We start from the raw sequence: 54,350 nt of genomic DNA, 5'->3' as shown, positions 1-54,350 counted from the left end.
GGCATATTCTCTCCCATCGCCGAGCTGACCCTGCGTTACCGCCTGATTCAGAATCTGTATCTACAGGCCGTTTCCGGGGCGGCGCAGGCCGTCGATCTGATCTACACCTTTAGCTTGGGTCGTGCCAACGGCACCTGACCCACTCAATCGACACTCCCGGCGTGCGCCATGACCGCACGCCGGCCTCGATCACTCGGAGGCAAGCCATGTTTCAACGACGTTCCGATTCGCTGCCGACCGCGGAGACGGCATTGCCGGGCCGCGAAACACCCATTCAGATCCGCGGGGAACATCTGCTCAATGGCGCTTCTATGCTGCCGCCGTTTCCGGCCGGCACCGAGCAGGTCGTGCTCGGGCTGGGGTGTTTCTGGGGCGCCGAGCGACTGTTCTGGGAACGGGATGGCGTGAAAGTCACGGCGGTGGGCTATGCCGGCGGCATCACGCCCAACCCGACCTACGAGGAGACCTGCACGGGGAAGACAGGGCATGCCGAGGTCGTCCTGGTCGTCTACGACCCGGCCCAGATAACGCTCGAGTCCCTGCTGGGGACGTTCTGGGAAGCCCACGATCCGACCCAAGGCATGCGTCAGGGCAACGACCTCGGCACCCAGTATCGTTCGGCGATCTACACCACCAGCGAGTCGCAGCGGGCGACCGCTGAGCAGAGCCGGGACGAGTACCAGTCAGCCCTGCAGGAGCAGGGGCTCGGGACGATCACCACCGAGATTCGTCCGCTGGAGACGTTCTACTACGCCGAGGAGTATCACCAGCAGTATCTCGCCAAGAATCCCAATGGGTACTGTGGCTTGAAGGGAACCGGCGTCACTTGCCCGATCCCGGCCTGATCGCAGGCCGGGATCCAGCCATCGGCGGAGATTCTCCGCCGCCGCTCCCGACCGCTCTATGGACAGGAGAGGTGAGAGGACGCCGCTCGCTCCTGCCGCTGCGGGGACCACTGCCGCAGTTGTCCTTCGACACGGCGGATCAACCAGGAGCGAAGGCGTCCGCCACGTCGCTCCACGTAACCGACGTGCCCGCCATGGCGGGCAATCTCGACCCGAACCGATGGCGAGGGCGGCGGTAGCCGCGAGAACAGATCCGCCGGCATGAACGGGTCATCCTCCGCGTGCAGAATCAACGTCGGCAGCTCTATCTCGCCTAGCAGCGGCCCCGCCGACGCCCGGCGATAGTAGTCGGTTGCGGAGTGGAATCCATGTAGTGGGGCGGTGACATCATTGTCGTAGGCCCAGAAGCTGTTCAACTGACGGATCTGGCCCGCGTTGATATTGAGCGGCAACGGTGTGGTCTTCAGTCGGATCAACACCTTGCGCTTGAGCTGGCGCAGCAGATACCGTTGATAGATGCGGGATATGCCTCGATTGAGGGAGTCGGCACTCGCGGCCAGATCCAGCGGTGCATTGATCGCAATGGCCCCTTCCAGGGGCAGGCCGTCACCACCTTGTTCTGCGACCAGCTTGAGCAGCATGTTTGCGCCCAGCGAAACGCCGGCAGCCACCATGACCGCCTGGGGGTAGCGTTGTGCCAGTTGCCCCACGATCCAGTAGGCATCGGCGGTATCGCCCGAGTGGTAAGCCCGTGGCAGCCGGTTCGGCGTCTGTCCGCAGCCGCGAAAATGCATCAACACGGCACGCCATCCCAATCTTGCCGCCGCATGGAGCAGTTCGCGGGCATAAGGCGAATCGAAGGATCCCTCCAGGCCGTGGAAAAGCAGGAAGATCGGTGCATCGTCTCGCGGCGGTGGTGGCCGAGCCCAGGCCAGCTCCACGAAATCGCCATCCGGCAGGTTTACGATTTCGATCTCTCGCTCTAGATCCCTCCCGGGTAGAATCCGTGGCAGCAGCGTCTGGATGTGAGCGTTTCGCAACCCCGCCGGCGCCTGGAAGTCGGCCGATACGATCGTGCTTGCCATGGCGTGCTCAGCCCTCGGCGATCAGTTTGTCTTGCGTCAGATTGTCATGGCCATCCGTGGTGACAATCACATTGTCCTCGATCCGGATGCCACCATGATCCTGCAGTCGATCGACGACAGACCAGTCGACCGCGTCACGCTGAGCGCCATGGCGGAATGGCGCCAGCAGCATCGGAATCACATAGAGCCCGGGTTCGATGGTGACGACCATGCCAGCGTCGAGGACGCGAGTCAGGCGCAGGGCAGGGTCCGCGGCCGGTGGCGGTAGCGGCGTTCCTCGATTATCGCGCTGGCGTCCACCCACGTCGTGGACCTGAATCCCCAGGCTGTGTCCCAGCCCGTGGGGACAGAACGCGCGGGTCAGGCCGCACTCCACCGCTGCCTCGGCACTGATCGATATCAGGCGTGTCTCCACCAATAGTTCGGCCAGATGTCGATGCATATCCCGATGCAGATCGACGAAGTCCAGGCCCGGGGCCAGGCGGGCAATCAGGCGCCGTTGATAGTCTTTCACGCCCTGGACCAGGCGCTCGAACAGCGGATCGGCGTGAGCGGAAGCCCAGGTACGGGTGATGTCCGCCGCGTAACCGGCATGGGCATGGCCGGCATCGACCAGCAGCGAGCGCGGTACGTCGGGCGCCTCCACGTCGTAGTGTTGATAGTGGAGGGTACCGGCGTGGTGATTGATACCAATGATGTTCTGGTAGGGCACCTGCGATTCTCGCTGACGAGTCGCGGCGAGATAGGCGAGCTGGATATCGAGTTCGCCGGCGCCATCGGCAAAGGCGGCGCGGGCCGCTTCGTGGCCCGCCAGTGCCCACTGATTGGCGACGAACAGGCAGTGGCGCTCGTAATCGTCCTTGCGCATGCGCAGTTCATCCAGCGCCGCCAGCAGTGCCGGTGGATTGAGTTCGGCCCCCAGTGGCATCGACGATGCATCCAGGTTGCCGATCACCGCCAGTCGCCGTGCGGAGATCTGCCGAGGGGGCGGCCAGCCGGTGTCACGCAACGGCTCCAGCGTCAGCATTTCCGCCAGCACGCCCGTCGGCGCCAGCGTGGCGAGATGCCAGAAGTCCGCCGGCGCGTAGTAATACCACCGGGGCTTGCTGCCCGGTTGGATCAGCAACCAGTCATGCTGGTGGTGACTCGCACCGGTCCAGTGGACGAAGTGTCCATAGCCCTTGAAAGAAGTCTCCTGATCGTCGGCAAAATGCACGCCAGCGTGGCCGCTGTAGATGAGAACGGCATCGAATCCCTGAGTGGCCAGGATGCTGGCGTAGGCCGCCTCCAGGCGCTCCAGGTGGGCGCGTTGGCGCGTCTCGGCGCTATCGGTTTGAGAGGTCATGGCGCGTTTCCTGTCGTGGGACTGGTCATCTGGCCGGAAGCCAGCTGCTTCAGCAGCCCCGGCAGCGAGGGATGACGGTTATCGTGACGAAAATAGAGGCGTAGCGACAGCGGCACGTCCCAGCGCTGGTCGCCGGCTCGAGTCAGTTCGCCAGTTTCGAGCAGATGATGAACCGTACGCCAGGGTAGCCATCCGAGACCATACCCCTGTTGTACCAGTTCGCGGATGTTGGATGTCTGGACGTTTTCGTTGAGCGTGGTGAGGTGGACCTCTTGCCGAGAACGCCCCCAGTGGGCCTGTAGCGCCGCCGCGATCAGCCCGCTGGGGTGATAGGCGATGTGCGGTACCGGCTCGCGCTTGCTGCCCGGCAGCATGAAGCGCGGCTGTCCATCGAGCGTGGCCAGGCTGACTGGCACCAGGCGTTCTTCGCCGATCTCGAGGTAGCGCACGCCACCGAGGTCGATATCCATCGCCGTGCGGCCCTCCGGCCAGTAGCACAGTGCCAGATCCACCTCGCCGCGTTCCAGCGCCTGGAAATACTCCCCGATCAGCCAGCTCGTGGCACGAAGATAGGGTTCGACCTTGGCCTTGAGCGCATTCGCCTCGAGCCAGCCCGGCACGAAATGGGTGACCAGGCTCTGCGGCGCTGCCAGCTTGACCCGCCGCGCGTCTTCCCGGTCGAGGTTGTTCAGCCGCTCCCGCGTCACCCGGACCCGCTCGGTGATCTGCTGACACAGGATCAGGAACTCTTCGCCAGCCGGGGTCAGGCTCAGCGGCAGCGTCTGGCGATTGATCAGCGTCGCCCCCATCGACTCCTCGAGCAGTTTGATACGCCGCGAGAAGGTCGGTTGGGTAACGTTCTGCTGATCGGCAGCGCGAGAAAAATGACGCGTTTCGGCCAGGACGATGAAATCCTCTAGCCAACGTAGTTCCATGGGTTTCTCTGTCGTGAATCCTGCTGTTGCGCGGCACCGGTCAGCGAATTGGCATGGCCTCGCATCGATCCGGCACAGCCTACCCGATGGGCCCGGGGGCGACTATTGGAGACCTTCATCAGATTCGCCCCTCCTCGACGGCATGGCAGGCGACCCGCTGGCCACCGGGCAATGCCCGTGGCAGCGGGCGCTCGCGTTGGCAGCGGCTGTTGGCGTGCGGGCAACGGGCCCGAAACACACAGCCGTCCGGCGGCTCGACCGGCATCGAGGCTTCACCGTTCAGGCGCAGCGGCGGGGCATGCCCGTCCTGCAGGCGAGGGCTCGCTGCCAGCAGCGCTCGGGTATAGGGATGACGGGGGCGGGTGAACAGGCTATCGGCATCCGCCAGTTCACAGATCGTGCCCAGATACATCACCGCGACTCGCGTGGCGAAGTGTTCGACGACCGCCAGATCGTGGGTGATGAACAGATAGGTCAAACGACGTTCGGCCTGGGCGTCCATGAGCAGATTCAGAATCTGGGCCTGCACGGAAAGATCCAGTGCGGAGACGGGCTCGTCGGCAATGACGAACTCCGGGTCCACGCTGAGGGCCCGGGCGATGGCGATACGTTGTCGTTGACCGCCGGAAAACTCGTGCGCAAAACGCTCGCCCCAGCCGAGATCGATCCCCACGTCGGCCATTAACGCATCGGCTCTGTCGCGCACCCGGGCACGCGGCCAGTCGGCGTGGTGGAGGCGAATGGGCTCTTCCAGGGCTTGGCGTACCGTCAGGCGAGGATTGAGCGAGGCGTAGGGGTTCTGAAAGATCATCTGCAAGCGCCGACGGTAGGGCCGCCACTGGCTCGCCTTGAGGCGGTCGACGCGCTGTCCGTCGTAGTGAACCTCGCCGCCGCTGGGCGTCAGCAGCCCCATGATCAGGCGGGCCAGGGTCGACTTGCCGCATCCCGATTCCCCCACCACGCAGAGCGCGTCGCCGCGCTGAATTTCCAGATCGACGCCGTTGACCGCGTGAATTCGCTGACGACGCCAGGCGCGCGCACGCTTGTCGAACCGCCACGGCAGCAGGCGTTCCGGATGCAGCGCGAAACGCTTGCTGAGATCCTGGACCTTGAGCAACGGCGTCGCCGCATCGGCGGCACGACCGAGCGCCTGCAGCGAATCGGCAGGTGTCATGTCGTCTCCTCCTCGATGGGCAGGGTGGCTATCAGTTCCCGCACCCAGTGACAGGCGACCCGGCTCTCGCCGGACGCAACCGCCTCGGGAATCCGTTCACGGCAGTCCTGGCGGGGCAGGCCCTGCGGCGTGAAGCGGTAGCGACAGCGCGGATGGAAGGCGCACCCTCCCGGCACTTGGGACAGACTCGGCATGGTGCCGGGAATCTGTGCCAGCGGCTGTCTGGGCAGCGCCATCTGGGGCAGGGCGTTGATCAATCCCTGGGTGTAGGGGTGCTGGGCGTCGTTGATGATCTCCCGCGTCGGCCCCTGCTCGACGATGCGGCCCGCGTACATCACCAGCAGACGCTGCGTCAGTCGGCCGATGACCCCCAGGTCGTGGGAGATCACGATCAGGCTGACGTTGTGCTTCTCGCACAGTTGCTTGAGCAGGGCGATGATCTCCGCCTGGATGGTGACATCGAGCGCGGTGGTGGGTTCGTCGGCAATGATGATGTCGGGATCGAGCAGTAGCGCGATGGCAATGACCACCCGCTGACAAAGGCCGCCGGACAACTGATGCGGATACTGGGCGAGGCGCTGCTCGGGAGATGATATCTGGACCTGGCGCAGCTTGTGCAGCGCCACACTCCTGGCCCGACGGGAGGAGATCCGGCGGTGCGCCTTCAGGCTCTCGATCATCTGCTGGCCGATGGTCAGCACCGGGTTGAGTGTCGTCAGCGGATCCTGGAAGATCATCGCCACCCGATTGCCCCGGACCCGGCGCAGCTGGCGATCGGACAGCTGGGTCAGCTCGCGCCCCTCGAAGCGAACCTGGCCCCGGACGATGCGCCCTGGGCGGGAGAGCAGCCTCAGCAAACTGAAGGCGAGCACCGACTTGCCGGCGCCGGATTCGCCCACGATCCCCAGACGCTCGCCGCGATCGAGCGCGAAGCTCACGTCGCGCACCGCGCGGATCTCGCCGTGCCTCAACGGGAAACGCACATCGAGATGCTCCACTTCCAGCAGCGCCATGGCACTAGCCCTTGTAAAGACGGGGATTCATCGTATCGCGCAACCAGTCCCCCAGCAGGTTGACGACCAGCACCAGCATCACCAGCAACAGCCCGGGCAGCAGTGTGATCCACCAGGAGCCGGACTGCAGGTAGTCGAACCCGGACTTGATCAGCGACCCCAGCGAGGGCTCGGTCTCGGGCATTCCCAGGCCCAGGAACGACAGCGCCGCTTCGGCCATGATGGCATTGGCGATCTGGACCGTGGAGAGCACCAGAATCGGCGACAGGGTATTGGGAAGAATGTGCCGCCACATGATGCGATGGCCGGAGAAACCCAGCACGCGTGCGGCGTCGACATAGTCCTTTCGCTTTTCGGCCAGCACGCTGGCCCTCACGGTACGGGCATACTGCGGCCATTCGCTCAAGCCGATGATCGTGATCAGGATCGCGATGCCGTACTCGCCATAGAATGCGCCGCCGAAAGCCGCCTTGACCACGGCACCGACGATGATGGCCATCATCAGGGTCGAGAACGACAGCTGGATATCGGCCACCCGCATCAGCAGCGCGTCGACGACGCCTCCCCGATAACCCGCGAGCAGGCCCAGTGCCGTCCCCAGCAGGGATTGGACGAGCACCGCCCCGAAGCCGATCGCCAGCGAAACGCGAGCGCCATACAGCATGGTCGACAACAGGTCCCGTCCCTGGGCATCGGTGCCCAGCAGGTGGCCAGGCTCGCTGCCCGCTACCCAGAACGGAGGCAGCTCGGAATCGAGCAGGCTGATCTGGGCGAGGTCGTAGGGATTGCTCGGGGCGATCCAGGGTGTGAGCAGCAGCCCGACCATCAGTAACCCGAACAGCAGCAGACAGACCTGGGCGCGGCGGTCTCGCTGCAGCCGGTAGAGAAAATAGGAATCGCGGAAGCGACGCCACGCCGTAGACGGCGTGCCGTTCTCGAAACTCATGCGCTCCTCCCGCTCAGCGTTACCCGCGGATTCAGGACCCGATAGAGCAGGTCGACGAGGGTATTGGTCACCACGAACATCAGCCCGACCACCATCAGATAGGCGACGACCAGCGGCATGTCGGCCCGCTCGATGGCGTCGAGAAACATCAACCCGGCACCGGGCCACTGGAACACGGTCTCCGTCAACAGGGTGTAGGCCACCAGCGTGCCGATCTGGACGCCGCCGAGGGTCACCACCGGCAGCAGGGTGTTCTTCAGCGCGTGCAGGAAGTAGATCCGTGACGGTCGCAGGCCCCTGGCCCGGGCGTATTTCACGTAGTCCGACTCCAGCACTTCCACCATCTCGGCGTGGATCAGGCGAACGAACAGCGGCAGCATGACGAACGCCAGGGAGAGGGCGGGCAGCAGCAGATAGAGGAGCCCCTGCCACGAAGCAAAGTTGGTGTACCAGACTCCCCAGACATGGATGGGGTTGCCACGGCCGTAGGCCGGCATCCCGCCGTCGATGGAAAGCAGCTGGTTGAGCCACTGCCCCCATCCGGTATCCATGGGAAACAGCGTCACCTGGACGCCGATCGAGAAGAGCTGGATCAGCACCATGGCGGTCAGGAAGATCGGTACCGAGATACCGATCAGCGACAGCCCCATCAGCCCTCGCGATAGCCAGCTGCGAGGACGAATCGCGCAGAAGATGCCCATCGGCACCGACAGCAGCAGCGTGATCACGGCACTGGCGGCAACCAGCTCCAGGGTGGCCGGGAGGTAACGCGCGATGACATCGAGCGCGGGCTCATGAAAGAAATAGGAGTCGCCGAAGTTCAGCTTCACGGCGTTGCCGGCGAAGTGCAGGTACTGCATCCACAGCGGTCGATCCAGGCCGAGCGAATGTCGCAGCGCCGCCGACTCGGCGTCGGTCGCCGTCGGCCCCAGCATCTGCGGGACAGGATCTCCCAGGCCGCCCTGAACGGCGAATCCGATCACGCTGATGACGAACATCACCGCCACGGCCTGCAACAGCCGGCGCATCAGGAAGAATATCATCGGGGATGGACCACCACGTCACCCAGGTAGGGCATGTTCATGACGTTGAGCACCGGCGCGATATCGACGCGATCGGTCGCCGCCCAGGCGAGATTCTGCCAGTACAATGGGATGAACGGGGCCTGGTCGTGAATCTCCTGTTCGGCCTGCTGCAGCAGCCGGGCACGAGCCGCCGGCTGCGTGGTGAGGTTCGCCCGCTCCACCAGCGCATCGATCCGCGGATTGCAGTATTCGCTGGCATTGTATCGACCCGCGCCGGTATCGGCGTCGGGACAGAAGGTCAGGTACTCGAAGAAATTGGCGGAGTCGCCGGTATCCGAATACCAACCCATCATCATCATGTCGGCTGCGCGGTTGTCGTACTCGGCCCAGTACTGGTTCTTGGGCAGGGTCTCGAACTCGACAGTGACGTTGATCTTGGCCAGCATCGCGGCGATCGCCAGCGCCACCTGCGCCGTCTGGGCATCGTTGACATAGCGGTTGTTGGGAGCCATCAGGGTGACCGTGAAGCCATCGCCGTAGCCGGCTTCACGCATCAGTGCGCGAGCCCTGGCGAGATCGTGCCGTGGAGTCAGCGTCGGGACATGGCCCGCGTACCCCTGGGGCGACATCTGCGCCGCGGGGGTCGCAAACCCCTTCAGCAGGCGCTCGGCAATGGCGGTCTGGTTGACTGCGTAGGTGAAGGCGAGGCGCACGCGTCGGTCGCGAAAGGCCGCCACGCGCTGCTCGTTGAGCTGCAGCATGGTGATACGGGTGCCTGGCATGGTGACCAGCTCTATCCCTTCGGCGTGACGAAGCCGCTGGACCGCGTTGAAGGGAACCGGAGAGATGAAATCGACGTCGCCGGCGAGCAGAGCGGCAACGCGGGTGGCGTTCTCGGCGATGGGCGTCATCACCAGGCGGTCGACGTTGCCGGGGGAGTCGGTGTCCCAGTAGTCCGGGAATCGCTCGAACTCGATCCTGGCGCCGGGCTGGCGTTTCACGACCTCGAAGGGACCGGTACCCGACAGGTGACTCGAGGCGAATGAATTGCCGTTCTTGACGATCTCGCTCTTGTCGCGCCCCCTGGCCGAGGTGCCGGAGTAGAACCGGCTGTCCATCGGGAAGATATAGGTGGCCAGGTTGAGCAGAAGCGGGTAGGGCTGGCGAGTATGCAAGTCCACGGTGAACGCATCCACCGCCTCTACCCGGGTTATCGGCGCGAAGATGGCCCTGAAGTCCGGGCTCCGTTGCAACCGGTGCAGCGTCCAGACGACATCCCTGGCGGTGAACGCATTACCGCTGTGGAACGTTACGCCGTGGCGTAGATGGAAGCGCACCGTCGTGTCGTCGAGCCGCTCCCAGCGGGTGGCGAGGCGGGGTTCGAAATCGAGTTCGCGGCTCCAGCGAACCAGCGGGTCGAAGGCGAGGTGCGACAACTGAAGCATGCCGATGGAGAGCTGTTCTTGGATGTCCAGCGACACCGGGTCGGTATCGTAAGCCACCCTGAGCGTAATGGGCCTGTCGTCGGCCAGGGAGGTCTCCGTCAGGAGAGGCATCAGCAGCCCCCCGACCAGAAGGCCGAGCATGAACGTTGTGAGACGCATCGCGGGTTCCGCTATTGTTATTGAACGTCGTTACGGGATCGATCGGGCTAACGATAACGAGGAGCCTGTCGATCATCACCATACTGATAGACGATCGGCCAGCCCAATCGAAATCTTGTTACGCGCCATTCAGCCGCTGAATAGACGGCAATGAACGGCGCGTCGCGAACGTGGAGCGATCAAGTCTGAGCGGGAATGGTCGGCTGGATGCGGATGCTTCCCGTCTGGTCGGCACGGGACACAGTGCAGCCCAGATCGTTGACGCGACCGTCCTTGAGCCCGTAGACCCAGCCGTGCACCGATAAGGGCTGCTCTCGTTCCCAGGCCCGTTGGATGATCTTGGTGCGACACAGGTTGGCAACCTGCAGCCGCACGTTATGCTCACACAGCCGGTCGATCCGTTCGTCCAGCGAGAGCGGCTCCATCTCCGGCCCAAGCTGCTGATAGAGTTCGCTGACGCTGTTGAGCCAGTAATCGACGATGCCATGCTCGCCACCGGTGATCGCAGCCTTGACGCCGCCACAGCCGTAGTGGCCCACGACCATGATGTGCTTGACCTTGAGCACGTCGACGGCGAACTGGATGACCGACAGTGCATTCATGTCGTTGTGATAGATCAGATTGGCAACGTTGCGATGCACGAACACCTCGCCGGGTGGCAGGTCCACGATCTGATTGGCAGGAACTCGGCTATCGGAGCAGCCGATCCAGAGATAGTCGGGATTCTGCTGCTGGGAGAGTTGAGCGAAGAAGTTCGGATCGCGCTGCTGAATCCCGTCGGCCCAGCGCCGGTTCTGTTCGAGGAGAGTCTGGATATCGTTCATGACGGTAACCTGAGTGTGTGGTGGGGCGAACGTGTTGGTTCGCGATCGAATCAGCGATTCTAGGCCATCCGCCGATATTTTCGAAGCTGCCAGGATCGACCACGCGAGCGCTAGCGCCATAACACCAAAGCATTTTTTATATCACCCCGATAGTTTCGGACTTTTCCGACGCCGGCGCCGGGCTGGTATGATCTCCCCAACATGTCTCTAGGAGTCTCACAGTGGCGAATTACGATTACGACCTTTTCGTGATAGGGGCCGGGTCGGGTGGCGTCCGCGCCGCGCGCACCGCCGCAGCGACCGGCGCCAGGGTCGCCGTTGCCGAAGACCGCTATCTCGGCGGCACTTGCGTCAACGTGGGTTGCGTGCCGAAGAAGCTGTACTCCTACGCTGCCCACTTTCACGATGCATTCGAGGATAGCCGTGGATTCGGCTGGACGATTCCCCAGGCGCCGGCTTTCGACTGGGCGACGCTGCGTGACAACAAGGTCGAGGAGATCAAGCGCCTCAACGGCATCTACGGCCGCTTGCTGGAAGGTGCCGGCGTCAGGCTGATCAACGGTCGTGCCAAGCTCGTCGACGCCAACGCCGTCGAGATCAACGGCGAGCACATCACCGCCGAGAAGATACTGGTTGCGGTCGGGGGCTGGCCCTGGACGCCCCAGTTCGAGGGCAGCGAACTGACCGTCAACTCCAACCAGGTGTTCGATCTCGACAGCTTCCCGCGCCGTTTCCTGGTGCTGGGCGGCGGCTATATCGCCGTCGAGTTCGCCAGCATCTTCAACGGATTGGGGGCGGATACGCACCTGATCTACCGCGGCGGGCTGTTCCTGCGGGGATTCGACCAGGAAGTGCGCGAATTCACCCGCGACGAGATGGCCAAGAAGGGCGTCAACCTGCATTTCGAGGCCAACATCGAGCGTATCCGCAAGGTCGAGGGTGGACTCGAGGTCACCTTGACCAACGGCGAACGGCTCGAGGTGGACGCGGTGCTGGTCGCCACCGGCCGTCGCCCGCACCTCGAAGGTCTGGGGCTGGAGACGCTCGGGGTCGAACTCAACACCGATGGCACGCTCAAGGTCAATGATCGATACGAATCCTCCGTGCCCTCGATCCTCGGCCTGGGTGACGTGACCGGCGGCCCCGAACTGACCCCGGTGGCCCTGGCGGAGGCGATGCACATGGTCCAGCACCACTATGGCGACAAGACGCCGGGGCCGCTCGACTACCAGAACATCGCCACGGCGGTATTCTGCCATCCCAACATCGGCACCGTCGGTCTCACCGAAGAAGAAGCGCGCGAGCGATTCGAAGCGGTACGCATCTACAGCGCGGATTTCCGCCCGATGAAGCACACGCTATCCGGCAGCGACGAGCGTTGCCTGATGAAGCTGGTGGTGGACGATGCCAGCGATCGGGTGGTCGGAGCCCACATGGTGGGCGACGAGGCTGGAGAAACGATACAGGGCATCGCGATTGCCGTGCGTGCCGGGCTGACCAAGACCGACTTCGACGCCACGGTGGGCATCCATCCGACCGCGGCGGAAGAGTTCGTCACCATGCGAAGCGTCACGCGACGCTGACCGGCCTCGATCGGTGCTTGAGTCCAATGGCCGCCTGAGAAGGCGGCCATTGTCGTTTCCGGCCGGACGGCCGGCTCCTGCAGGTCGGAAACCCTCGAGTGACTGGCGTTCGATAATCCTCATTCACGCCACGTTTTTTCGGGGCTCGTCTAAACTTGATAGGCAAGAGAGCGAGAACAGCCATATAAATAATATTTATTGATTTGGCGCGGCAAAATAACCTGCCGTTTGAAGCATTTCTAGCACGCTGTTATCCTTGATCCCAATTTCGCCATAACGATGATGACGATGACCAATCCCAACCCGGCATTCACCCCCTCGGCGGACTTGGCGCGGCCGACCGTTGCCGACGCTGTCGTGGGCAAGCCAGACATGCCTCTGTTCATCCGCAAGCCTACGACCGAAGATGGCTGGGGTATTTATGAACTGGTCAAGGCCTGCCCACCGCTGGATGTCAACTCAGGCTATGCCTATCTGCTGCTTGCCACCCAGTTCCGCGATAGCTGCGCCGTGGCGACGACGGAAGAGGGCGAGATCGTCGGGTTCGTTTCCGGTTATGTCAAAGCCGCCACACCGGACATCTATTTTCTGTGGCAGGTCGCCGTGGGGGAGAAAGCTCGCGGTACAGGCCTCGCCCGCCGCCTGGTCGAGGCCGTACTGACTCGACCGGAGCTCGCCAGCCTGAATCACCTGGAAACCACCATCACCCCCGACAATCAGGCTTCGTGGGGACTATTCAAACGTCTTGCGGATCGCTGGCAGGCACCGCTCATCAGCCGCGAATATTTTTCGACCGACCAGTTGGGTGGCGAGCACGATCCGGAGAATCTTGTCCGGATCGGCCCGTTCGACCCGCAACGCATCTAGAGCGGATGACGATCCGCGCCTTATCAAGCATCGCCAACCAGGGAGGTTGTATGCAGACCCAGATTCTCGAACGCATGGAGTCCGAAGTCCGGACTTATTCTCGCTCATTTCCTATCGTCTTCACCAAAGCGCAGGGCGCGCGGTTGACCGCGGAAAATGGCCGCGAGTACATCGATTTTCTCGCCGGCGCCGGCACGCTGAATTACGGTCACAACCATCCGAAGCTGCAGGAAGCGCTGGTCGAGTACATCACGTCGAATGGCATCGTTCATGGCCTCGATATGTGGACCGCCGCCAAACGCGACTATCTCGAGACGCTGGAAGAGGTGATCTTCAAGCCACGCGGCCTGGACTACAAAGTCCATCTGCCTGGCCCGACGGGTACCAATGCGGTCGAAGCTGCCATCCGCCTGGCCCGTGTCGCCAAGGGCCGTCACAACATCGTCACCTTCACCAACGGCTTTCACGGCGTCACCATGGGTGCGCTGGCAACCACGGGTAATCGCAAGTTCCGTGAAGCGACGGGCGGCATCCCGACCCAAGGTGCCAGCTTCATGCCCTTCGACGGATACCTCGGCGAAGATACCGACACGCTCGACTATTTCGAAAAGCTGTTGGGCGACAAATCCGGCGGCCTGGACGTCCCCGCCGGCGTGATCGTCGAGACGGTGCAGGGCGAGGGCGGCATCAATCCGGCTGGCCTGGACTGGCTGAAACGACTCGAAAGTATCTGCCGTGCCCACGACATTCTGCTGATCGTCGATGACATCCAGGCCGGCTGTGGCCGCACCGGCAAGTTCTTCAGTTTCGAGCACGCCGACATCGTGCCCGATATCGTGACCAACTCGAAATCGCTGTCCGCCTATGGCCTGCCGTTCGCCCATGTGCTGATGCGTCCCGAGCTGGACAAATGGAAACCGGGCCAATACAACGGCACCTTCCGCGGCTTCAACATGGCCTTCGTGACGGCTGCCGCCGCCCTGCGACACTTCTGGAGCGACGACAGGTTCGAACGTGACGTCCAGAGAAAGGGGCGCATCGTCGAGGAGCGGTTTGCCAGGATTGCCGCCTCGCTGACCGAGATGGGCCATCCCGCGAGCGAGCGCGGCCGTGGCCTGATGCGGGGCATCGACGTGCGCGATGGAGACATCGCCGACAAGATCACGTCGAAAGCCTTCGAAAATGGTCTGATCATCGAAACCGCTGGCCAGGACGGCCAGGTCGTCAAGTGTCTATGCCCGCTGGTCATCAGCGACGAAGATCTGCTGGAAGGGCTGGATATCCTGGAGCGCAGCGCCAGGGAAGCCTTCGCTTGAGTCGTTCACCGATGTTTCGAGCGGCCCCCAGGGCCGCTCTCTCTGTGTCATTCAGCAGTAGTCATCCACCAAGGAGTTGTTATCGATGATCGTACGTAATCTCGATGAGTGCCGGAAAACTGATCGCTTCGTCAAAGCCGAAAACGGCAACTGGGACAGCACTCGCCTGATGCTGGCCGATGACAATTGCGGTTTCTCGTTCAATATCACCCGCATTCATCCGGGTACGGAAACCCACATCCACTACAAGAACCACATCGAAGCGGTGTTCTGCTACGAAGGCGAAGGTGAGGTGGAAACCATCGCCGACGGCAAGATCCACAAGATCAAGGCCGGCGACATGTACCTGCTGGACCAGCACGACGAGCACTGGCTGCGCGGCAAGGAGAAGGGCATGACCGTGGCCTGCGTCTTCAGCCCGGCGCTGACCGGTCGCGAGGTTCATCGCGAAGATGGCTCCTACGCACCGGCCGACGACTGACGCCGGCTCGGTGCGATTCTGCACCTGCAGCCCAAAAAAAAAGACCGCCTCGGCGGTCTTTTTTTGGCTTGAAACAAGCTGTCAGCGCAAGGCGAACGAGATCAGCGACTCCGTCATCGGCAGGCGACTGTCCACGGACATCATCACGCTCAACGCCGTCACCACCATGATCGAGATACCGAACACCTTGCGGGCCCAGACCCGGTCGTTGGCAGCGCGATACCCCTTGAGGGTGATGCCGAACCAGTAGCATCCGACCGCGACCGCGACAATGGCATAAGCCCAGCCAGTGTAGCCGGCCACCGACAACATCACCGACGCAATCACGAACAGCGCCGTGTAGATCACGATATGCCGCTTGGCCACGGCGATGCCGCACTTCACCGGCAGCACGGGGATGGACGCCGACGCGTAATCGTCGAACCGGAAGATGGCGATCGCATAGGAGTGGGGCATCTGCCACATGCTGAAGATGATCAGCAGCAGTAGGGCGCCCAGATCGAACTGCCCGGTCACCGCGCAGTAGCCGATCACCGGCGGCGAGGCGCCGGAAAGGCTCCCAATAAGCGTGCTGTAGACCGAATGCCGCTTGAGATAGAGGCTGTAGGCACCCACGTAGATGGCGAACCCGAATGCGGCGAATCCCGTCGCCAAAGGCGTTGTCATCCATGCCAGCAAGCCAAAACCGACGATTCCCAACACGCCGCCAAGCAGCAGAGCGATCGGAATCGATATCTCCCCGGTCACCATGGCGCGCGACTGCGTTCTGGACATGTGACCGTCGATATCGCGGTCGATCACGTTATTGAAGACGCAACCGGAAGCGACCACCAGAGACGTGCCAATTACCACTGCCAGGAATAACCACGGTTCGAAACGGCCACCGGCGGCCAGAAAATAGCCGCCGATGACTGTCACGAGATTACCGAAGATGATGCCGGGCTTGGTAAGCAGCAAATACGGCTTCAAGGCCATTTGCGAGCTTAGCCCAGCATCATGTTGACGTGGATGTTGTGCATGATCCATAGGGAACCACCAATGATCAGCACCAGGATACCGATGGTGAAGACGAAGGAAATCACATTCCAGCCACCTTCGGACTTGGTATTCAGGTGCATGAAGAGAACCAGCTGCACGAGCACCTGAATCACCGCGGTGACCACTACCGTCACCATCATGACCGGGATGCTGAAGCTGCCGGTCATGACGACACCGAACGAGATCAGCGTCAGGACGATCGAGAGAACCAGCCCAATGGTATAGGACTTGTAGCTGCCGTGACTGGCGCCATCGTGCGAAGTGTGAATATCGCTCATGTCACATGGCTCCTATCAGATAGACGAAGGAGAAGACGCAGATCCAGACAATGTCCAGAAAGTGCCAGAACAGGCTGAGGCACAGCATGCGTGGCTTGGTCACGCTATCCAGGCCCCGCTTCGAGATCTGGAAGAACATGATCGCGATCCAGATCAGACCGAAGGTCACGTGCAGGCCGTGGGTTCCCACCAGCGTGAAGAACGCCGACAGGAAAGCGCTACGGTCAGGCCCCGCACCTTCGGCGATCAGGTGATGGAACTCGTAGACTTCCATCGACACGAAGCCGAAGCCGAGCAGGAAAGTGACGGCGAGCCATTTCAACACGGCACCGCGATCGCCGGCGTTCTGCGCCAGGACTGCCAGGCCGAAGGTAAAACTACTGATCAGCAGCAGGAACGTCTCGACCAGCACGAAGGGCAGTTCGAAGATTTCCTGGGAAGTGGGACCGCCGGCGGTGGCGGTGGCCAGTACGCCGAAGGTCGCGAACAGGGTGCCGAAGATCACGAGGTCGCTCATCAGGTAGATCCAGAACCCGAAGACCTTCATTGCACCGGCGTCGTGGTGCTCATGCCCGTCGTGGGCATGAGCGTCGTGCTGCTTGAGTGTGTCGGTTGCCATGATTAAGCCTGCATCTCCAACCGTTTGTGGTATTCACGCTCGGTCTTTTCGACCTCGGCAGCGCTGACGTGGTAGTCGGTATCGTTATTGAAGATACGGAACATGAACGTCACGAACATGCCGATAGCACCCAGGCCGACCAGCCACCAGATGTGCCAGATCAAGGCAAAACCGAAGAACAAAGCGAACAGAGACATGATCGGGCCTTCCGCGGTGTTCTTGGGCATGTGAACGTCCTCGAACTTGGTCGCCAACTCCCGTTTGAAACCACCCGGCTGCTGCTTCATCTCCCAGTAGCTATCGATGGAATCGACCTTGGGCAGATAAGCGAAGTTGTAGTTCGGGGGCGGCGAAGAGGTCGACCACTCCAGCGTACGACCATCCCATGGGTCGCCGGTCAGGTCGCGATTGTTTTCGCGGTCGCGGATGCTGACGATCAACTGGATGACCATGCAGGCGATACCTGCGGCGATGATCACGGCTCCCACCCAGGCGACGATCATCAGCGGTTGCCACTCGGTCTGCTCGTAGGACTGCATGCGGCGCATGGCGCCGAAGAAGCTCAAAGCGTAGAGCGGCATGAAGGCCATGTAGAAACCGACCAGCCAGCACCAGAAGGAGCGCTTGCCCCATTTCTCGCTCAGCGTGAAACCGAACGCCTTCGGGAACCAGTAGGTGAAACCAGCCATCATGCCGAACACCACGCCGCCGATGATAACGTTGTGGAAGTGGGCGATGACGAACAGACTGTTGTGGAGAACGAAGTTCGCACCCGGCACGGCCAGCATGACGCCCGTCATGCCACCCAGGGTGAAGGTGATGATGAAACCGATCGTCCACAACACCGGCGTGGTGAACTGGATACGGCCACGATACATCGTGAACAGCCAGTTGAAGATCTTCACCCCGGTCGGAATGGCGATGATCATCGTCATGATGCCGAAGAAGGCGTTGACGTTGGCGCCGGCACCCATGGTGAAGAAGTGGTGCAGCCAGACGATGAAGGAGAGCACGGTAATTGCGGCCGTTGCCCAGACCATGGTCTTGTAGCCGAACAGACGCTTCTTGGTGAAGGTCGCGATGACCTCGGAGAAGACACCGAATGCCGGCAGGATCAGGATGTAGACTTCCGGATGCCCCCAGGCCCAGATGAGGTTGACGTACATCATCTGGCTGCCGCCCATGTCATTGGTGAAGAAGTGCATGCCCAGATAGCGATCCAGGGTCAGCAGGGCGATGGTGGCGGTCAGGATCGGGAACGACAGGATGATCAGGACGTTGGTGCATAGCGCCGTCCAGGTGAAGATCGGCATGCGAAACAGGGTCATGCCCTTGGTGCGCATCTTGAGGATGGTGACGAAGAAGTTGATGCCCGTCAGCGTCGTCCCGATTCCCGATAGCTGTAACGCCCATATCCAGTAATCGACCCCGACATCCGGACTGTACTGCAACTCCGACAATGGCGCATAGGCCAACCAGCCAGTCTTGGCGAACTCGCCGATGACCAGTGACATGTTGACCAGGATCATGCCGACCGCGAACAACCAGAAACTCAGGTTGTTCATGAACGGGAAGGCGACGTCGCGAGCGCCGATCTGCAGCGGTACGACCAGGTTCATCAGCCCGATGACCATGGGCATGGCAACAAAGAAGATCATGATGACACCATGAGCGGTGAAGATCTGATCGTAGTGGTGGGGCGGTAGATACCCTTCGGCACCGCCGGCCGCAATGGCCTGCTGCGTTCGCATCATGATGGCATCGGCGAAACCGCGGACCAGCATGACCAACGCAACGAGGAAGTACATCACGCCGATCTTCTTGTGATCGATGGACGTGACCCACTCGGTCCAGAGATAGCCCCATTTGCGATAGTAGGTAATCAGACCGAAGACCAGGGCACCGACGATGCCGATGGCCGCCGCGGTGACCATGATGATCGGTTCATGGTATGGAATCGAATCTAAACTGAGTTTTCCGAACATGACGTTACTCCGCTGCCTGCGCACTCATGGGCATTGAAGACTCCCGTGCTTCGTTGTGCTCGCCATGGCTATCGGTACCGCCGTGACCAGCCTTATAACTTTTGATCAGATCGCCGTAGAAGTCGGGCGAGACCTGCGAGAAGTATTCCACCGGGTTGGCAATGGAGGGCTTGGCAACCCGCTCATAGTCTTCCGGAAACATCATGGTGTCAGGAGACTGCTTGACCTTGTCGACCCAGGCTTGGAAATCGGCGTCCGACGTGACGTGCGCGTCGAACAGCATCTCCGAGAAACCTTCGCCGCTATAGTGGGTCGAACGACCACGGAAGGTGCCGATCTCGTTACCCTCGAGATAGACATCGTTGTCCATGCCGGCCATGGCGTAGATCTGACTCCCGAGGTTCGGAATCATGAAGGAGTTCATGACCGTACCCGAGGTGACCCGGAAGTGGACCGGCTTGTCCACGGGAATGGCGAGCTCGTTGATCGTGGCGATACCTTCGTCCGGGTAGATGAAGAGCCACTTCCAGTCGAGCGAGATCGCGTCGACCGTCATGGTCTCGTCTTCGCTGGCGATGGGCTTGTGTGGATCGAAGGAGTGCGACGTCTGCCATGTCAGGACGGCAAGGAAGAAGATGATGACGCACGGAATTGCCCAAACGAAGACCTCGATGATATTCGAGTGCTCCCAGTTCGGCGTGTACTTGGCCGCGAGATTGGTCCCGCGATATTTCCACGCAAACAGGATGGTCATCACGATGACCGGGATTACCACGATCAACATCAAGCCAAAGGCCGTGATGATCAACGACTTCAGACCCTGGCCAATCTGGCCGGACGGATCCATGAGTGCTGATCCACAACCACTCAGCAACAGTGGCGTGGTTAGCCACGTCATCACACTCAAATACTTGAGGGAGTTCCTTTTTCTCATCTCACGACCCCAGTGGAGGAAAGCTTTTCGGCCCTGCAACAATCGGTTAGCGGCCTGCATCATACGCTGCTAGCCAGGGCTGACAACTCTGACACGACGCGCAATGGCGTACCGAGCATCCGACGTCGCCAACGAAGTAGGGATTTCGCGGTCGGCATTGTACCGAAAAAATGGCTTTTGATCAGATGATGGCGGGAAACTCTCCGCCAGTGTGGCGATATGTCGCAGATCGTCTGCGGTTCGCTTTTGACCGTTCCGATCAGCGTAGTTCAACTCGGTGGCGATCTCAGGATTTTCGTCGTTGACGCCGGTGATTCCGTCCGGATCCGTCGCAGCCTCTATATTCGCATAATATATATTATGTTAAATTATATTTTCATCGCATGCCCCGAGGAATTTCAAAGTCTCGGCAACCAGCCTCACCCGGTGGCTCCCCGCAACACTAGCGCGTAGAATGTGCCGCTCTCGATGATAACGGGAAATTCGATGCTCGATTCGGATGTGCTGCTCAAACAGGCAGATCAACAGTGTCAGGAACGCGGCGTCCGTTTCACGCCGATTCGCCGCCGTGTGCTGGAGATGATTTCCGACACACCGGGAGGCCTGAAAGCCTACGATCTCCTCGATCGGTTATCGGACGAGCACGCGTCCGCACGTCCCCCGACCGTCTATCGGGCGCTGGATTTCCTGATCGAGCAAGGCCTGGTTCATCGAATCGAATCGCTCAACGCCTACATTGCCTGTCCGTGCCCTGAACACGTGCATCGTTTCCAACTGCTGATCTGTCGACACTGCGGCCGTGTCGAGGAACTTCATCAGGAAGTCGTCGGCGAGATGCTATCGCGGACCGCGAGGGAGCGAGGATTCACGATCCAGCGCCAGACCATCGAGCTGCTCGGTGCGTGCGACGCCTGCGTCGAGAATGGCTCAGCCTCATCTGACTGATTTCAACCTACGGTAACGCCCATGTCCGGCCTTTTTCACGATCTCGAGCGTTCATCATCCGGCGCTCCGGTCGCCATCGACGATCTGCTAATGGCGGCCAGATGGAACGCCGATGGACTGATTCCCGCCATCGCGCAGCAACACGATAGCGGCGAGGTCCTGATGATGGCGTGGATGAACCGCGCGGCGCTGGAGGAAACACTTGCCACCGGGCGAGTCTGCTACTGGTCCCGCTCCCGGCAGGCGTTCTGGCGCAAGGGTGAGACATCGGGCCAGCAGCAGCATCTGGTCGAGGCACGCCTCGACTGCGATGGCGACACGGTACTGCTCAAGGTGGACCAGTCAGGGCCCGCCTGTCATACCGGTCGACGTCATTGCTTCTACCTGCGCCTGACCCCGGAATTCGGTGAAGTCGACAGTGAGCCCTTGATTCCACCGGACACACTCTACGGCCAGAAGCGCTGAGACCCGCCGTGATCGCCAAGATAGCCACCTGGCTGCTTACCGGTCTGATTCAACTCTATCGCTACGGTATCAGCCCGCTGATCGGACCACGCTGCCGGTTCTGGCCGACCTGCTCGAATTACGCGCTGGAGGCCATTCGGTTGCACGGGCCCTGGCGTGGCATGCGGCTGGCCGTTCGCCGCATTCTGAAATGCCACCCTTTTCATCCAGGCGGCGTCGACCCGGTGCCAGACACCCCCCACCGGAAGGGCTCGTGTCACCAGGCAGACCACCAGGAGTGAGCGTCGGGCCGCTCGATCAATGAACCGCTCGGTTGCCCCGAGTCTCGCGAGCTATGGCATAGATCCGCTCGATCATGGCATGTAGCCCGTTGCTGCGTGTCGGCGACAGGTGCTTGTCGAGTCCCAGCTCCGCCAGGAATCTCGGCTCCCCCTCCAGAATTTCATCAGGTTCACGACCGTCGTAAATCCGCATCAGGATCGCGATCAGCCCGCTGACGATGGCGGCGTCCGACGTCGCGCGAAAGCGCAACCGCCCCGCTTCTTCCGTGGCGCGCAACCAGACGTTAGACTGGCAGCCCTCGATCTTGTATTTCGCCACCCTGTCCTGTTCGGGATATTCCGGAAGCTGGCGCCCCATATCGATGATGTACTGATAGCGATCCATCCAGTTATCGAAGATCGAAAACTCATCCAGCAGCTCGGCCTGGGCCTGCCCAATACTCATTAGCGTCTCCTAGTCGAATGTTCGCATTATAGGGGTTGTACGATCCGATCCCCATAGTCTGACTTCTTTCATTACATATAGATTTTTACGTATACACCTTACGTAAATCGCCTATGCTAGGTCTCAGGAGCCATCAGAAGCTCCGGCATCATTCGCAACGCAAGGGAGCCAGACATGGCACGCAATGGAATCCGCTATGACGACGTCTGTCGCGCCATCGATACACTTCAGCAGCGTGGGGAAGCGGTCAGCGTTCAGAAGGTCCGTGAATTTCTCGGTACCGGCAGCTATACCACCATCAGCGATCATCTTCGCGAATGGCGACTGCGCCAGAGTGGCGACTCGGTACAGGCCATTCCACGCAATCTCGAACGCCCCGAGGGGCTCGATGCCTGGGTAGCCGATATCTGGGACAAGGCCCAGCAGGCTGCCTACGAGAAGCTCGCAGTCTACCGTCAGGAAGCCGACGAACAGATTCGCGAGGCAGACGAAGCCAGCCATCAGGCAAGACGCCAGTGCGAGGATGCCGAACAGCGGCTGCAGGCGCTCAACGAGCACATGCTTCGCGTCCAGGAGCGTTTCGAGAGCAAGACCACCGAAGCCGCGCACCTCCAGGCCGAACTGCAATCGCTGCAATCCGCCCAGAGCCAGCAGCAGAAACGTATCGTGCAACTCGAACAGACCTGCCAGCGTCATCAGTCCAGGCTGGAACAGGCAGAACAGCAGCACCGCGATGCGATGGCCAAGCAGCATCAAGCCAACCAGGCCAAACTCGCCCAGGAAGAAAAGCGCCACGAATCCGCAGAGTCACGGCTCATGGGCCTGCTGGAGGACGCACGTCAGGAGCGATTGAAGCAGGAGAAGCAATACGAACAGCGCCTCGCTTCGCTGGATCAGCGTTGCGAACGACTGCAGCAGGACCTCTCCGAGCAGCGCCGCCAGTACGGCCAGCTCCAGGAGTCCCTGCGCGCCGACAAAGTGCACATGGAACAGGCCGAAAGCGAAAAACGCGTCAGCGACGACCGCGTCAAATCCATGCAACAGGAGCGTCAGCGCCTGGAGAGCGAGCTCAAGAATCTGCGTGCAGCCAATCGCGAATTGCACGACAGGCTATCCCGCGCTGCCCTGCCCCCCACGGCTAGCTGATTTCGGGCCTGCAGGTCACCCCACTGTCGGCAGCAGCCCCATCTCTTCACCTGGCCAGGACAGGCAGGTTGCTGTCATCCAGATTATCGGCTGCAGCAAAAGGAAGTTGAAACTCGGGACCGGGACGATCGCCAAAGCGCGAAGAGCGTCCTGAAGAGCCTCAGTAATAGGCGTTGGTGGTATCGGTATGGTCGGTCACGTCGCGGATGCCGGCCAACTCCGGGATTCTCTCCATCAGCGTCTTCTCGACGCCATCCTTGAGAGTGAGGTCGACTGCCGCGCACCCCTGGCAGCCGCCACCAAACTGCAACACCGCGATCTGCTCTTCGGTCAGCTGGATCAACCGGATTTCGCCGCCATGAGATGCCAGCCCGGGATTGATCTCGCTATAGAGGATGTAGTTGACGCGATCCTCGAGCGGGCTGTCGGCGTTGACCTTCGGCATCTTGGCATTGGGAGCCTTGATGGTGAGTTGGCCACCCATGCGGTCCGCATTGAAATCGACGACGGCCTCTTCCAGGAACGGCACACTGTTCTTGTCGAGATAGACGCTGAACTTCTCCAGCTCGACTCGCTCGTCGCTAGGCTCCTCCTCGCCCGGACGGCAATAGGCGAGACAGGTCTCGGCATAGGGGGTGCCGGGCTGCGTAATGAAGACGCGCACGGCGATATCGTCGACGTTCTGCTTGGCCAGCAACTCGGCCAGATACTCCTGGCCGCTTTCGGTGATCTGAATCGGTTGACTCATGAGACTGGGAACTCTGCTTGAGATGTACCGCTTATGGTAGGAAAAAGCGCGCGCCAAGACAATCCCGAGTGATTTAGTCAGGCTTGTGGAGAAAGATCCGCCACATCCCGGCCGAAGTCCCGTCGTTCCCGCCTTTCTGATACCATGCGGGCCCCTGGCGTCTCGGATGAGGCGCGCGCCGTCTTCCCTGCTGTCGGAGAGTCACCGCCATGGCTACCACCACTGCCGCTTCTTCGCCGAGTCTGCCCGCGCAGGCGCTGAGCCGAACGCTCGAGGAGCGTATCGTGATCCTCGATGGTGGCATGGGAACGATGCTGCAAGATTACCGCCTGGAAGAGGCGGACTTTCGCGGCGAGCGCTTCGCCGACTGGCCGAGCGAACTCAAGGGCAACAATGATCTACTGACGCTGACGCGCGCGGATATCGTCGAATCGATCCACCGAGCCTATCTGGAAGCCGGTGCCGACATCGTCGAGACCAACACTTTCAACAGTACCCGGCTGTCCCAGTCCGATTACGGCATGGAGTCGCTGGCCGTCGAGCTCAATCGCGAAGCGGCTAGACTGGCCAGGGAAGTCTGCGATGCCGTCGCCGAGGAGACCGGCATTCCGCGCTATGTCGCCGGCGTGCTGGGGCCGACCTCGCGCACCGCCTCGCTATCGCCGGACGTCAACGATCCCGCCAGGCGCAACGTCACCTTCGAACAGCTGCGCGACAACTATACCGAAGCGGCCACGGCGCTGATCGAAGGTGGTGCCGATCTGATCCTGATCGAGACCATCTTCGACACACTCAACGCCAAAGCGGCGATCTACGCGCTGGAAGCGCTATTCGAGGCGCGCGGCGAGCGTCTGCCGGTGATGATCTCCGGCACGATCACGGACGCCTCCGGCCGCACCCTCTCCGGCCAGACGACGGAAGCGTTCTGGAACGCCGTGCGCCATGCCCGGCCGCTCTCCGTCGGCCTGAACTGCGCACTCGGCGCCGAGGAGCTTCGCCCCTATCTGCAGGAGCTTTCCGACAAGGCGGACACCTTCGTCTCGGCGCACCCCAACGCAGGCCTGCCCAACGAATTCGGCGAGTACGATCAGACCGCCGATGAGATGGCGGCGATCGTCCACGAGTTCGCCGAGAGCGGATTGATCAACATCATCGGCGGCTGCTGCGGCACCACGCCAGAGCATATCGCCGCCGTGAAGCGAGTGGTCGACGGCCTGACGCCGCGTCGCGTGCCCGAGCGCCCCGCCGCATGCCGGCTGTCTGGGCTCGAGCCGTTCAACATCGAATCCGACTCGCTGTTCGTCAATGTCGGCGAGCGCACCAACGTGACCGGTTCGGCCCGCTTCAAGCGCCTGATCCAGGAAGAGGATTACACCACTGCGCTGGAAGTCGCGCTGGAGCAGGTCGAGAACGGCGCCCAGGTAATCGACATCAACATGGACGAGGGCATGCTGGAGTCCGAGGAGGCAATGGTTCGCTTCCTCAATCTGATCGCCGGCGAACCCGATATCGCCCGCGTGCCGATCATGGTCGACTCCTCCAAGTGGGAGATCATCGAAGCCGGCCTCATGTGCATCCAGGGCAAGGCGATCGTCAACTCGATTTCGCTGAAGGAAGGCGACGCGTCGTTTCGCCATCAGGCCAACGAGTGCCGGCGCCACGGCGCCGCCATCGTGGTGATGGCGTTCGACGAGCAGGGCCAGGCCGATACCTTCGCCCGCAAGACCGAAATCTGCCAGCGCGCCTACCGTTTGCTGGTCGATGAGATCGGCTTCCCCGCCGAAGACATCATCTTCGATCCCAATATCTTCGCCATCGCCACCGGGATCGAGGAACACAACAACTACGCCGTCGATTTCATCGAGGCCACGCAGTGGATTCACGAGAACCTGCCCCACGCCATGATCTCGGGCGGCGTCTCCAACGTCTCGTTCTCGTTTCGCGGCAACAATCCGGTGCGCGAGGCGATCCATTCGGTCTTTCTCTTTCACGCGGTGAAGGCCGGTATGTCGATGGGCATCGTCAACGCCGGCCAACTGGCGGTCTACGACGACCTGCCGAGCGAACTACGCGAAGCGGTCGAGGACGTGGTGCTCAATCGCCGCGACGACGGCACCGAACGCCTGCTGGAGATCGCCGAGCAGTATCGAGGAGATGGTAGCGGCGCTGCGAAGAAAGAAGATCTCGAATGGCGAGGGTGGGAAGTCAATAAGCGGATCGAACACGCCCTGGTCAAGGGGATCACCGCCTACATCGAAGCCGACACCGAGGAGGCCCGGGCAGCCGCCGAGCGCCCGATCGAGGTAATCGAGGGTCCGCTGATGGACGGCATGAACGTGGTCGGCGACCTGTTCGGCGCGGGCAAGATGTTCCTGCCCCAGGTGGTCAAATCGGCCCGCGTGATGAAGCAGGCAGTCGCTTATCTCATCCCTTATATCGAGGCGGAGAAATCCGGCGAAGCGCAGTCAAAGGGCAAGATCGTCATGGCGACGGTGAAGGGGGATGTCCACGATATCGGCAAAAATATCGTCGGCGTGGTGTTGCAGTGCAACAACTACGAGGTGATCGACCTCGGCGTGATGGTCCCCACCGAAAGGATCCTCAAGACGGCGCGAGACGAGAACGCCGATATCATCGGTCTCTCCGGCCTGATCACGCCGTCGCTGGACGAAATGGTCCACGTTGCCAAGGAGATGAAACGCCAAGGGTTACAACTCCCGCTGCTGATCGGTGGCGCCACGACCTCGAAAGCGCACACGGCGGTGAAGATCGCGCCCCAGTACGATGAACCGGTGATCTATGTCAGTGATGCCTCCCGCGCCGTCGGCGTCGCCAGCCGATTGCTCTCGCCGACCCAGAAGCCCACCTACTTCGCCGAGATCCGGCAAGAGTACGATCAGGTCCGCGAACGCAATGCCAAGCGCCGGCCCAAGGCGGCCGACCTCAGCTACGCTGCAGCCCGGGAGCGTCGCTTCCAGATCGACTGGCAGCATTACGACCCGGTCAGGCCGATTCAGCCTGGGCTGACCGTGCTCGACGACTACGATCTCGACGAGTTGGTCGATTTCATCGACTGGACGCCCTTCTTCATGACCTGGCAGCTGTCGGGCAAGTACCCTCGTATCCTTGAGGACGAGGTCGTTGGCGAAGCGGCGCGCAATCTGTTTCGCGATGCTCAGACCATGCTGCGCAAGTTGATCGACGAGCGCCATATTCAGGCGCGCGGCGTGATCGGGCTGTGGCCGGCCAACAGCGTCAACGACGATGTGATCGAGGTCTACGCCGACGAGAGTCGTAAAACGGTGGTCGAGCGACTCCATCATATTCGCCAGCAGAGCACCAAGGGTCGCGACGGCGTATGCCACAGCCTGGCCGACTTCATCGCCCCAAGGGCGAGCGGAAAACTCGACTGGATCGGCGGTTTCGCGGTAACTTCCGGGCACGGCGCGGATGAACTCGCCAAGCGCTATGAGGCAGCTGGCGACGATTACAACGCGATTCTGGTCCAGGCACTGTCCGACCGTCTGGCGGAAGCGTTTGCCGAGCGCCTGCACGAGCGTGTGCGCAAGGAGTTCTGGGGTTACGTGCCGGAGGAGGCGCTGGACAACGACGCCCTGATCGCCGAAAAGTATCAGGGTATCCGCCCCGCTCCCGGTTATCCGGCCTGCCCCGATCATACCGAAAAGGCCACGCTGTTCCGCTTGCTGGAGGCCACCGCACGCACCGGCATTGCACTGACCGAAAGTTTCGCGATGTGGCCCGCGGCGGCGGTTTCCGGCTGGTATTTCGCCCATCCGGCAGCGAGATATTTCTCCACCGGCAAGATCGGCCGAGACCAGGTCGAGGCGCTGGCTCGGCACAAGGCGATGCCGCTGGCGGAACTGGAGCGATGGTTGTCGCCCGTGCTCTCCTATGATCCGGACGTGTCGGCAGCCGGTGACGACGAGCGGGATCCCGACTCCGCGCTGGCCTCGTGACAGTGTGGTCTTAATAACGATAAAGCAAGAAATTATGAGTATTTATTCTTTTGTAGAATAAACCGCACGCGGTAAGGTGCTCTACTTGGCAAATCCATGACTAGCAGGATCAGGCCCGATGTATCGCTACGATTCTTATGACCAGACGCTCGTCGACGAGCGCGTTGCGCAGTTTCGCGATCAGATGGATCGCTATCTCGCCGGCAAGCTCGGTGAAGAGGAGTTTCGTCCGGTCCGTTTGCAGAACGGCCTGTACATTCAGCGCCACGCGCCAATGCTGCGCATCGCCATCCCCTATGGGATGTTGAGCAGCGATCAGTTGCGCGCCCTGGCGACGATCACCCGCCGCTACGATCGCGGCTACGGTCACTTCACCACGCGCCAGAACTTGCAGCTCAACTGGCCGGCACAGGAAGACGTTCCCGATATCCTGGCCGATCTGGCCAAGGTTCAGATGCACGCTATTCAGACCAGCGGCAACTGCATTCGCAACACGACAAGCGATCAGTTCGCGGGCATCGCCAAGGACGAAGTGGTCGACCCGCGCCCTTGGTGTGAGCTGATTCGCCAGTGGTCCACTCTGCATCCGGAATTCGCCTATCTGCCGCGCAAGTTCAAGATCGCGGTTACCGGCGCTACCGAAGATCGCGCCGCGATCCACGTCCATGACATCGGCCTGCGACTGTTCCTGGACGATGCTGGCGAACTGCGCTTCCGTGTTCTCGCCGGCGGCGGCATGGGGCGCACGCCGATGATCGGCGAAGTGGTCCGTGCCGATCTGCCCTGGCAACACCTGCTGACCTATCTCGAAGCCATCGTCCGTGTCTACAACCAGTTCGGCCGCCGGGACAACAAGTTCAAGGCGCGCATCAAGATTCTGGTCAAGGCGTTGGGCATCGAGGAGTTCGCCCGTCGCGTCGAGGAAGAGTGGGCGCATCTCAAGGATGGCCCGCAGACGTTGAACGAAGGCGCAGTGGACGAAGCCAAGACTCACTTCCCCGAGCCTCCACGTCGTCCGGTCGCGGAATCCGCGATCGTCGCCTACGAACAGCTGCGTCAGGAAAATCGGGCCTTTGCCCGTTTTGTGACCAACAACGTCATGGATCACAAGGTGTCAGGCTACAAGGCGGTCACACTCTCCTTGAAACGTCGCGAAGCGGCGCCTGGCGATATTACGGCGGATCAGATGGACGCCGTGGCGGATCTCGCCCAGACCTTCGGCTTCGGCGAGATCCGCGTGACCCACGAGCAGAACCTGGTGCTTTCCGATGTGCCGGTCGACGAGATCGAAGTGCTATGGCAACAGCTCGACGCGCTGGGCATGGCCAACCCCACCGTGGGCACGCTGAACGACATTATCTGCTGCCCGGGCGGTGATTTCTGCTCTCTGGCCAACGCCGTGTCGATTCCCATCGCTCAGGCGATCCAGGAGCGGTTCGAGGATCTCGATTTCCTCTATGATCTGGGCCCGATCGACCTCAACATCTCCGGTTGCATGAATGCCTGCGGTCATCACCATGTCGGCAATATCGGCATCCTCGGCGTCGACAAGAAAGGCGAGGAGTACTATCAGATCTCGCTGGGCGGTAACGCCGACGACGACGTTTCGTTAGGCAAGATCCTGGGCCCTTCCTTCTACCGCGAGGACGTACCCGGCGTGATCGACAAGGTGCTGCAGGTCTATGTCGAGAAACGTCTCGACGAAGAGCGCTTCCTCGATACCTATCGCCGTGTCGGTCATCAGGCTTTCAAGGAGCGGGTCTATGCAGAATGAACAGGAATTTCAAGAAGCCCCGGAGACCGTTGCCGCCACGAGTGCGCTGATCAAGCTCGGCAAACCGGTCACCGATACCTGGGTGCTCTCCCGCGACGAGGAAAACCTGCCCGAGAGCCGCCCCGCCATCGTGCCGCTCGCCTTGTGGCAACAGCATGCGGATCGAGACGATCTGGCGCCCTGGCTACCGAGCGACACCGAGTTGACCCCGGAACTGGCGGCGGCGCTGGAGAAAGCCGCGTTGGTGGCGATCGACTTCCCCGCGTTCACCGATGGCCGCGGCTACACGCTGGCGCGATTGCTGCGGGAACGTTTCGGTTATGCCGGCGAAGTGCGTGCCATCGGCGACGTGCTGATCGATCAGCTCTACTACATGACGCGCTGCGGTTTCGACGCCTTGGCGCTGCGTGAGGATCAGGAACTCGAGTCGGCCCTCAAGGCACTCACCGCCTTCAGCGTCAGCTATCAGCCCGCCGTGGATCTGAACGAGCCGCTGTTCGCCCGCCGCCTTCGGGAGCGCTAATATCGGCTCGGAGCCGGTTTTCCAAGCAATGACCCCAGCCTTGGCTGGGGTCATTGCGTTGGGCCAACGATCTCCAATCGTTTGCGTATCCGGTGCTAAACGGTAACTTAGCCGCGCCGCTTCTGCTGCCGCTCGCGATTGCGTGATCGCGCCCGTTCCGATTTTCGCAACATCACGAATGTCGCCCCGATTCCCCCTTGTTGAGCCGGCGCGGAGCTGTATGCCTGAACCTGTTCGAACTGTCGGAGCCAGTGGCCGAGATAGGAGCGCACGACGTTCGGGTGACCGGCATCATCACGCGAGCGACCGTGGACGACGAGAACACTGCGCAGATCGTGTTCGTACGCATCGCTGAGAAAGCCTGATACGGCGCGGCGACATTCGATGATCGGCATGCGCATGATGTGCAGTCGCGCCTCGGCAGGATAGCCGCCATGGCGCAACCGCTCGAGCACACCGATCTGGATGCCGTCGCGACGAAACTCGATCGGATCGTGCGCACCGACCAGGTCGACGAATTCGTCGGACAGGAAGTCCCGTTCGTCATCGCGGGCCTGCTGGGCACTCTCGCGACGCGCGAGCTGGGCATCGGAGGGCGGCATCTGGGGCCTCGTGACCGCGGCCCTGTCCCGGCCCTTGCTGAGCGGCTGTACATCGGTACCCAAGGCTTCGCGGAATGCCTGGAAGTCGTTGGCAGCATGACTCATGATGGCGCTCCTCCGTCGCTGACATCGTTGAGGCTTCGACTTCGAATGCTAGCACGGGGTTCAGGATCCCCCTCAATGACGTCTCCGGAATCATGCCCGGGTGCGGCGTCCACGCCTCAGGTAAGCTGGCCGGAATGTTCCCCGAATTCGACCACGCAGAGCAGGGTTGTAAATGATACGACGATTTCTCAAGTGGCTGTCGATTCTGCTGATCGTCGCAGCGACTCTTGCTGCTGGCGGCTTCTGGTACACCTTCATGAGTCCTTATGGCTACCATCCCGCCGAGCCCGCCATCATCGATGAACGGATTGCCGAGCAAGACGTGTTCGTCTACGGGACACTACGCCACGACTGGTTGCGCTGGATCATCATGGGCACGCCGGTCGAAACGCGTGAAGCGACGCTGGAGGGTTATCGAAAGCAGGACCTGGACATACTGCCCCAACCGGATGGCGAGGTACGTGGCGAGGTGCTGACAGTCAACCCGGCCGCTCTCAGAGCGCTGGATCGCTACGAGCGACTGGGCGTTCGCTACACACGGGAGAGCGTCAAGCTGGAGGACGGCACGATGGCCTGGGTCTACAAACGTCTGCCGGAATAGGCCGAGCGGGGGTATCCTTACCGGCGGCAATTGAGACCTCCGTCCATCAGCCGCTACAATGCGGCTTCCGCCCCGTTGCGCTGCCCCGCGTCGATCGACGGCCGTCAATACCCCGTGTAGCACTCGTGAAATGCGTCGCACCGCCATAGAAGGTTCTGCCGTACCGATGTCAACGCTCACGCTCTACCACAACCCGCGCTGCTCCAAATCACGCGAAGCCCTGGCACTTCTGGCGTCTCGAGGCGTCAAGTTCAGCGAACGTCGCTATCTCGATGACCCGCTGACCCGTGCACAGCTGGAAGGTCTCGCCAGACGGCTGGGCGACGACGCCGATCAGATGCTGCGGCGTGACGAATCGGAATGGCAGGCAGAAGGTATCGATGACCCGACTCAGGCACAAATCATCGACGCCATCGTCGAGCATCCTCGCCTGATGCAGAGACCGATCGCCGATGACGGCGAATACGCGGTCATCGGGCGTCCACCGCAGGCTGTCCTGCAACTAATCTAAGCTTTTCTAAGCTTTGTACGAAAACTGCCTGCGCTCGCCGACTTTTCGCACAAACCCTAACGAGCGCGTTTGATGCAAGCCGTCCCTTCGAGGAGTAGTCATGACCGATCATACGGCCTCCAACGGCCCGACACTGCCCTACGTGCTGGTGCTCTACTACTCGCGTCAGGGGGCAACGAGAACACTGGCTGAACAGGTGGCCAGCGGCGTCGAGAGCGTCTCCGGCATCGAGGCGCGACTGCGTACCGTGCCCGCGGTCTCGCCGGTCTGCGAGGCCACCGCCCCCGAGATTCCCGACGAAGGGGCGATCTATGTCGAGGAAGCGGACCTGCGGCAGTGTTCAGGCCTGGCGCTGGGCAGTCCGACCCGATTCGGCAACATGGCCGCGCCACTCAAGTATTTCCTCGACACCACCAGCGGGCTCTGGATGAACGGGGCACTCGTCGACCGACCAGCTACCGCGTTCACCTCGACGGCCAGCCTGCACGGCGGACAGGAGAGCACTCTGCTGACCATGCTGATTCCGCTGCTGCACCACGGCATGGTCTACGCTGGCGTGCCGTACAGCGAAACGACGCTACTGAGCACCCAAAGCGGCGGAACGCCCTACGGCACCAGCCATCTGGCCGGCTCCAATGCCGACCGGGAAGTCGACGCCGACGAGCGCAGCCTGGCGGTCGCCCAGGGGCGTAGACTCGCCAAGTTAGCACTGGCGCTCACCTCGATGCGGAACGCACGCCCATGAGCGAACTCCCTTCCCGACAGCAGGATGCTGGCACCCTCGATAGCGCCCGGCGCGGCGTCTGGATCGCTTACTCGGCGCTTCTGGCCTTGCTGGTGATCAGCGGTATCTGGCACTACGTCCAGCAGCATGCGCAGTTCGCCGCGCTACTGGTAAGAATCCTGCCGCTCGTGCTGTTCCTACCGACGCTGCTGATGCGGCGCCGACGCGGCCACATTTGGCTGACGGCGTTAGGCGTGCTCTACGTCGTTCAGGGCATCATGATCGTGACCAAGGGCGGAGGCTCGGTGCTGGTCGGCGCCGAGATCCTGGCAGCTGGCGCCTTGGCCTTCACGGCCTATCGTTACGTTCGCCTACGCGGTCGGCTCGACTCACCGCCCACATGAGGCCTTCCAGCGCCTTGATTCTGGCCATGCTGACTCTTAGTGTGGCCTGCAACCTGTTTGGCTGGCCAATCTGGCCAGCCGCGATACTGGCCTGGCTGGCAACGTTGAGGCTGTTCCGTGCCCTGCCCCGGACTTCTCGCCGCCAGGCGGGGACGCTGTTCGCGGCCGGGTCGTTGCTGTGGGTGGCAGCACTGGTGCGCGGTACACCCTATTCGCCGTTGAACGCGCTGACCATCAACCAGTCTCTGCTGATGATGTTTGCCGGCGTCAGCTTCCTGACCATGGCCACACCCAGAGTCAGCAGCGATCACCAGCAGCCGGGGAGCATGCTCGGCACCATGCTGGGGGCGCATCTGTTCGGCGCGGCCATCAATCTCTCCGTGGTGTTCCTGTTCGGCGAACGCATGCAACGTGAGGGAAAGCTCACCCGTGCCCAGGCACTCATCGTCGGCCGGGGCTTCACCGCCGCCGCGGCCTGGTCGCCATTTTTCGTCGCGATGGGCGTCGCCTTGACCTATGCCCCGGGACTCGACTACCTCAGTCTGCTGCCCTGGGGTCTGTTGGCGGCAGCGTCGCTGTTGTTGCTCAACTGGCTCGACGTCCGGCGACTGAACGCGCCATTCATCGGTTACCCCATCGAAAAAAGTGCATTGCTGATGCCATGCACACTGGCGATCGTGGTGATCGGGCTGCACCTGCTCTGGCCCGGTCTTTCGATCCCGCTGATCATCGCCATCGTCGCGCCCCTTTTCTCTTTTCTGCTCATGCCCCGCGACAATCGGCGCGAGCGAATGCACCACCAGTTCACCTACGGTCTACAACGCCTGGCCCCACAGTTTGCCCTGTTCCTGGGGGCTGGCGTCATATCGACGGGGTTGGCGGCACTACTGGCCAGCCTACCAGACGGACTCGACCTGCCGATCGATCACTTCGGCCACTGGCAAGCCTGGTTTGCCCTTGGCGCCATCGTGGTCGTCTCCTTTACCGGCATTCATCCGTTGATCGGTATCGCCACGCTGGCACCGCTGATCGCGCCGCTTCACCCCGACCCGACCCTTCTCGGCATGCTGTTTCTCATGTCCTGGGCGCTGGGAACCGGCAGCAGCCCACTCTCCGGCAGCAATCTGGCGATCTGTGTGCGCTATCAGATCGCCGTGCGCGAGATGCTGCGCTGGAACCTCCCCTATGCGGTTCTCGGCTGGGGCTGTTGCGGTGTCGTGCTGGCGCTTCACGCGTACTCGAGTTGATCCCGCCCCACACTGTGGGGTTGTTGACGTTTCGGCGCGGCCGTACGTGAAACATCTAGGCTAATGGCTGAGAGATGGGTGGCCACCACACCGGCCGAGCGCGCTACAATGGCTACCTTTCATCGCATTCGCATGGAGAACAACTGATGAGCGATCTCGCCGGTATGCGACGGGACTACGAAGGCGACGCCCTGGCGCCGGAGAACACGCCCGACGCCCCGCTTCCCCTGTTCGAGGGCTGGCTGGAGAAGGCGATCGAGACCGAAGGGTTGGATGCCAACGCCATGACGCTGGCAACGGTCGACAGTGCGGGCCACCCCCACGCCCGTATCGTGCTGCTGAAGGGATTCGATCAGGCGGGCTTTCGTTTCTATACCAACTATCAGAGCCAGAAAGGCAACGAACTCGCCCACGTTCCCAACGCCGCCGTGGTGTTCTGGTGGCCGACGCTGCAGCGCCAGATTCGCATCGAAGGGAGCGTCGCCAAGGTGGACTCCCGCCAGTCCGACGACTACTTCGCCAGACGACCACGCCAGAGCCAGCTGGCGGCCTGGGTCTCCCAGCAGAGCGTCGAGATTCCCAATCGTGACTGGATGCAGGAACGGCTGTCGCGTTTCGAACAGGTCTATTCGGATCAGGAGGTCGAACGACCGCCGCACTGGGGCGGTTATCTTCTGGTGCCTCTCGCGGTGGAATTCTGGCAAGGTCAGCGCAGCCGATTGCACGACCGCGTGCGCTACACCCGTCGGGACGAACACGCCCAGGAGTGGCATCGCACCCGGCTGGCGCCTTGAGCCATCCGATCGGCCGACCCACTGGCGCGGACTTTCACGTTTCTCAACGCAAAGCGCCCGGTCATCCGACCGGGCGCTTCGTCATGAACGACGCTGAACGGCGTTATTCGGCAGTGTCGCCCGTCCATTCGGCGACCACATCGGGGTTCTCCTCGACCCACTTCTTGGCATTCTCGTACGGATCCGAACCCTCCTCCTGGTTCATGAGCATGACCTCGCCCATCTGCTCCGGCGTCCAGTGGAAATTATCCAGAATGGCGTAGGCTCCAGGCAGTCTCTCCTTCAATCCTTTGTGCACGACCGTATCGATGTGCTCGGCATCACCGTAGGCTTTCTTCGGATCGTCGAGATACTTGAGATCCCAGCGCGCGAACATCCAGTGCGGCGTCCACCCCGTCACCACGATGTCTTCCTTGTTCTGGATGGCACTGGCCAGCGCTGAAGTCATGGCGGGGCCACTGCTCGACTGCAGCTGCAGGTTGTCGATACCGTACTCGTCGATGGCATTCTCGGTCTGCGCCATCAGGCCGGCGCCCGGGTCGATTCCCACGATCTTGTCGTCGAACAGATCGGCGTTGTCGTTGAGGTCAGCGATAGACGACACCTTCTCGTAGGTGTACTCGGGAACGACCAGGCCCAGCTTGGTGCCTTCCAGGTTGATTCCCAGGTCCTCGACATCGTCCTTGACCTGCTTGTAGTAATCTCCATGGGTGGTGGGCAACCAGGCACACAGAATCGCGTCGGCGTCACCGGTACCCACCGCCTGCCACATCACGGCGGCGCCGAGCGAGTCCATTTCGACGTCGTAGCCCTGCTCCTCGAGCACGGCACGAACGACATTGGTAGACGCTACCGTGGATGCCCACTCGACGTAGGCCAGCTTGACAGTGCCTTTGCTGTCCTGCGCCTGGGCGACACCGGCGGTCATGCTGAGGCCGGCGGCCATCATCAAGGCGCCATAGCGAACGGCCTGTGACATTGCATTGCGTGTCATCGACTTTCCCCTTCTTGTGGTTTATGTACCGCGAGTCCTGCTGTCGACGAGTGGCTCGACGACATCAGGCTCTACCCTGCTTCACTTCGTCTTCTTGCCCCCGCTGAGAGACTGCGTCAGCCGGTCTAGCAGCATCGCCATGATGACGACCGCGATACCAGCCTCGAATCCTTCACCGGGTCGCAGCCGCTGAATGGCCCGCCAGACCTCGCTGCCAAGACCGTTGGCGCCGATCATCGCCGCGATGACGACCATAGACAGCGCCAGCATGATGGTTTGGTTGATCCCGCCCATCAGTGTCGGCAGCGACAGCGGCAGTTGGACCTTGATCAGTTTCTGACTGCGCGTCGAGCCGTAGGCGTCCGCTGCCTCGATCAGATCCTTCGGTACCTGCCGAATGCCCAGCGTGGTGAACCGGATGGCAGGTGGCATCGAAAAGATTACGGTGGCGAAGATGCCGGAAACCGAACCGATGCCGAAGAACGGGATCGCCGGGATAAGGTAGACGAACGCCGGCATCGTCTGCATGAAATCGAGTACTGGCATGATGACCCGATAGAACCGGTCGGATACCGCTGCCAGAATGCCCAAGGGCAACGCGATCATGATCGCTACCAATGTGGCGATGACCACCAGCGTCAGGGTCTGGATCATCGGATTCCACAGGCCCAGATTCCAGATCAACGCCAGGCCGATCAGGCCCCCGATTGCCAGACGTCGGCCGCTGACTTTCCAGCACAACAGCACGACCAAAGCGATCAGCGCCCATTCAGGCAACCACATCAGCCCATCATTGAGCAAATTGATGCCGCTTTGCGTTCCTCGGGATATCGCCCGGGTGACACCGGAAAACTCGGTGGTCAGAAAATCGAGTCCGCTTTCGATCCAGTCGCCCAGCGGAATCCTAGGAATGTCGAAATCCATTATTGTTCTCCCGTCTGGGCCAGTTGTTCGAGTACGGCACCCTTCACGACCACGCCCAGCAGACGCTGCTGATCATCGATGACCGCCACCGGATAACTCTTGCCCTGAAACATGGGGTAAAGCGTTGCCAGCGGCTCGTCCGGCCCGACTCTGGGAAAGTCCGTGACCAGAAGTTCGTGAATCGAATCCTTGCCGGCCTTCGCTGCCTCGTCGACGCCATCGGCTTCGACGATACCCAGCAGCCTGCGCTCGCGGTCGACGACGTAGATGGAATCCAGCGCGTTTTCACTCATCTTGTGCAACACGGTACGCGGGCCGTCGTCGTGGCGGGCGGTAGCACGAACCGGGCGCATCACCCGGCGAGACGTGACGACGCGGGAACGGTCCACCCCTTCGGTGAAGCGCGCGACGTAGTCATCCGCAGGCCGCGTCAGCACCTCCTCCGGCGTACCGATCTGCACGATCTCGCCATCGCGGAGCAGGATGATGCGATCACCGATGTTGAGCGCTTCATCGAGATCGTGGGTGATGAAGATCGTGGTCTTCTGCATCCGGTGCTGCAGTTCGATCAACTCCTGCTGCATGTCGCGCCGGATCAGTGGATCGAGTGCGGAGAACGCCTCGTCCATCAGCAGCACACTGGAGTCGTTGGCCAGCGCACGTGCAAGCCCGACCCGTTGCTGCATGCCACCGGAAAGCTGGTTGGGATAGGCATTTTCCCAACCCTCTAGCCCGACCTGCTTGAGCGAACTCTTGGCTTTTTCGGCCCGCTCGGCCTTGTCGATGCCGCGAATCTCGAGTCCGTATTCGGCGTTCATCTGCACCGTGCGGTGCGGAAACAGCGCGAAGTTCTGAAACACCATCGAGAAGTGCCGGCGGCGGCAGTGGAGCAGCTCCTTGTCGCTGAGCTGGGGGATATTCTCGCCGCCAATGATGATATCGCCCTCGGTGGGCTCGATCAGACGGTTCAGGCAGCGGATCAGCGTCGACTTGCCCGAGCCGGAGAGCCCCATGATGACGAGGAGCTCGCCTTCCCGGACGTCGAAGTTGATGTTGGAGAGCCCGAGGGTCTGCCCGGTCTTTTCGAGGATCTGGGCGCGATTGAGACCCTCGTCGCGTAGCTTGAGTGCTTTCTTGGCGTCGTCGCCGAACACCTTGCTCAAGTTCCGCACTTGAATCTTGGTTTGCTGTGTGTCGGTCATGTCAGGCCTAGGTTGGCAAAGCAGAAGATGCCCTTCACGCGGTCGTCACGACGCGTGTCGAACGGTATCTGTTAGTGTTGTTAGGTTTCGTATCATACGGTTTTATCGATAACCCTTCAAACGACAATATCTTATAATTGAATGAGCGTTCAAAGCTTGCTCCGTTTCCTCCCTTCCCGATCAATCCAGAGCCGCGTCGAGGCGATGGCGCTGCCAGTCGCTCTGCGGTTCGTTCAGCTTCAGCGAGGCTTCCACCGCGCCCTCTTCGACGTTGGTACGTAGCGTGAACCCGAGCGAGGTCAGCAGCCGACGCATCGGCAGGTTATCGCTGAGGATCGTCCCGACCATGACCAGTGTCCCCACCTGCCGGCTGTAGTCGATCATCTTCTGCATCAGTCGACGCCCCAATCCGATACCGTGGAGATCATCCCGAACGATGATCGAGAACTCGGTGCGGATGTTGTCGGAGTCGTTCCATACCCTCACCACGCCGAGCATCTCCTCCTGTCGCGCAGGCGTGCCGCCTTCCCCGCTCCGCTCCTTGGCAGCCTTCTCGATGCGACGAACCGCGATGAACGCCATCTGGCGGTCGTAGTTGATCTGGCTCAGCTGTGACAGTTCCCGGGGTGACAGGACGGCCTTGTGATGGAAGTAGCGGTAACGGATGCTCTGCTCGGAGAGGAAGGTATGGAAATGGGTAATCAACGGCGCATCCTCGCCACGAATCGGCCGGATCTCGATGTCCATGCCGCTCAGTGTCACGGTTTCTCGCAACTGCTCCGGGTAGGGCATGATCGCCTGGGTCGACGTCGGGCCTAGATCCAGCGCAAAGTCGACCGCCATCATCCCTTCGTGATTGAGAAGTAGCGGATTGATCTCGAGCCCCTTGAGGCGCGGCAGATCCGAAGCCATATGGGACAGCCTGACCAGCAGGCGGGCGACCCAGTCGACGGCATTGTCCGGGTCCTCGCTGTGCTCCCGGATCAGGCGACCCGCCCGAGTGCGGTCCAGCAGATCTTCCGCCAGACGCATGTTGAGTGGCGGCAGTGCCGTCTGGCGGTCGGCCATGACGTCGACCTTGTAACCTCCCATGCCGAACACGATGACCGGGCCGAACTCGGCATCCCTCGTGATACCGGCACACAGCTGCAGCGATCCCTTGCCGCGCTGCATGGTCTGGAGGCAGTAGCTGTAGATGGGGCTGTCCGGTAGCATCTCGCCGACGCGCGCCTCCAGTCGTACGACGGCGTCCACCACGCTACCCGGCTGCTCCAGATCCTGGACCAGCGAGATCGCCTGCCGCCGCGACTCGCCCCAGTAGCGAAACGGCTCGCAGTTGTCGCGATGGACGATCTTGACGGCCCAGGGGCCTTGCAGCCGCTCGGTGGCACGCTCCGCCTGCTCCAGGTCGAACACGTACTCGCTGGGGGCGCACTCGATGCCGTAGGCGGCCAGCATGTCGCCGGTCTCCTGGTGCGTCAGCCGGTCTCGCCGACGGGCCAGGGCGTCGTCGATGAGTGCGTGACAGCGCTGCCGGCTGTCGGCACTGGAGTCGAACGGCAGCGAGGGAGGCGTCTCCTGCAGTAGATGCTGTACCTGGCGATAGCGCACCAGGTGGAGGAAGGCCCTGACCGCCTTTTCCGGAGACACGTAGCTGGGAATGCCGGCGCGATTGCAGGCCGCGCGAGCCTCGAGCGCCTCCTTCAAGCCCATCCAGCTCACCAGCAGGCGGTGGCGGAAGCGCTGGCGCGCATCGATCAGGGCGTTGGCCGTTGCCAGCGATGGCGCCAGCCGCGTCGGGGCGTGGAGTACCAGAACCGCGTCGACGTTGGAATCACGGGTCACGATCTCCAGCGCGCTCAGATAGTCGTCCGGGGTCGCCCTTCCACCCAGGTCGACCGGGTTGCGTCCCGGTCTGCTGACATCCAGCCGGCGCGCCATCAACGCCTCGGCGGAGGCCTCGCCGAGCGCTGCCAACCGGCCTCCGCCATCGATCAACCTGTCAATCGCCAGCAGCGCGGGGCCTACGCCGTTCGACACGATCGCCAGCCGGTCGCCTTTCGGTGGCTTGAGCCGCGACAGCGTCTCCAGGGCATCGAACAGCTCGTCGGAGTCTCCGACCCGCACGACCCCGGCCCGGGCCAGCGCGGCATCGACGATGGTATCTCGGCGATCGATACCTGCAGTCGGCGGGACCGGGCTAAGCGTCGCCTCCGCGGTACGTCCGCTCTTGATTGCCAGGACCAGGCGATTGCGCGACGACTCCCGTAGCGCCGTCATGAAGTGACGTGCATTGCCGAAGGCTTCCAGATGCAGCAGTAGTGCACGGCAGCGGCCGGACTGATTCAGATAGTCGATGAGGTCGGGCAACTGCACGTCGAGGCTGTCACCCAGCGTGACGAGATGGGAGAAACCGATCTCGCGGCCGGCGGCCCAGTCGATCATCGCGTTTCCCAGCATGCCCGACTGGCCCAGATAAGCGACACTGCCATCGCCTATCGGCTGGCTGGCATAGGTGGCATTGAGCTTCATGGAGGGAACGGCGACGCCCAGGCATTCCGGCCCGAGCACCCGCATGCCGGAGCGCAAAGTCGCCCGTTCCAGTCGCGCGCGCAACGCTCTGCCGCCGCTGGAATCGGCGTCCAGCGATACCCCCCCCGATACGATCAGCGCTGCCCTGACCTGCCGGCGCCCCAGCCGCTCCAGCACCGTCGGAATCCCGCTCAGCGGCGAGCAGACGACGGCGAGATCGGGGATCTCGGGGAGATCGGCGATACGCCGGAAGCAAGTCACGCCATGAACCTCCTGGTATCCCCGTGGATTGACCGCCCATATCGGCCCTGCAAATCCAGCCTGCAGCAGATTTTGCAGGACGATTCCCCCCATCGATTCCGGCTTGGGAGAGGCGCCGATCACCACCAGTGATCTCGGCGCGAAAAAACGGCGCAGGAATTGCGTGGCCACCGCGAACCTCACGACGTCGACAATGATGCGTTCAACCCTACACGGTCACGTCATCGAGGTTCAGACCCTAGACCAAAGTCGCAGCGAGACGATGTGACTTGTTGCGCCGGCCTCGGCCAGAATGGAGCCACCTCGAACCGGCCGGCGAGTCTCAATGATCACCTCCTATCTCACCCATCCCGACATCGCGCTGCACGACATGGGCTCCCATCATCCGGAGTCCCCCATGCGACTCGAGGCCATCCGCGCGAGACTGATGCTCAGCGGCGTGCTGCAGCAGACGATGCAGTCGGAACCTGGCCCGGCATCGACGCTCCAACTGGAGCGGGTGCATGCCCCAGATTACCTCAGCGCGCTGGATGCCCAGCGACCGCAAAGCGGCCTCCAGCAACTCGATAGCGACACCCGCATGGGGCCTCACTCACTGGACGCGGCATCGCTCGCGGCCGGCGCGGCGGTCCGCGGTGTCGACCTGGTCTGCGGCAACCGCGCCGACAATGTGTTCTGTGCCGTCCGTCCACCCGGCCATCACGCCGAGCGCGCGCTGGCGATGGGGTTCTGCTTCTACAACAACGTCGCCGTGGCGGCCGCCCATGCCAGGGCCGCCCACGGCATCGAGCGGATCGCCGTTCTCGATTTCGACGTCCATCAGGGCAACGGCACGCTGGATATCTTCCATGACGATCCGGCGGTGCTGGTCTGCAGCAGTTACCAGGAGGCGTTCTATCCGTGGCGCTACCTGACCGGCGCGTGGCCCAACATCGTCAATACGCCCTTGCCTGCCGGCACGGGTAGTCGGGGGTTCAGAACCGCCGTCGAGCAGCACTGGCTGCCGGCGCTGGAGCGTCATCGTCCCCAACTGGTGCTCCTCTCCAGCGGTTTCGATGCCCACCGTGACGACCCGCTGGGTCAGTTGGCACTCGATCATGAGGATTTCCACTGGGTGACCACGCTCGCCATGGATGTCGCTCGCCGTCACGCCGGCGGCAAGCTGGTCTCGGTGCTGGAGGGGGGGTATCACCTCAAGACCTTGCCACTGAGCGTCGAGGCGCACCTGATCGCGCTGCTGGGCCACGCCTATTCGGTCTGAGGTGTCGCAGAGGTCGTTCTCGGCGCAGAGCCGCCGCCTCACGCTGTGATATTCTTGCATTCCGACACGAGACAACGACTCGACACTCCACGCTCCCGACAGAGAGTTTCATGGCCGCCAGTAACGATCAGGATGCCGCACTGCGCATCGCCGCCGGTCGCAAAGCCTTCGTCGAGCCCCTGCGCCTGGGCGAACGGCTCAAGGAGATACGGCTCTCGAACCAGTGGACATTGGGCGACGTCAGCACGCGTACCGGTCTGGCCCGTTCGACGCTGTCCAAGATCGAAAACGATCAGATCTCGCCGACGTTCACCGCCGTCCAGAAGCTGATTACCGGCCTGGGCATCGATCTCCCCCAACTGCTCAAGCCGACCAAGCCCAGACGCCAGTCCAGCGGCCGACGCGATCTCACCCCGCGCGGCGACGGCAAGCGGCACCCCACCCCGACCTACGAGCACGAACTGCTCTCGTGCCAGCTGGCGCAGAAGCGGATGATCCCGTTCAAGACCATCGTGCGGGCGCGTCGCTTCGAAGAGTTCCAGGAGTGGGTCCGCCACGACGGCGAGGAGTTCCTGATGATTCTCGAAGGGGAGATCCTGATTTACTCGGAACTCTATGAACCCTTGGCGATGGCGGCCGGCGATTCGCTCTATTTCGACAGCGACATGGGCCACGCCCTGGTCTCCACGAGTCCGAACGATGCCGTGGTGCTCTCGGTCTGCACGCCCGGCGATAACGACTGACCGAGACGCCACGGTCATCCGACCCTGAATGCCAACCATCCTCCACGACAGGAGTTGCTGCCATGCACCACCTCGATGAGCAGACCCGCACCGAACTGGAAGCCGCCGCGTTTCGCCGGCTGCTTCGTCATCTTGACGCGAACAGGGACGTCCAGAACATCGATCTGATGATTCTGGCGGATTTCTGCCGCAACTGTCTCTCCAAGTGGCTGGTCAGTGCGGCCGAGACGCGCGGCGCCGAGCTGGATTATGAAACGGCGCGGGAGTACGTCTACGGCATGCCCTACGCCGAATGGAAGGCTCACCATCAGGCGCCGGCGACCGATGAGCAGCTCGCTGCGCTGGAGGCACGCAAGGCCGGGGCCGATGGCGGTCGGGAGGAATCATGAGCGAGTCGCCCATGATTCCGCTGTCGATCGCGGTACTGACGATCTCGGATACACGGGACGAGGCTGACGACCGCTCCGGGCAGACCCTCGTCGAAAGGCTCGAAGCGGCGGGACATCGCCTCGCCGAGAAACGCATCGTGCCTGACGACGTCTACCGGATCCGGGCCGTGGTCGCGGGATGGATCGCCGACGATGACGTGCAGGTTGTGCTGACGACCGGCGGCACCGGATTCACCGGCCGCGACTCCACGCCCGAAGCCGTCGCCCCGCTACTCGACAAGCACATCGAAGGCTTCGGCGAGCTCTTCCGTCAGCTCTCGTTCGAGGAGATCGGCAGCTCGACCGTGCAGAGCCGCTGCCTGGGCGGCCTGTCCAACGCGACCGTGATCTTCTGTCTACCCGGTTCAACCGGCGCCTGCCGCACCGGCTGGGACCGGATTCTCGAGGAGCAGCTGGATAGCCGCCACCGACCCTGCAACTTCGCCAATCTGGTGATTCCGGAACGAGGCACGCAGGATCATGGCTGAGAGCCCCCAAGAACTCCAGAGCGTCGAGCGTGCCCTGGAAGCGCTGCTCGAGGGCGTCTCGCGGCTCGAAGGTGAGCGCATCGCCTGCCCGGACGCCGACGGCCGTGTGCTGATGGACGACGTGCGGGCCGCCATCGATGTGCCGCCGGCGGACAACAGCGCCATGGATGGATTCGCGTTGGCTAGCGCGGACAGTGGCAGGCAGCTGCCGATCTCCCAGCGTGTTCCCGCCGGCCAGCCACCGCAGCCGCTGGTCCCCGGCACCTGCGCGCGGATTTTCACCGGCAGCGAGATACCGGCCGGGGCGGATTGCGTGGCAATCCAGGAAAACGTCGAACTGGTCGGGGACAGCGCGATCGTTCCAGTGACCCAGGCCGGGCAGAACGTGCGACGTCGGGGGCTGGACGTGACCACCGGGCAGCCGCTGCTCGCCGCCGGCACGCGAATGGGTGCCGCCGCGCTGGGGTTGCTCGCCGGCCAGGGGCGCTCGATGGTCGATGTGGTCAGGCGGCCGAAAGTGGCACTGCTGCTCACCGGAGACGAGATCATCGAGCCCGGCCAGCCCCTGGCCCGCGGACAGATCTACAATAGCAACGGCCCGATGCTGGCCACCCTGATTCGGCGCTTCGGTGGCGAACTGGTCAGTCAGATCCGGGTTGCCGACGATTTCGACACCACCCTGGCGCGTCTGGAGGAAGCCGCGGCCGTTGCCGATGTCATCGTGACCACGGGCGGTGTCAGTGTCGGCGAGGAAGATCACGTCAAGCCGGCTCTCGAACGGCTCGGAACGCTCTCGCTCTGGCGCCTGGCAATGCGGCCGGGCAAGCCGCTGGCGCTGGGAACGATCGGTTCCGCGCGCCTGGTGGGGCTGCCCGGCAACCCGGTATCGAGCTATGTCGGCGCCTGGCTCTATCTGCGGCCGCTGCTGGGCAGGCTCCAGGGCTGCCATGACAGGGAGTCGCTCCCGGTGATCAGCGCCGAAGCCCAATTCGAGACCCGAACCCAGGGGCGACGTCACTACATGCGCGCCAATCTCGAGTTTCGAGGTGAGCGCATCCTCGCCACGGCGTACCCCGAGCAGAGCTCGGCGGTCTTGACCTCCTGCGCAGAGACGAATGCCTTTGCCGTCATCCCGGCCGGCAGCCATATTCGCCCCGGCGATCGGATCGACTGCCTGTGGCTACAGGGCTAGGTCAGTGGCGCTCCAGCCCCAGCGCCTAGGCCCCTGGCGCGGCGATTCACTCGCGGAATCGCTGCTGCATGTCAGGCCACAGCGCGACGAAAGCGGCCTCGAGGCTGGCGTACTCCTCGCGTAACCACGGCGTCAGCGCCGCGAGCTGATTGGGGCCGCGCAGCCGCTGGCCGATGCCGGCAATGGCACGGCAGGTGAAATCGAAGTCGGCGTAGCGCTGCAACCAGTCGCCGTCGATCATGGCAGGCACCATCCCCTCGAGGCGCGATGGCGCCCGCCGCTCCCCGAGCACTCGATAGCAGCGCTCGACCAACCGCGCATCAGGGTAGCGGCTGGCCAGGAAGTGGTCCCAGACCAGATCCAGCGCGATTCCGGCAAAACGTCGCTGGGCCTGCGGCGCCATCCGCAGCAGACGCAGCACTTCCGCATGACGGTCGATGGCGGCATCCACCTGGCGATGGTGACGAATGCCCGCGGCCACGGCCGGCGGCCACGATTCCAGACGCGCGCCCTTGACGCCGTCGGCAACCAGATTGCCGTAGAGAAAGTCGTCGCTGCCTTGACGTGAAAGCCAGGCGTGCGCAAGGAAGTTCATGGCGATGATCGGTGGCGATCGAACACTAGAGGCAGTTGGTCGGCTTGGGCAGCCCGGCCAGGCGGGCGCCGACCTTGGCCGGGCTGTCGGGGAACAGCCGCATCAGATGGATCGAGTTGCCCTTTTCCTCTCCCAGGGCCTGCTTCACCGCCTTGACCAGCGGGCGCATGGCCGGCGCCGTCTCGAAGCGCCGGTAGAAGTCGCGCAGTACCCAGATGACCTCCCAGTGATCGGGCGTCAGCTCGCGCCCCTCGTCCGCGGCCAATGCCTCGGCGACGCGCTCCGACCAGTCGTCGAGCGAGACCAGATAGCCCTCGGGATCGAGGGCGACAGGATGGCCGTCCACCATCAATGTTCTTGCCGTCATGGTTGCCATCAGAACCAGCTCACGCAGCGTTCGTGGGTCTCCGTCAGCGCCAGGAAGCCGTTCATGTCGATGACACCGACGGAAGGATCGATCCGCGCGGCCAGTCCCCGGGAGACCAGATCCTCCTGGAGCACGGACACGCGCCCGCCGAAGGGTTCGAGTACCGCACTGGCCGAGACCTGCGCTGCGTAGCAGGCGTCCTCGATCAGCAGCAGGTGATCGCCCGAGCCGAAAGCTTCGCTCAAATCCTGGTAAGTGGCGGTCGATCGCGGGGAGCGGTTTAGCAGATGCAGCATCATGAACGTCGTTCCGAGCCTAGAAAATCAAGGTGTGGGGGTGGCGCTGGAGGAGCTCCGTCACGGCGCTGGCCTCCAAGGGTACCACCGGCAGCATCAGGTCGTCCGTCGAGAGGCCGCGTTCGTTCAGCCCCCTGGCGCTGACCCACAGCGTCTCGATGTCGTACATCTCCAGCATGGCGAGCTGCGAATGGGTGCCCTTCTGGCCCAAGGCGCCGGCCTGTTGTCCCTTCAACAGCGCGTAGATGCCATCCCCCTGAAACAGCAGGCCGACGCGTTGACCGAACGCCGCGGCGACCAGCGCCACATCCAGACCTTCGCGCAACCAATGGGTACCGTGGGGCGGATGGCGCAACACCACCAATAGATCCTGCGGTACGGGGCGGGAGATAGAGACGTCGGTCATGGCGCGAAGGTGATCATTCGGTCACTGGTCAGCATGGCATCGATGAGTTGGCCGACACCGGTCAATGCGAATGGGGCCTCGAGGCTGTGCGACACCGCTCCATGACGGTTGGCTTCGCTGACGTCCAGCAGCCCCCGTCGCAACCCGGCTGCCACGCAGACCAGCAGCTCGGTGCCATGCTCGTGGTGAAGCCTCCTCCAGCCGTCGGCCAGGTGCACCTCGTCCTGCGGTGGAGCCATCAGGGCCGAAGCGTTGTGGACGCCGTCGTGATAGAAAAAGACCGTCTTCATTCGATGACCATTCGCCACGACGGTGTCTGCGAAGCGTAGCGCCGACAACGCCGCCTGGTGACTGTAGGGCGCAGCATATAACAGTAACGCGTAATTGAGCATGACGACCGATGGTTCCGTGCAAGCTGCCGGGACAAATCTGCAACGACAATGGTACCAAACGGCAAGGCCCCACCGTAGTGGGGCCCCGTTTCCGTCGATATCAAGCCGTGCGTCGATATCAAGCCGTGAAGGTCAGTCGCGAGACATGACCCCAAGGATCGACAGCAGGCTGATGAACAGATTGTAGATCGAAACGTAGAGCGTGACGGTCGCCAGGATGTAGTTGGTCTCCCCGGCGCGATTCACGATTTCACTGGTCTGGTACAGAATGGCCGCCGACGAGAACAGCACGAAACCGGCGGAGACTGCCAGCGCCAGGCCCGGGATGTTGAAGATCAGCGCGGCCACCATGGCCAAGATCAGCACGATGGCGCCTGCCATCATGAAGTTGCCCAGGAAGCTGAAATCCTTGCGCGTGATCAGCGCCACGGCCGATAGCCCCAGGAACGTTGCGGCGGTCATGCCCAGCGCCGTCATCACCAGCTGTGCGCCGTTGGGAATCGACAGGTAGAGGTCGATGATCGGCCCCAGCGTGAAGCCCATGAAGCCGGTGAAAGCGAAGATCGCCGCAATGCCTGCGCCGGAGTTGGCGGTCTTGTGGACCAGGAACATCAGGCCATAGGCGCCGATGAAGAACACGAATATGTTGAGCTGCGTGACGCCCATGGCCATGGCGACGCCGGCAGTCACGGCAGAGAACAGCAGTGTCATGGCCAGCAACATGTAGGTGTTGCGCAACACCTTGTTGGTGCTGACCGCACTCGATCGACGATCGGTGATGTCGTGCGACGTTCGATAATCCATTTGTCGTCCCCTCAGTTCTGTTGAAACTCACCCGTAGACCAGAATGCCCTTGCAAAGTTCCCCTGACAAGCGTTATACGCTCGCTCCAAAGCGAAATAACTCCTTGAAAGCTAAAGAACCTATTGACGCGCCTCGATAAGCTGGTAGTATTCCCCGCCGTAAGCCGGAGGGATGGCAGAGCGGTTGAATGCACCGGTCTTGAAAACCGGCGTAGGTTAATAGCCTACCCAGGGTTCGAATCCCTGTCCCTCCGCCACCTTACATTTGGAAAGCCTCGTAAGCCTATGTGCTGCGGGGCTTTTCTCGTTTCTGGACCTATCAAACCACCCTCTTCTTCCTGCCGCTCAGCGACTCGATAGCATGCACCGGTCTTTCAGTGTGAGTGGAATTTGGCAATGCCAACGTCGTTCAGCGGCACGGCCCGTCGTTTTGCCGACTTATTGTCCTCCGATTCGTGTGATCAGATTGTGATTGAAGTCGCGCAGTCGATCGCCCTCTCGCGTCTCTTCGGCCTTCTGGCATCAGCCTTGCCTCCTCCCCTAACGAACACGCCCTTCCGACACGTCGGGCGCAGCGGCATGCTGTGATGCCGGGGCGTCGGCGTCAATCTGCTCCCGCAGCTTTCCTAGATGAACGATCCTAGCCAGGCCCAAGGAAATTGATCCATCATCCATGCGCCGGCTGATTGAATATTCAACCAGGGTTCGTGTTTACTCCTTTCAAGACCTCATCTGATAGGCCCACTGGATATGCAAACCAGATATCTCTCGCTACTGTTCCCCTTCGCGCTCGTTGCATGCTCCTCTCAACAGGAAGAGCCCAAGGTGGGAATGCCCAATCCGGCATCGGTTTACTGTGAAGATCAAGGCGGGACGCTCGAGATCCAGCAGACCAAGAACGGTCAGGTCGGCATGTGCACCCTGCCCGACGGCACTCAGGTCGAAGAATGGGACCTATACCGCAAAACGCATGCGCCGGGCTAAATCCAGCCGCTGGAGCTCAATTATGACTTGCCCTCAGGTCTGATGCCTCGGCGCGCAGCTCATCGATACGAGGCACAACGCTCTTCGTTCGCCACATCACACCTTCATTATCCTCGTTGGTGGCCTGGGCAAGTACCCAGTCCATGGCATCAGCCATGGGCCACGCATCTCGCCGGCGTACCGCCCCGGGAGATGGGCAACCCTGAATCATCTCAATTGCATCGCTGAGCCTGGTCGTCAGTTGCTCAACCTTCCGCTCAAGGGCGTCGATCTGTTGCAGACTCTCGTATTTCTCGCCCTCTACGCTCGATGGAATGCTCAGCGGTCGCTCATGCCCCCACAGCGGCGTGGATGTCGGCGGGCATCATCTCGTGACAACCTCTTTGGATCAACACAATGGGGGAACAAGAACGTGAAGCTGACGAAAGAAACGCAGAGCGCCAACCTGTACGGCCAGGTTGGCGTTAGAAGGCCGTCATACTTCCTCGTATACGAAGCCTTTTATGAATTTAGCCAGCCTGTTGTCTTTTTCGGTCTCGACCTTAAGAACCTCCCGGATTTGGTCGGACTGAGTTCGTTCAAAATCACCGCGAACCCGGCCATCAACCTGCAAATCTCAACATAGCTTTCACTTGGATGTCTGTTCTCAACACTCATGCTGACCACTCCCCTCTCAGTGGTGAAGGTAAAGAACAGAATCAAGCCATTACATAGCGTAACGCTATGTACTTGAGCTGTGTCACCTACGCAGCCGGTCGAGGGGACAGAAGTAGTTGAGTACCAAGCCCGCAGAATGGTAGCCGAGAACGGCCCAGCCGCCACTGGGCCGCACGTAATCAGGTCGACGTTTAGCCGCCAATAAATGACGTGGCTTTATCAGCAACCATGCCGCAAGCTTTCTCGCCGGCTTTGTCACCGAGCGAACTCAAGTCAAATGACTCGCCGTCACCCTGCAGTACGCCTTCTTTGCCTTCTTGGTAATCACTGACGTCTGTCGGCTCCGAGGAAATTCCTGCAGCCTCCATCACTTTGTCTTTCACACCATCGGCTGAGTCACCGAGATAGCCATTCTCCTGACAATAGCTAAGCACCCCGGTCAGGTTGGTCATGCTGCTAGGCGAGAAGGAACCACTAGACAGCGAACTGAGAAGCCCAGCCGAGTCACCGCCTGACATCATCTCACTGCCTTTTTCTTTCAGGCTATCAAGTGACTGAGCGTGTGCTGTCCCGATTGACATCAAGCCAACCAGACTGGCCAGTGCGACTGTTCTGATGCGTATATCCATGCAGTAAATCTCCATTTGAGTCGGTAGACGCTCGATGCCTCGATAAGTACCGAAGCACATATCTACCCTAGCTGCGTCTATTTCTGGCGTCCATTTTTGGCACCGACGGACAAAGATTGAGAATTCTAATGGCATCGAAGACTGCGGCGGCAGTCGGGCTGACCGCGAAACAGTCCCTATTCGTCGATGAATATCTGAAGGATCTGAACGCTACCCAGGCAGCGATCCGCGATGGTTATTGCAAGAAGGCCGCAACCCGTATCGGCCCCAATCCTGGGCTTCATGCTGGCTGGCAGGGGCGACTAATCGGCGGCAGACTGGTCGCCGCTGTGCTGGGTGCCGCCCCAACGCCCGAAGCAGTCGGCCGCGCCCTGCAGATCGACCCACAGGCCCTGACAAAGGTTCGTGCCGCTGAATCGGGCCTCGAGCAGGAGGGCATCGAAGCTGATATCCGCCGACAGGAAACAGTGAATGAGACCATCCGAGCCGAGCTTCAGGCAGATAGTTGGTACAAGAGCGGTACGGCATGCTGCAGATCGCGCTCAACGGCGTGTATCGCGAGGTGGACGGCGAGAACGACGGATACTGAGGTAGTGAGAAGACCAACCCTCTCAATCCTGCTGATCTGACTCAGGGCGTTGATCAATGAATGTAGACGGATCAGCAAGCGCGGGAATATCCACAACCCTGTTTCGCACATCAGAAGTGTTCAAAGGGAGAATTGCAGATCCTGCGGTATTGGCGTATTCGTCTTTTCTGTTGCCCAAATTACCACCGATCCGTTCGATATCGTTCAGTCTCTCTGCACTGTGAAATGCATCAATCCAACGACAATGCACACTAACGCACACCCCATCGTTGAATTCATCAGCAACTACAAAATGCTGGTGAATAGTATATTGATTAACACATCGAACGATATACCGAGCGAGCATAAGCCTTCTCCTTGCTCAACCAAGACAGGCTACTCCAATAGCCCTGGATCTACAGTAAGCTACATCTCCTAGATGTAGGCTCACATCTTGTGACAGCATCCATACCATTAAGTTTTGCCGCCTCGGCCTCGGCGGTCACTCGCATGCCAAAAACACCGACGCACCCATAGTCAGGCCTGGAGTCAGTGACCACGTAGTGGTGATTAACGCCGCCAGAGTCATTGAACCTTTTTAATCACTGTACGCTCTGCGTTCCGTTGATAGAAATTAAGGTAACTCCATGACATCGGAGACTACGGAGGCTATTGAGAATCGCAAGTCTTTGCGTTCCGCGTGTACCCAAATCGACGCCGACTACGTGCTTCACCGTCTGGTCGAGATCGATCAGATGGATGTGCTCGACATCCTGAATGACGACGGTGGTTGAAGCCAAACAAAGAGGCGATGCTCTACGTGCCCACGACCTGCAGGATGTAAATGCTAGACGAGCGGGCATCAATGCTTCTGATATTCAGAAGATCAACCAGCAGTACGACGATCAGTATCGAGAGATCAAGGGTCTTACCGAGAGCGGTAGCGATGCACAGGTCCTGGCGATTCTTGATACGGGCCGCCCGCCGAAAAACTGAAGGATTGGCGACATTACAATGACGATAGAGCGAATAGCGTGATCAAATATAACAGCAGGAGAAACACTGCGACTTTCCAATGGAAGTATCAGTATTTCATCATAATTGATGCTGGTAAAATCATGCTCTCGGAGAGTAAAGATAGATAAGAGTCGGTCAGTCGCACAACCTTTTTTATGAATTTTATTTAGAATGGATAGGTCGTGATGGAAGCGCAAATTACAGCGTACCAATATTCGAATATACGGAAAGAAAAGCGGTCGTGATCACGCGATGGATTTCTTCTAAGCATGCGAACAAACACTCATAATAGGATAATGGCGGATACCAGCTCGAAACCTCGGGTTTCGATGATTAACGGTGAGTCAGGAGAGCGACTAAATGGGCAATAGGGATGCTGGCAATACAGGCTCCCGCAATGAGTAGACGGGCTTTACGAACACCGAATCGAATCGGAAGGGTTACCCTGCCAACTCTCTTGTCTCCTTCATCGCTGAATTCCTGGACGCCGACGAGATTTGTACAACCGGGTGCCATCAGTGTCGGCGCCAATTTCCAGCCGACGCTTGGCGGCATCGTCTACTGTCTCGCCGCTCAGCGCTTCGGCCACGACCATCGAATCACGACCCCCCCCTGGGCATGGTTGAACGCATCCTCATCCTGTCGTCTATCATGACTGACCTTGGCCGGGGGATCCTCATTCTGCGCGTCCGCGCCATTACCTCCCCCCGCTGCTCTTATCCCCTCTGGAGAGAAGAAGCCAAAACTGTCATAGTGGTAAGACTGCGTTCAAAGGATGGGTAGATCATTGAATCATATAAAAAATATGGCTTTCTTCGGAATCTTGGGAGTCGTCATCGCATCGACACAAGCCACGGCCGCGCAGTTCGAGTGCTCGTCGGATGGTTTGATGAAGCACGTCAGCGAACAAACCCGGGAAATCGACGCTTATATATCGAGCAGCGACAATCCTCAACAAACTCAACAGAAGCTGACGAGCATGGCCAGAGGTCTGCGCGAGAACGGCCAGGTCTCCAACCATGACGATGAGATGAAGAAGTTGGCGAGCGGCGTGGAGTTCCAGCCCTCCCAGTCATTCTGCGACGATATGCAGACCACCATGGCTGCTATCCGGTCCTACATGGAGAGTCATCCGCAGTAGATACGACAGAACCCGGCCAGGCAGACGTTCACGGGTTCTTCCCGCGCCCGCCGCGGGTTGTTTTCACTCCGTCTCTAGCGGATACTGTATGAATAAACAGCCATTGCGGAGCGATCGATGATCATCCCCTTTCCGACGCCCGAGAAACGGCTCGCCCGCCGTATCGAGCAACTCATTTCGGAAGCGCGCGCCAACCACTCCCATCAAGTCACTATCAGCCGAGGCGAAAACGAGCCCATCCGCGAATGGGAGCGTCTCGTCGAGCAGTTCGATGATAATGACCAAATTCGGGTCATCCATATTACGCATCACGATGTGTTGCTCAACTGGCGCCTGCCCACGGCCGGGCTTGCTTCATGAGTGAGGTAGAGTTCCATTGATCGCTGCTCGGCGAAATTTTCATCAAAGGGGCGGATGCGCTCGCAAACGGTGCTACTCTGCATCTAGCTTCCAGTGATGTAGACAATGCACCGAGCGCTAATCTTTTCCATCGTGACCCTTCTCTTGGCAAGTTGTGTGTCGGCGACGCCGCGACTGACGGCCACGAACTTTCTGCGGGACAGCGATACCTGTGAACGCCAGACCCATCAGATCGCTGGTGAGCGAGAATATCAGTTGTGCATGGCACGACTGGGGTGGCCGGATCCGCAGGCACAGACATCGCTGGAACAAGCCGACGACGGAGGCAACGATCGGGATGTGGGCTTCATCGACGAAGCGATCAACGGCCTTCAATTCGGTCTACAGTGGGATCTGGCCCCGGACTGATCGCTTTCCGCTGCCTCTTCTCCGTGCACTAGCGAGTCTACTGTACAACGCCGACACCACAGCTAACCTGAAAGTCGATGCATTCCCAGGAGGATTCCATCATGGCAGAACCATTCGTCGAGATCAGAAAGACGCACAAGCCCGGTAACCCCGAGAAGATATGCTACGAAGTCTATGACGGGGACACGGGTGGCAGCCTGGGGCATTTTACGGATGCCTCCGAGGCTCAGAAGCGAGCCGATAGCATGAACAGGATGACCTCTCGCGAAACAGGTAAGCGACTCGATCACCCCACCGATGATGCCGATGTCGAATAACCGGCGGCAGCCGGAATCGTCAGTGGTAGAGACGTAACCCCACCCGGGTGACACGGTTGCCCTCCATCTCACTGACCACCCAGTGAAATCCATGCCAGTCGACGTCATCCCCGACGACGGGATGACCGCCGACACGAAGCGCCACGAACTCTCCCAACGTCATCTCCTGTTCCCCTGGGCTCAGGGTCAAACCGTA

General features: G+C 61.3%; 64 protein-coding genes and 1 tRNA gene (2 of these 65 cut by a window edge). 34 read left to right on the top strand and 31 right to left on the bottom strand.

Annotation, left to right across the window (positions count from 1 at the left end; genetic code table 11):
* Positions 1-138: the 3' portion of an autotransporter assembly complex protein TamB gene (gene tamB, locus F0A16_RS08075; protein ID WP_239023756.1), read on the top strand. 4,014 nt of this gene lie to the left of the window's left edge; only the last 138 of its 4,152 coding nucleotides appear in the window; the start codon falls outside the window, past its left edge; the stop codon is at positions 136-138.
* A gap of 68 nt (positions 139-206) precedes the next feature.
* Positions 207-845: a peptide-methionine (S)-S-oxide reductase MsrA gene (gene msrA / locus F0A16_RS08070; protein ID WP_149434864.1), complete on the top strand. Its 639-nt coding sequence runs from the start codon at positions 207-209 to the stop codon at positions 843-845.
* 56 nt (positions 846-901) lie between these two features.
* On the opposite strand, the gene F0A16_RS08065 is transcribed toward msrA, so the two are convergent.
* The 9 genes from F0A16_RS08065 to F0A16_RS08025 all read right to left on the bottom strand — a co-directional run bounded on the left by F0A16_RS08065 (position 902) and on the right by F0A16_RS08025 (position 10,796).
* Complete coding sequence (locus F0A16_RS08065; protein WP_149434863.1) at positions 902-1,930, bottom strand: hydrolase; 1,029 nt, start codon at positions 1,928-1,930, stop codon at positions 902-904.
* A gap of 7 nt (positions 1,931-1,937) precedes the next feature.
* A complete protein-coding gene (gene pepQ / locus F0A16_RS08060) occupies positions 1,938-3,275 on the bottom strand; it encodes a Xaa-Pro dipeptidase (RefSeq protein WP_149434862.1) in 1,338 nt (445 codons plus the stop codon).
* Complete coding sequence (locus F0A16_RS08055) at positions 3,272-4,210, bottom strand: LysR family transcriptional regulator (RefSeq protein WP_149434861.1); 939 nt, start codon at positions 4,208-4,210, stop codon at positions 3,272-3,274. Before F0A16_RS08055 ends, pepQ begins: the two co-directional genes overlap by 4 nt.
* Positions 4,211-4,328: 118 nt before the next feature.
* The gene (locus F0A16_RS08050) at positions 4,329-5,384 is read right to left on the bottom strand and encodes an ABC transporter ATP-binding protein (RefSeq protein ID WP_149434860.1); all 1,056 of its coding nucleotides are present in this window, start codon (positions 5,382-5,384) and stop codon (positions 4,329-4,331) included.
* Positions 5,381-6,397, bottom strand: a complete 1,017-nt coding sequence (locus F0A16_RS08045) for an ABC transporter ATP-binding protein (protein ID WP_149434859.1) — start codon at positions 6,395-6,397, stop codon at positions 5,381-5,383. The genes F0A16_RS08050 and F0A16_RS08045 overlap by 4 nt, the downstream gene beginning before the upstream one ends.
* 4 nt (positions 6,398-6,401) lie before the next feature.
* A complete protein-coding gene (locus tag F0A16_RS08040; protein ID WP_149434858.1) occupies positions 6,402-7,343 on the bottom strand; it encodes an ABC transporter permease in 942 nt (313 codons plus the stop codon).
* Positions 7,340-8,386: an ABC transporter permease gene (locus F0A16_RS08035; protein WP_149434857.1), complete on the bottom strand. Its 1,047-nt coding sequence runs from the start codon at positions 8,384-8,386 to the stop codon at positions 7,340-7,342. Before F0A16_RS08035 ends, F0A16_RS08040 begins: the two co-directional genes overlap by 4 nt.
* On the bottom strand, positions 8,383-9,972 hold the full coding sequence (locus F0A16_RS08030) for an ABC transporter substrate-binding protein (protein ID WP_420853072.1): 1,590 nt from the start codon (positions 9,970-9,972) through the stop codon (positions 8,383-8,385). Before F0A16_RS08030 ends, F0A16_RS08035 begins: the two co-directional genes overlap by 4 nt.
* A gap of 179 nt (positions 9,973-10,151) precedes the next feature.
* Entirely contained in the window at positions 10,152-10,796 is a 645-nt protein-coding gene (locus F0A16_RS08025; protein WP_149434856.1) for a carbonic anhydrase, read from the bottom strand.
* A gap of 221 nt (positions 10,797-11,017) precedes the next feature.
* On the opposite strand from F0A16_RS08025, the gene gorA reads away from it, so the two are divergent.
* From gorA to F0A16_RS08005, 4 genes are all read left to right on the top strand, one after another.
* Positions 11,018-12,379 carry a glutathione-disulfide reductase gene (gorA, locus tag F0A16_RS08020; RefSeq protein WP_149434855.1) on the top strand — a complete coding sequence of 454 codons (1,362 nt, stop codon included), beginning with the start codon at positions 11,018-11,020 and terminating at the stop codon, positions 12,377-12,379.
* 288 nt (positions 12,380-12,667) lie between these two features.
* On the top strand, positions 12,668-13,246 hold the full coding sequence (ectA, locus tag F0A16_RS08015; RefSeq protein WP_149434854.1) for a diaminobutyrate acetyltransferase: 579 nt from the start codon (positions 12,668-12,670) through the stop codon (positions 13,244-13,246).
* Between the two features lie 50 nt (positions 13,247-13,296).
* Positions 13,297-14,562 carry a diaminobutyrate--2-oxoglutarate transaminase gene (gene ectB / locus F0A16_RS08010; protein WP_149434853.1) on the top strand — a complete coding sequence of 422 codons (1,266 nt, stop codon included), beginning with the start codon at positions 13,297-13,299 and terminating at the stop codon, positions 14,560-14,562.
* An 85-nt stretch (positions 14,563-14,647) separates the two neighbouring features.
* The gene (locus tag F0A16_RS08005; RefSeq protein WP_149434852.1) at positions 14,648-15,043 is read left to right on the top strand and encodes an ectoine synthase; all 396 of its coding nucleotides are present in this window, start codon (positions 14,648-14,650) and stop codon (positions 15,041-15,043) included.
* Between the two features lie 81 nt (positions 15,044-15,124).
* Here the strand turns inward: F0A16_RS08005 and cyoE are convergent, their stop codons facing one another.
* From cyoE to cyoA, 5 genes are read right to left on the bottom strand one after another with little or no spacing between them, the layout of a single operon-like run.
* The gene (gene cyoE, locus F0A16_RS08000; RefSeq protein WP_149434851.1) at positions 15,125-16,018 is read right to left on the bottom strand and encodes a heme o synthase; all 894 of its coding nucleotides are present in this window, start codon (positions 16,016-16,018) and stop codon (positions 15,125-15,127) included.
* 8 nt (positions 16,019-16,026) lie between these two features.
* Entirely contained in the window at positions 16,027-16,359 is a 333-nt protein-coding gene (gene cyoD / locus F0A16_RS07995) for a cytochrome o ubiquinol oxidase subunit IV (RefSeq protein WP_149434850.1), read from the bottom strand.
* 1 nt (position 16,360) lies between these two features.
* Positions 16,361-16,978, bottom strand: a complete 618-nt coding sequence (gene cyoC / locus F0A16_RS07990; RefSeq protein ID WP_149434849.1) for a cytochrome o ubiquinol oxidase subunit III — start codon at positions 16,976-16,978, stop codon at positions 16,361-16,363.
* Positions 16,979-16,980: 2 nt separating this feature from the next.
* A complete protein-coding gene (cyoB, locus tag F0A16_RS07985) occupies positions 16,981-18,963 on the bottom strand; it encodes a cytochrome o ubiquinol oxidase subunit I (RefSeq protein ID WP_149434848.1) in 1,983 nt (660 codons plus the stop codon).
* Positions 18,964-18,967: 4 nt separating this feature from the next.
* Entirely contained in the window at positions 18,968-19,861 is an 894-nt protein-coding gene (cyoA, locus tag F0A16_RS07980) for a ubiquinol oxidase subunit II (protein WP_338100601.1), read from the bottom strand.
* A 522-nt stretch (positions 19,862-20,383) separates the two neighbouring features.
* On the opposite strand from cyoA, the gene F0A16_RS07975 reads away from it, so the two are divergent.
* The 3 genes from F0A16_RS07975 to yidD are packed head-to-tail and all read left to right on the top strand — an operon-like array spanning position 20,384 to position 21,588.
* Positions 20,384-20,842, top strand: a complete 459-nt coding sequence (locus tag F0A16_RS07975; protein ID WP_149434847.1) for a transcriptional repressor — start codon at positions 20,384-20,386, stop codon at positions 20,840-20,842.
* Positions 20,843-20,863: 21 nt separating this feature from the next.
* Positions 20,864-21,307, top strand: coding sequence for a phosphoribosyl-AMP cyclohydrolase (gene hisI / locus F0A16_RS07970; protein WP_149434846.1), 444 nt, complete (start codon positions 20,864-20,866; stop codon positions 21,305-21,307).
* An 8-nt stretch (positions 21,308-21,315) separates the two neighbouring features.
* Positions 21,316-21,588 (top strand): membrane protein insertion efficiency factor YidD, encoded by a 273-nt coding sequence (yidD, locus tag F0A16_RS07965; RefSeq protein ID WP_420853071.1) that lies wholly within the window; start codon positions 21,316-21,318, stop codon positions 21,586-21,588.
* Between the two features lie 16 nt (positions 21,589-21,604).
* Here yidD and F0A16_RS07960 read toward each other — a convergent pair whose 3' ends face one another.
* Positions 21,605-22,033 (bottom strand): SufE family protein, encoded by a 429-nt coding sequence (locus F0A16_RS07960; RefSeq protein ID WP_149434845.1) that lies wholly within the window; start codon positions 22,031-22,033, stop codon positions 21,605-21,607.
* Between the two features lie 174 nt (positions 22,034-22,207).
* Between F0A16_RS07960 and F0A16_RS07955 the strand changes: the two genes are divergently transcribed.
* A complete protein-coding gene (locus tag F0A16_RS07955; RefSeq protein WP_149434844.1) occupies positions 22,208-23,179 on the top strand; it encodes a DNA-binding protein in 972 nt (323 codons plus the stop codon).
* Between the two features lie 160 nt (positions 23,180-23,339).
* On the opposite strand, the gene nfuA is transcribed toward F0A16_RS07955, so the two are convergent.
* A complete protein-coding gene (nfuA, locus tag F0A16_RS07950) occupies positions 23,340-23,927 on the bottom strand; it encodes a Fe-S biogenesis protein NfuA (protein WP_149434843.1) in 588 nt (195 codons plus the stop codon).
* Between the two features lie 209 nt (positions 23,928-24,136).
* Here nfuA and metH point away from each other — a divergent pair, with 209 nt between their 5' ends.
* The 3 genes from metH (at position 24,137) to F0A16_RS07935 (ending at position 30,201) form a co-directional block, all read left to right on the top strand.
* The gene (gene metH, locus F0A16_RS07945) at positions 24,137-27,904 is read left to right on the top strand and encodes a methionine synthase (protein ID WP_149434842.1); all 3,768 of its coding nucleotides are present in this window, start codon (positions 24,137-24,139) and stop codon (positions 27,902-27,904) included.
* A 118-nt stretch (positions 27,905-28,022) separates the two neighbouring features.
* Positions 28,023-29,678 carry a nitrite/sulfite reductase gene (locus F0A16_RS07940; protein ID WP_149434841.1) on the top strand — a complete coding sequence of 552 codons (1,656 nt, stop codon included), beginning with the start codon at positions 28,023-28,025 and terminating at the stop codon, positions 29,676-29,678.
* Positions 29,668-30,201, top strand: coding sequence for a DUF934 domain-containing protein (locus F0A16_RS07935; RefSeq protein ID WP_149434840.1), 534 nt, complete (start codon positions 29,668-29,670; stop codon positions 30,199-30,201). The genes F0A16_RS07940 and F0A16_RS07935 overlap by 11 nt, the downstream gene beginning before the upstream one ends.
* A 107-nt stretch (positions 30,202-30,308) precedes the next feature.
* Here F0A16_RS07935 and smrA read toward each other — a convergent pair whose 3' ends face one another.
* Positions 30,309-30,908: a DNA endonuclease SmrA gene (gene smrA / locus F0A16_RS07930; RefSeq protein WP_149434839.1), complete on the bottom strand. Its 600-nt coding sequence runs from the start codon at positions 30,906-30,908 to the stop codon at positions 30,309-30,311.
* A gap of 172 nt (positions 30,909-31,080) precedes the next feature.
* Between smrA and F0A16_RS07925 the strand changes: the two genes are divergently transcribed.
* The 6 genes from F0A16_RS07925 to pdxH all read left to right on the top strand — a co-directional run bounded on the left by F0A16_RS07925 (position 31,081) and on the right by pdxH (position 35,189).
* On the top strand, positions 31,081-31,509 hold the full coding sequence (locus F0A16_RS07925) for a gamma-glutamylcyclotransferase family protein (protein WP_149434838.1): 429 nt from the start codon (positions 31,081-31,083) through the stop codon (positions 31,507-31,509).
* A gap of 166 nt (positions 31,510-31,675) precedes the next feature.
* Positions 31,676-32,020: an arsenate reductase family protein gene (locus F0A16_RS07920; protein ID WP_149434837.1), complete on the top strand. Its 345-nt coding sequence runs from the start codon at positions 31,676-31,678 to the stop codon at positions 32,018-32,020.
* A 100-nt stretch (positions 32,021-32,120) separates the two neighbouring features.
* Positions 32,121-32,765, top strand: coding sequence for an NAD(P)H:quinone oxidoreductase (gene wrbA, locus F0A16_RS07915; RefSeq protein WP_149434836.1), 645 nt, complete (start codon positions 32,121-32,123; stop codon positions 32,763-32,765).
* Positions 32,762-33,148: a DUF2069 domain-containing protein gene (locus F0A16_RS07910; RefSeq protein ID WP_149434835.1), complete on the top strand. Its 387-nt coding sequence runs from the start codon at positions 32,762-32,764 to the stop codon at positions 33,146-33,148. The genes wrbA and F0A16_RS07910 overlap by 4 nt, the downstream gene beginning before the upstream one ends.
* A 26-nt stretch (positions 33,149-33,174) precedes the next feature.
* Positions 33,175-34,395 carry a hypothetical protein gene (locus F0A16_RS07905; RefSeq protein WP_149434834.1) on the top strand — a complete coding sequence of 407 codons (1,221 nt, stop codon included), beginning with the start codon at positions 33,175-33,177 and terminating at the stop codon, positions 34,393-34,395.
* A gap of 143 nt (positions 34,396-34,538) precedes the next feature.
* Positions 34,539-35,189, top strand: a complete 651-nt coding sequence (pdxH, locus tag F0A16_RS07900) for a pyridoxamine 5'-phosphate oxidase (protein WP_149434963.1) — start codon at positions 34,539-34,541, stop codon at positions 35,187-35,189.
* A 103-nt stretch (positions 35,190-35,292) separates the two neighbouring features.
* On the opposite strand, the gene F0A16_RS07895 is transcribed toward pdxH, so the two are convergent.
* The 4 genes from F0A16_RS07895 to F0A16_RS07880 all read right to left on the bottom strand — a co-directional run bounded on the left by F0A16_RS07895 (position 35,293) and on the right by F0A16_RS07880 (position 41,273).
* Entirely contained in the window at positions 35,293-36,183 is an 891-nt protein-coding gene (locus F0A16_RS07895) for a glycine betaine ABC transporter substrate-binding protein (RefSeq protein ID WP_149434833.1), read from the bottom strand.
* A gap of 81 nt (positions 36,184-36,264) precedes the next feature.
* The gene (locus F0A16_RS07890) at positions 36,265-37,107 is read right to left on the bottom strand and encodes an ABC transporter permease (RefSeq protein WP_149434832.1); all 843 of its coding nucleotides are present in this window, start codon (positions 37,105-37,107) and stop codon (positions 36,265-36,267) included.
* Entirely contained in the window at positions 37,107-38,309 is a 1,203-nt protein-coding gene (locus F0A16_RS07885) for a quaternary amine ABC transporter ATP-binding protein (RefSeq protein WP_149434831.1), read from the bottom strand. The genes F0A16_RS07890 and F0A16_RS07885 overlap by 1 nt, the downstream gene beginning before the upstream one ends.
* Positions 38,310-38,489: 180 nt before the next feature.
* Complete coding sequence (locus F0A16_RS07880) at positions 38,490-41,273, bottom strand: bifunctional acetate--CoA ligase family protein/GNAT family N-acetyltransferase (protein ID WP_149434830.1); 2,784 nt, start codon at positions 41,271-41,273, stop codon at positions 38,490-38,492.
* 154 nt (positions 41,274-41,427) lie between these two features.
* Between F0A16_RS07880 and F0A16_RS07875 the strand changes: the two genes are divergently transcribed.
* The 5 genes from F0A16_RS07875 to F0A16_RS07855 all read left to right on the top strand — a co-directional run bounded on the left by F0A16_RS07875 (position 41,428) and on the right by F0A16_RS07855 (position 45,214).
* Positions 41,428-42,363, top strand: a complete 936-nt coding sequence (locus F0A16_RS07875) for a histone deacetylase family protein (protein ID WP_149434829.1) — start codon at positions 41,428-41,430, stop codon at positions 42,361-42,363.
* A gap of 110 nt (positions 42,364-42,473) precedes the next feature.
* Entirely contained in the window at positions 42,474-43,106 is a 633-nt protein-coding gene (locus F0A16_RS07870; RefSeq protein WP_149434828.1) for a helix-turn-helix domain-containing protein, read from the top strand.
* Positions 43,107-43,168: 62 nt separating this feature from the next.
* On the top strand, positions 43,169-43,495 hold the full coding sequence (locus tag F0A16_RS07865) for a DUF1244 domain-containing protein (protein ID WP_149434827.1): 327 nt from the start codon (positions 43,169-43,171) through the stop codon (positions 43,493-43,495).
* A complete protein-coding gene (moaB, locus tag F0A16_RS07860) occupies positions 43,492-44,022 on the top strand; it encodes a molybdenum cofactor biosynthesis protein B (protein ID WP_149434826.1) in 531 nt (176 codons plus the stop codon). Before F0A16_RS07865 ends, moaB begins: the two co-directional genes overlap by 4 nt.
* Complete coding sequence (locus tag F0A16_RS07855) at positions 44,015-45,214, top strand: molybdopterin molybdotransferase MoeA (protein ID WP_149434825.1); 1,200 nt, start codon at positions 44,015-44,017, stop codon at positions 45,212-45,214. The genes moaB and F0A16_RS07855 overlap by 8 nt, the downstream gene beginning before the upstream one ends.
* Before the next feature lie 46 nt (positions 45,215-45,260).
* Here F0A16_RS07855 and F0A16_RS07850 read toward each other — a convergent pair whose 3' ends face one another.
* From F0A16_RS07850 to F0A16_RS07825, 6 genes are all read right to left on the bottom strand, one after another.
* Positions 45,261-45,809: an acyl carrier protein phosphodiesterase gene (locus F0A16_RS07850; protein ID WP_149434824.1), complete on the bottom strand. Its 549-nt coding sequence runs from the start codon at positions 45,807-45,809 to the stop codon at positions 45,261-45,263.
* Between the two features lie 25 nt (positions 45,810-45,834).
* On the bottom strand, positions 45,835-46,185 hold the full coding sequence (locus tag F0A16_RS07845; protein WP_420853070.1) for a TusE/DsrC/DsvC family sulfur relay protein: 351 nt from the start codon (positions 46,183-46,185) through the stop codon (positions 45,835-45,837).
* Positions 46,185-46,475 carry a sulfurtransferase complex subunit TusB gene (tusB, locus tag F0A16_RS07840; protein WP_149434823.1) on the bottom strand — a complete coding sequence of 97 codons (291 nt, stop codon included), beginning with the start codon at positions 46,473-46,475 and terminating at the stop codon, positions 46,185-46,187. Before tusB ends, F0A16_RS07845 begins: the two co-directional genes overlap by 1 nt.
* Before the next feature lie 16 nt (positions 46,476-46,491).
* Positions 46,492-46,878, bottom strand: coding sequence for a sulfurtransferase complex subunit TusC (gene tusC, locus F0A16_RS07835; protein WP_149434822.1), 387 nt, complete (start codon positions 46,876-46,878; stop codon positions 46,492-46,494).
* Positions 46,875-47,270 carry a sulfurtransferase complex subunit TusD gene (gene tusD, locus F0A16_RS07830; protein WP_149434821.1) on the bottom strand — a complete coding sequence of 132 codons (396 nt, stop codon included), beginning with the start codon at positions 47,268-47,270 and terminating at the stop codon, positions 46,875-46,877. The genes tusC and tusD overlap by 4 nt, the downstream gene beginning before the upstream one ends.
* A gap of 132 nt (positions 47,271-47,402) precedes the next feature.
* Positions 47,403-48,074, bottom strand: coding sequence for a Bax inhibitor-1/YccA family protein (locus tag F0A16_RS07825; RefSeq protein WP_149434820.1), 672 nt, complete (start codon positions 48,072-48,074; stop codon positions 47,403-47,405).
* A gap of 165 nt (positions 48,075-48,239) precedes the next feature.
* Between F0A16_RS07825 and F0A16_RS07820 the strand changes: the two genes are divergently transcribed.
* Together F0A16_RS07820 and F0A16_RS07815 are read left to right on the top strand one after the other, a co-directional pair.
* Positions 48,240-48,330: transfer RNA gene (locus F0A16_RS07820), tRNA-Ser, on the top strand.
* Positions 48,331-48,823: 493 nt separating this feature from the next.
* Complete coding sequence (locus tag F0A16_RS07815; protein ID WP_149434819.1) at positions 48,824-49,057, top strand: putative hemolysin; 234 nt, start codon at positions 48,824-48,826, stop codon at positions 49,055-49,057.
* Positions 49,058-49,073: 16 nt separating this feature from the next.
* On the opposite strand, the gene F0A16_RS21675 is transcribed toward F0A16_RS07815, so the two are convergent.
* A complete protein-coding gene (locus tag F0A16_RS21675; protein WP_187775941.1) occupies positions 49,074-49,214 on the bottom strand; it encodes a hypothetical protein in 141 nt (46 codons plus the stop codon).
* A 255-nt stretch (positions 49,215-49,469) separates the two neighbouring features.
* Between F0A16_RS21675 and F0A16_RS07810 the strand changes: the two genes are divergently transcribed.
* Entirely contained in the window at positions 49,470-49,682 is a 213-nt protein-coding gene (locus F0A16_RS07810; RefSeq protein WP_149434818.1) for a hypothetical protein, read from the top strand.
* Between the two features lie 223 nt (positions 49,683-49,905).
* On the opposite strand, the gene F0A16_RS07805 is transcribed toward F0A16_RS07810, so the two are convergent.
* Positions 49,906-50,343, bottom strand: coding sequence for a DUF2501 domain-containing protein (locus F0A16_RS07805; protein WP_187775940.1), 438 nt, complete (start codon positions 50,341-50,343; stop codon positions 49,906-49,908).
* 128 nt (positions 50,344-50,471) lie between these two features.
* Here F0A16_RS07805 and F0A16_RS21885 point away from each other — a divergent pair, with 128 nt between their 5' ends.
* Entirely contained in the window at positions 50,472-50,972 is a 501-nt protein-coding gene (locus F0A16_RS21885; RefSeq protein WP_223119735.1) for a terminase small subunit, read from the top strand.
* Here F0A16_RS21885 and F0A16_RS07795 read toward each other — a convergent pair.
* Complete coding sequence (locus tag F0A16_RS07795) at positions 50,955-51,278, bottom strand: hypothetical protein (RefSeq protein WP_149434816.1); 324 nt, start codon at positions 51,276-51,278, stop codon at positions 50,955-50,957. The genes F0A16_RS21885 and F0A16_RS07795 overlap by 18 nt on opposite strands.
* Positions 51,279-51,558: 280 nt before the next feature.
* On the opposite strand from F0A16_RS07795, the gene F0A16_RS21880 reads away from it, so the two are divergent.
* From F0A16_RS21880 to F0A16_RS07770, 6 genes are all read left to right on the top strand, one after another.
* Positions 51,559-51,705 (top strand): hypothetical protein, encoded by a 147-nt coding sequence (locus F0A16_RS21880; RefSeq protein ID WP_223119734.1) that lies wholly within the window; start codon positions 51,559-51,561, stop codon positions 51,703-51,705.
* Positions 51,689-51,907: a hypothetical protein gene (locus F0A16_RS21875; RefSeq protein ID WP_223119733.1), complete on the top strand. Its 219-nt coding sequence runs from the start codon at positions 51,689-51,691 to the stop codon at positions 51,905-51,907. Before F0A16_RS21880 ends, F0A16_RS21875 begins: the two co-directional genes overlap by 17 nt.
* A gap of 910 nt (positions 51,908-52,817) precedes the next feature.
* A complete protein-coding gene (locus F0A16_RS07785) occupies positions 52,818-53,069 on the top strand; it encodes a hypothetical protein (protein ID WP_187775939.1) in 252 nt (83 codons plus the stop codon).
* Positions 53,070-53,186: 117 nt separating this feature from the next.
* Positions 53,187-53,429: a DUF1654 domain-containing protein gene (locus F0A16_RS07780; protein ID WP_149434814.1), complete on the top strand. Its 243-nt coding sequence runs from the start codon at positions 53,187-53,189 to the stop codon at positions 53,427-53,429.
* 156 nt (positions 53,430-53,585) lie between these two features.
* The gene (locus tag F0A16_RS07775) at positions 53,586-53,837 is read left to right on the top strand and encodes a hypothetical protein (RefSeq protein ID WP_187775938.1); all 252 of its coding nucleotides are present in this window, start codon (positions 53,586-53,588) and stop codon (positions 53,835-53,837) included.
* A gap of 101 nt (positions 53,838-53,938) precedes the next feature.
* Entirely contained in the window at positions 53,939-54,154 is a 216-nt protein-coding gene (locus F0A16_RS07770) for a hypothetical protein (RefSeq protein ID WP_149434812.1), read from the top strand.
* A gap of 19 nt (positions 54,155-54,173) precedes the next feature.
* Here F0A16_RS07770 and F0A16_RS07765 read toward each other — a convergent pair whose 3' ends face one another.
* Positions 54,174-54,350, bottom strand: the end of a protein-coding gene (locus F0A16_RS07765; protein WP_149434811.1) for a potassium/proton antiporter. Its footprint extends 1,533 nt past the window's final position; the window shows 177 of its 1,710 coding nt (coding positions 1,534-1,710); its start codon lies off the right edge, out of view; it ends in the stop codon at positions 54,174-54,176.

Origin of the sequence: Salinicola corii (assembly GCF_008298015.1) — a bacterium.
Classification (GTDB): Bacteria; Pseudomonadota; Gammaproteobacteria; order Pseudomonadales; family Halomonadaceae; genus Salinicola; species Salinicola corii.
Note: the sequence above shows the minus strand (reverse complement) of the source record. Positions and strands in the feature narration are given on the sequence as shown.

What these genes read in the sequence shown, in the direction of transcription:
- F0A16_RS07845 (WP_420853070.1), bottom strand. Translation starts at nt 46,185, where the DNA reads ATGGCAACCATGACGGCAAGAACATTGATGGTGGACGGCCATCCTGTC.
- F0A16_RS07875 (WP_149434829.1), top strand. Translation starts at nt 41,428, where the DNA reads ATGATCACCTCCTATCTCACCCATCCCGACATCGCGCTGCACGACATG.
- smrA (WP_149434839.1), bottom strand. Translation starts at nt 30,908, where the DNA reads ATGAGTCATGCTGCCAACGACTTCCAGGCATTCCGCGAAGCCTTGGGT.
- wrbA (WP_149434836.1), top strand. Translation starts at nt 32,121, where the DNA reads ATGACCGATCATACGGCCTCCAACGGCCCGACACTGCCCTACGTGCTG.
- tusD (WP_149434821.1), bottom strand. Translation starts at nt 47,270, where the DNA reads ATGCTCAATTACGCGTTACTGTTATATGCTGCGCCCTACAGTCACCAG.
- pepQ (WP_149434862.1), bottom strand. Translation starts at nt 3,275, where the DNA reads ATGACCTCTCAAACCGATAGCGCCGAGACGCGCCAACGCGCCCACCTG.
- F0A16_RS07780 (WP_149434814.1), top strand. Translation starts at nt 53,187, where the DNA reads ATGATCATCCCCTTTCCGACGCCCGAGAAACGGCTCGCCCGCCGTATC.
- F0A16_RS07920 (WP_149434837.1), top strand. Translation starts at nt 31,676, where the DNA reads ATGTCAACGCTCACGCTCTACCACAACCCGCGCTGCTCCAAATCACGC.
- F0A16_RS07910 (WP_149434835.1), top strand. Translation starts at nt 32,762, where the DNA reads ATGAGCGAACTCCCTTCCCGACAGCAGGATGCTGGCACCCTCGATAGC.
- F0A16_RS08050 (WP_149434860.1), bottom strand. Translation starts at nt 5,384, where the DNA reads ATGACACCTGCCGATTCGCTGCAGGCGCTCGGTCGTGCCGCCGATGCG.
- F0A16_RS07975 (WP_149434847.1), top strand. Translation starts at nt 20,384, where the DNA reads ATGCTCGATTCGGATGTGCTGCTCAAACAGGCAGATCAACAGTGTCAG.
- metH (WP_149434842.1), top strand. Translation starts at nt 24,137, where the DNA reads ATGGCTACCACCACTGCCGCTTCTTCGCCGAGTCTGCCCGCGCAGGCG.
- F0A16_RS07935 (WP_149434840.1), top strand. Translation starts at nt 29,668, where the DNA reads ATGCAGAATGAACAGGAATTTCAAGAAGCCCCGGAGACCGTTGCCGCC.
- F0A16_RS07905 (WP_149434834.1), top strand. Translation starts at nt 33,175, where the DNA reads ATGCTGACTCTTAGTGTGGCCTGCAACCTGTTTGGCTGGCCAATCTGG.
- F0A16_RS08045 (WP_149434859.1), bottom strand. Translation starts at nt 6,397, where the DNA reads ATGGCGCTGCTGGAAGTGGAGCATCTCGATGTGCGTTTCCCGTTGAGG.
- cyoC (WP_149434849.1), bottom strand. Translation starts at nt 16,978, where the DNA reads ATGGCAACCGACACACTCAAGCAGCACGACGCTCATGCCCACGACGGG.
- cyoB (WP_149434848.1), bottom strand. Translation starts at nt 18,963, where the DNA reads ATGTTCGGAAAACTCAGTTTAGATTCGATTCCATACCATGAACCGATC.
- F0A16_RS07805 (WP_187775940.1), bottom strand. Translation starts at nt 50,343, where the DNA reads ATGGATATACGCATCAGAACAGTCGCACTGGCCAGTCTGGTTGGCTTG.
- F0A16_RS21675 (WP_187775941.1), bottom strand. Translation starts at nt 49,214, where the DNA reads ATGGCTGATGCCATGGACTGGGTACTTGCCCAGGCCACCAACGAGGAT.
- F0A16_RS08030 (WP_420853072.1), bottom strand. Translation starts at nt 9,972, where the DNA reads ATGCGTCTCACAACGTTCATGCTCGGCCTTCTGGTCGGGGGGCTGCTG.
- F0A16_RS08025 (WP_149434856.1), bottom strand. Translation starts at nt 10,796, where the DNA reads ATGAACGATATCCAGACTCTCCTCGAACAGAACCGGCGCTGGGCCGAC.
- F0A16_RS07890 (WP_149434832.1), bottom strand. Translation starts at nt 37,107, where the DNA reads ATGGATTTCGACATTCCTAGGATTCCGCTGGGCGACTGGATCGAAAGC.
- F0A16_RS07770 (WP_149434812.1), top strand. Translation starts at nt 53,939, where the DNA reads ATGGCAGAACCATTCGTCGAGATCAGAAAGACGCACAAGCCCGGTAAC.
- nfuA (WP_149434843.1), bottom strand. Translation starts at nt 23,927, where the DNA reads ATGAGTCAACCGATTCAGATCACCGAAAGCGGCCAGGAGTATCTGGCC.
- F0A16_RS21880 (WP_223119734.1), top strand. Translation starts at nt 51,559, where the DNA reads ATGACATCGGAGACTACGGAGGCTATTGAGAATCGCAAGTCTTTGCGT.
- F0A16_RS08005 (WP_149434852.1), top strand. Translation starts at nt 14,648, where the DNA reads ATGATCGTACGTAATCTCGATGAGTGCCGGAAAACTGATCGCTTCGTC.
- F0A16_RS07815 (WP_149434819.1), top strand. Translation starts at nt 48,824, where the DNA reads ATGCAAACCAGATATCTCTCGCTACTGTTCCCCTTCGCGCTCGTTGCA.
- cyoE (WP_149434851.1), bottom strand. Translation starts at nt 16,018, where the DNA reads ATGGCCTTGAAGCCGTATTTGCTGCTTACCAAGCCCGGCATCATCTTC.
- F0A16_RS08035 (WP_149434857.1), bottom strand. Translation starts at nt 8,386, where the DNA reads ATGATATTCTTCCTGATGCGCCGGCTGTTGCAGGCCGTGGCGGTGATG.
- moaB (WP_149434826.1), top strand. Translation starts at nt 43,492, where the DNA reads ATGAGCGAGTCGCCCATGATTCCGCTGTCGATCGCGGTACTGACGATC.
- F0A16_RS07885 (WP_149434831.1), bottom strand. Translation starts at nt 38,309, where the DNA reads ATGACCGACACACAGCAAACCAAGATTCAAGTGCGGAACTTGAGCAAG.
- F0A16_RS07795 (WP_149434816.1), bottom strand. Translation starts at nt 51,278, where the DNA reads ATGCTCGCTCGGTATATCGTTCGATGTGTTAATCAATATACTATTCAC.
- F0A16_RS21875 (WP_223119733.1), top strand. Translation starts at nt 51,689, where the DNA reads ATGACGACGGTGGTTGAAGCCAAACAAAGAGGCGATGCTCTACGTGCC.
- F0A16_RS07895 (WP_149434833.1), bottom strand. Translation starts at nt 36,183, where the DNA reads ATGACACGCAATGCAATGTCACAGGCCGTTCGCTATGGCGCCTTGATG.
- F0A16_RS07925 (WP_149434838.1), top strand. Translation starts at nt 31,081, where the DNA reads ATGATACGACGATTTCTCAAGTGGCTGTCGATTCTGCTGATCGTCGCA.
- tusB (WP_149434823.1), bottom strand. Translation starts at nt 46,475, where the DNA reads ATGATGCTGCATCTGCTAAACCGCTCCCCGCGATCGACCGCCACTTAC.
- F0A16_RS21885 (WP_223119735.1), top strand. Translation starts at nt 50,472, where the DNA reads ATGGCATCGAAGACTGCGGCGGCAGTCGGGCTGACCGCGAAACAGTCC.
- tusC (WP_149434822.1), bottom strand. Translation starts at nt 46,878, where the DNA reads ATGACCGACGTCTCTATCTCCCGCCCCGTACCGCAGGATCTATTGGTG.
- F0A16_RS07940 (WP_149434841.1), top strand. Translation starts at nt 28,023, where the DNA reads ATGTATCGCTACGATTCTTATGACCAGACGCTCGTCGACGAGCGCGTT.
- F0A16_RS07960 (WP_149434845.1), bottom strand. Translation starts at nt 22,033, where the DNA reads ATGAGTATTGGGCAGGCCCAGGCCGAGCTGCTGGATGAGTTTTCGATC.
- F0A16_RS08065 (WP_149434863.1), bottom strand. Translation starts at nt 1,930, where the DNA reads ATGGCAAGCACGATCGTATCGGCCGACTTCCAGGCGCCGGCGGGGTTG.
- F0A16_RS08040 (WP_149434858.1), bottom strand. Translation starts at nt 7,343, where the DNA reads ATGAGTTTCGAGAACGGCACGCCGTCTACGGCGTGGCGTCGCTTCCGC.
- F0A16_RS07870 (WP_149434828.1), top strand. Translation starts at nt 42,474, where the DNA reads ATGGCCGCCAGTAACGATCAGGATGCCGCACTGCGCATCGCCGCCGGT.
- F0A16_RS07850 (WP_149434824.1), bottom strand. Translation starts at nt 45,809, where the DNA reads ATGAACTTCCTTGCGCACGCCTGGCTTTCACGTCAAGGCAGCGACGAC.
- msrA (WP_149434864.1), top strand. Translation starts at nt 207, where the DNA reads ATGTTTCAACGACGTTCCGATTCGCTGCCGACCGCGGAGACGGCATTG.
- cyoA (WP_338100601.1), bottom strand. Translation starts at nt 19,861, where the DNA reads ATGACGTGGCTAACCACGCCACTGTTGCTGAGTGGTTGTGGATCAGCA.
- F0A16_RS07865 (WP_149434827.1), top strand. Translation starts at nt 43,169, where the DNA reads ATGCACCACCTCGATGAGCAGACCCGCACCGAACTGGAAGCCGCCGCG.
- F0A16_RS07955 (WP_149434844.1), top strand. Translation starts at nt 22,208, where the DNA reads ATGGCACGCAATGGAATCCGCTATGACGACGTCTGTCGCGCCATCGAT.
- ectB (WP_149434853.1), top strand. Translation starts at nt 13,297, where the DNA reads ATGCAGACCCAGATTCTCGAACGCATGGAGTCCGAAGTCCGGACTTAT.
- hisI (WP_149434846.1), top strand. Translation starts at nt 20,864, where the DNA reads ATGTCCGGCCTTTTTCACGATCTCGAGCGTTCATCATCCGGCGCTCCG.
- ectA (WP_149434854.1), top strand. Translation starts at nt 12,668, where the DNA reads ATGACCAATCCCAACCCGGCATTCACCCCCTCGGCGGACTTGGCGCGG.
- F0A16_RS07785 (WP_187775939.1), top strand. Translation starts at nt 52,818, where the DNA reads ATGAAGCACGTCAGCGAACAAACCCGGGAAATCGACGCTTATATATCG.
- F0A16_RS07855 (WP_149434825.1), top strand. Translation starts at nt 44,015, where the DNA reads ATGGCTGAGAGCCCCCAAGAACTCCAGAGCGTCGAGCGTGCCCTGGAA.
- cyoD (WP_149434850.1), bottom strand. Translation starts at nt 16,359, where the DNA reads ATGAGCGATATTCACACTTCGCACGATGGCGCCAGTCACGGCAGCTAC.
- F0A16_RS07825 (WP_149434820.1), bottom strand. Translation starts at nt 48,074, where the DNA reads ATGGATTATCGAACGTCGCACGACATCACCGATCGTCGATCGAGTGCG.
- F0A16_RS08055 (WP_149434861.1), bottom strand. Translation starts at nt 4,210, where the DNA reads ATGGAACTACGTTGGCTAGAGGATTTCATCGTCCTGGCCGAAACGCGT.